Origin of the sequence: Pseudomonas sp. 8AS (assembly GCF_902506505.1) — a bacterium.
Taxonomy (GTDB): domain Bacteria; phylum Pseudomonadota; class Gammaproteobacteria; order Pseudomonadales; family Pseudomonadaceae; genus Aquipseudomonas.
In genome coordinates this window covers 845,337-900,931 of the sequence record NZ_LR733406.1, presented here as the reverse complement: position 1 = coordinate 900,931, position 55,595 = coordinate 845,337, and the positions used below count along the sequence as shown (strand labels likewise).

General features: G+C 68.2%; 54 protein-coding genes and 1 riboswitch (2 of these 55 cut by a window edge). Of the genes, 35 read left to right on the top strand and 19 right to left on the bottom strand.

The annotated features are described in order from the left end of the window. The 3 genes from GV001_RS04125 to mscL form a co-directional block, all read left to right on the top strand. A protein-coding gene (locus GV001_RS04125; RefSeq protein WP_160078386.1) for a YdcH family protein crosses the window boundary here: on the top strand, positions 1-6 show its end. Its footprint begins 249 nt before the window's first position; the window shows 6 of its 255 coding nt (coding positions 250-255); its start codon lies beyond the left edge, outside the window; its stop codon occupies positions 4-6. Positions 7-123: 117 nt separating this feature from the next. Then, positions 124-870 carry an EAL domain-containing protein gene (locus GV001_RS04120; protein WP_218582982.1) on the top strand — a complete coding sequence of 249 codons (747 nt, stop codon included), beginning with the start codon at positions 124-126 and terminating at the stop codon, positions 868-870. Positions 871-980: 110 nt separating this feature from the next. After that, on the top strand, positions 981-1,391 hold the full coding sequence (mscL, locus tag GV001_RS04115; RefSeq protein WP_160078385.1) for a large-conductance mechanosensitive channel protein MscL: 411 nt from the start codon (positions 981-983) through the stop codon (positions 1,389-1,391). Positions 1,392-1,472: 81 nt separating this feature from the next. Here mscL and GV001_RS04110 read toward each other — a convergent pair whose 3' ends face one another. Further along, positions 1,473-2,249, bottom strand: coding sequence for a ferredoxin--NADP reductase (locus GV001_RS04110; RefSeq protein WP_160078384.1), 777 nt, complete (start codon positions 2,247-2,249; stop codon positions 1,473-1,475). Positions 2,250-2,525: 276 nt separating this feature from the next. On the opposite strand from GV001_RS04110, the gene GV001_RS04105 reads away from it, so the two are divergent. Next, complete coding sequence (locus GV001_RS04105) at positions 2,526-3,650, top strand: class I SAM-dependent methyltransferase (protein ID WP_160078383.1); 1,125 nt, start codon at positions 2,526-2,528, stop codon at positions 3,648-3,650. Between the two features lie 48 nt (positions 3,651-3,698). Here the strand turns inward: GV001_RS04105 and dctP are convergent, their stop codons facing one another. The 3 genes from dctP to GV001_RS04090 all read right to left on the bottom strand — a co-directional run bounded on the left by dctP (position 3,699) and on the right by GV001_RS04090 (position 6,722). Next, positions 3,699-4,751 (bottom strand): TRAP transporter substrate-binding protein DctP, encoded by a 1,053-nt coding sequence (dctP, locus tag GV001_RS04100; RefSeq protein WP_160078382.1) that lies wholly within the window; start codon positions 4,749-4,751, stop codon positions 3,699-3,701. 139 nt (positions 4,752-4,890) lie between these two features. Continuing rightward, positions 4,891-6,216, bottom strand: a complete 1,326-nt coding sequence (locus tag GV001_RS04095) for a TRAP transporter large permease subunit (RefSeq protein ID WP_160078381.1) — start codon at positions 6,214-6,216, stop codon at positions 4,891-4,893. Further along, positions 6,213-6,722, bottom strand: a complete 510-nt coding sequence (locus GV001_RS04090) for a TRAP transporter small permease subunit (protein WP_160078380.1) — start codon at positions 6,720-6,722, stop codon at positions 6,213-6,215. Before GV001_RS04090 ends, GV001_RS04095 begins: the two co-directional genes overlap by 4 nt. 184 nt (positions 6,723-6,906) lie before the next feature. Between GV001_RS04090 and GV001_RS04085 the strand changes: the two genes are divergently transcribed. The 3 genes from GV001_RS04085 to GV001_RS04075 are packed head-to-tail and all read left to right on the top strand — an operon-like array spanning position 6,907 to position 10,855. Beyond that, a complete protein-coding gene (locus GV001_RS04085) occupies positions 6,907-8,274 on the top strand; it encodes a glutamine synthetase family protein (protein WP_160078379.1) in 1,368 nt (455 codons plus the stop codon). A gap of 15 nt (positions 8,275-8,289) precedes the next feature. After that, positions 8,290-9,678: an aldehyde dehydrogenase family protein gene (locus GV001_RS04080; RefSeq protein ID WP_160078378.1), complete on the top strand. Its 1,389-nt coding sequence runs from the start codon at positions 8,290-8,292 to the stop codon at positions 9,676-9,678. A 16-nt stretch (positions 9,679-9,694) separates the two neighbouring features. Continuing rightward, positions 9,695-10,855 (top strand): iron-containing alcohol dehydrogenase, encoded by a 1,161-nt coding sequence (locus GV001_RS04075; protein WP_160078377.1) that lies wholly within the window; start codon positions 9,695-9,697, stop codon positions 10,853-10,855. A gap of 177 nt (positions 10,856-11,032) precedes the next feature. Here GV001_RS04075 and GV001_RS04070 read toward each other — a convergent pair whose 3' ends face one another. Together GV001_RS04070 and GV001_RS04065 are read right to left on the bottom strand one after the other, a co-directional pair. After that, a complete protein-coding gene (locus GV001_RS04070) occupies positions 11,033-11,368 on the bottom strand; it encodes a DUF3703 domain-containing protein (protein WP_160078376.1) in 336 nt (111 codons plus the stop codon). Then, positions 11,361-11,990, bottom strand: a complete 630-nt coding sequence (locus tag GV001_RS04065) for a cation transporter (RefSeq protein WP_160078375.1) — start codon at positions 11,988-11,990, stop codon at positions 11,361-11,363. The genes GV001_RS04070 and GV001_RS04065 overlap by 8 nt, the downstream gene beginning before the upstream one ends. 62 nt (positions 11,991-12,052) lie before the next feature. Between GV001_RS04065 and GV001_RS04060 the strand changes: the two genes are divergently transcribed. After that, on the top strand, positions 12,053-12,463 hold the full coding sequence (locus GV001_RS04060) for a MerR family DNA-binding protein (protein ID WP_160078374.1): 411 nt from the start codon (positions 12,053-12,055) through the stop codon (positions 12,461-12,463). 186 nt (positions 12,464-12,649) lie between these two features. Next, positions 12,650-13,867, top strand: a complete 1,218-nt coding sequence (locus tag GV001_RS04055; RefSeq protein ID WP_160078373.1) for an MFS transporter — start codon at positions 12,650-12,652, stop codon at positions 13,865-13,867. A 29-nt stretch (positions 13,868-13,896) separates the two neighbouring features. Here GV001_RS04055 and GV001_RS04050 read toward each other — a convergent pair whose 3' ends face one another. The 4 genes from GV001_RS04050 to GV001_RS04035 form a co-directional block, all read right to left on the bottom strand. After that, positions 13,897-15,159 carry a lipopolysaccharide biosynthesis protein gene (locus GV001_RS04050; RefSeq protein WP_256664978.1) on the bottom strand — a complete coding sequence of 421 codons (1,263 nt, stop codon included), beginning with the start codon at positions 15,157-15,159 and terminating at the stop codon, positions 13,897-13,899. 36 nt (positions 15,160-15,195) lie between these two features. Continuing rightward, positions 15,196-16,104 carry a glycosyltransferase family 2 protein gene (locus tag GV001_RS04045; RefSeq protein ID WP_160078372.1) on the bottom strand — a complete coding sequence of 303 codons (909 nt, stop codon included), beginning with the start codon at positions 16,102-16,104 and terminating at the stop codon, positions 15,196-15,198. Continuing rightward, a complete protein-coding gene (locus GV001_RS04040) occupies positions 16,101-16,634 on the bottom strand; it encodes a dTDP-4-dehydrorhamnose 3,5-epimerase family protein (RefSeq protein WP_160078371.1) in 534 nt (177 codons plus the stop codon). Before GV001_RS04040 ends, GV001_RS04045 begins: the two co-directional genes overlap by 4 nt. A gap of 329 nt (positions 16,635-16,963) precedes the next feature. Continuing rightward, the gene (locus GV001_RS04035; protein ID WP_160078370.1) at positions 16,964-17,518 is read right to left on the bottom strand and encodes a DJ-1 family glyoxalase III; all 555 of its coding nucleotides are present in this window, start codon (positions 17,516-17,518) and stop codon (positions 16,964-16,966) included. A gap of 198 nt (positions 17,519-17,716) precedes the next feature. Here GV001_RS04035 and GV001_RS04030 point away from each other — a divergent pair, with 198 nt between their 5' ends. Both GV001_RS04030 and trmA read left to right on the top strand, forming a co-directional pair. Further along, complete coding sequence (locus GV001_RS04030) at positions 17,717-19,015, top strand: NCS2 family permease (RefSeq protein ID WP_160078369.1); 1,299 nt, start codon at positions 17,717-17,719, stop codon at positions 19,013-19,015. Beyond that, complete coding sequence (trmA, locus tag GV001_RS04025; RefSeq protein ID WP_160078368.1) at positions 19,012-20,097, top strand: tRNA (uridine(54)-C5)-methyltransferase TrmA; 1,086 nt, start codon at positions 19,012-19,014, stop codon at positions 20,095-20,097. The genes GV001_RS04030 and trmA overlap by 4 nt, the downstream gene beginning before the upstream one ends. A 32-nt stretch (positions 20,098-20,129) precedes the next feature. Here trmA and GV001_RS04020 read toward each other — a convergent pair whose 3' ends face one another. Further along, complete coding sequence (locus GV001_RS04020) at positions 20,130-20,516, bottom strand: DUF4345 family protein (protein WP_160078367.1); 387 nt, start codon at positions 20,514-20,516, stop codon at positions 20,130-20,132. A 127-nt stretch (positions 20,517-20,643) separates the two neighbouring features. Between GV001_RS04020 and GV001_RS04015 the strand changes: the two genes are divergently transcribed. Both GV001_RS04015 and GV001_RS04010 read left to right on the top strand, forming a co-directional pair. Then, positions 20,644-21,078, top strand: a complete 435-nt coding sequence (locus GV001_RS04015) for a DUF411 domain-containing protein (protein WP_160078366.1) — start codon at positions 20,644-20,646, stop codon at positions 21,076-21,078. Positions 21,079-21,147: 69 nt separating this feature from the next. After that, entirely contained in the window at positions 21,148-22,020 is an 873-nt protein-coding gene (locus GV001_RS04010; protein WP_160078365.1) for a neutral zinc metallopeptidase, read from the top strand. A gap of 64 nt (positions 22,021-22,084) precedes the next feature. Here GV001_RS04010 and GV001_RS04005 read toward each other — a convergent pair whose 3' ends face one another. After that, on the bottom strand, positions 22,085-23,116 hold the full coding sequence (locus GV001_RS04005; RefSeq protein WP_160078363.1) for an AraC family transcriptional regulator: 1,032 nt from the start codon (positions 23,114-23,116) through the stop codon (positions 22,085-22,087). Positions 23,117-23,275: 159 nt separating this feature from the next. Between GV001_RS04005 and GV001_RS04000 the strand changes: the two genes are divergently transcribed. Further along, a complete protein-coding gene (locus GV001_RS04000) occupies positions 23,276-25,102 on the top strand; it encodes a long-chain-acyl-CoA synthetase (protein ID WP_160078361.1) in 1,827 nt (608 codons plus the stop codon). A 90-nt stretch (positions 25,103-25,192) separates the two neighbouring features. Here GV001_RS04000 and GV001_RS03995 read toward each other — a convergent pair whose 3' ends face one another. Genes GV001_RS03995 through GV001_RS03980 form a run of 4 tightly spaced genes read right to left on the bottom strand, consistent with a single transcriptional unit; the run spans position 25,193 to position 28,803 of the window. Continuing rightward, complete coding sequence (locus GV001_RS03995; RefSeq protein WP_178091798.1) at positions 25,193-25,783, bottom strand: HAD family hydrolase; 591 nt, start codon at positions 25,781-25,783, stop codon at positions 25,193-25,195. Continuing rightward, complete coding sequence (tesB, locus tag GV001_RS03990) at positions 25,780-26,649, bottom strand: acyl-CoA thioesterase II (RefSeq protein WP_160078359.1); 870 nt, start codon at positions 26,647-26,649, stop codon at positions 25,780-25,782. The genes GV001_RS03995 and tesB overlap by 4 nt, the downstream gene beginning before the upstream one ends. After that, on the bottom strand, positions 26,646-28,259 hold the full coding sequence (locus tag GV001_RS03985) for a SagB/ThcOx family dehydrogenase (RefSeq protein ID WP_160078357.1): 1,614 nt from the start codon (positions 28,257-28,259) through the stop codon (positions 26,646-26,648). Before GV001_RS03985 ends, tesB begins: the two co-directional genes overlap by 4 nt. After that, positions 28,249-28,803 carry a GNAT family N-acetyltransferase gene (locus tag GV001_RS03980; protein ID WP_160078355.1) on the bottom strand — a complete coding sequence of 185 codons (555 nt, stop codon included), beginning with the start codon at positions 28,801-28,803 and terminating at the stop codon, positions 28,249-28,251. Before GV001_RS03980 ends, GV001_RS03985 begins: the two co-directional genes overlap by 11 nt. 41 nt (positions 28,804-28,844) lie before the next feature. Between GV001_RS03980 and GV001_RS03975 the strand changes: the two genes are divergently transcribed. Next, positions 28,845-29,762 (top strand): histone deacetylase, encoded by a 918-nt coding sequence (locus GV001_RS03975; RefSeq protein WP_160083153.1) that lies wholly within the window; start codon positions 28,845-28,847, stop codon positions 29,760-29,762. 33 nt (positions 29,763-29,795) lie between these two features. Continuing rightward, a complete protein-coding gene (locus GV001_RS03970) occupies positions 29,796-31,031 on the top strand; it encodes a TIGR03862 family flavoprotein (protein WP_160078353.1) in 1,236 nt (411 codons plus the stop codon). Positions 31,032-31,127: 96 nt separating this feature from the next. Here the strand turns inward: GV001_RS03970 and GV001_RS03965 are convergent, their stop codons facing one another. Beyond that, positions 31,128-32,585: a TolC family outer membrane protein gene (locus GV001_RS03965; protein WP_160078351.1), complete on the bottom strand. Its 1,458-nt coding sequence runs from the start codon at positions 32,583-32,585 to the stop codon at positions 31,128-31,130. A 200-nt stretch (positions 32,586-32,785) separates the two neighbouring features. Further along, a riboswitch (TPP riboswitch) is annotated at positions 32,786-32,892 on the top strand. 89 nt (positions 32,893-32,981) lie between these two features. On the opposite strand from GV001_RS03965, the gene thiC reads away from it, so the two are divergent. Further along, complete coding sequence (gene thiC, locus GV001_RS03960; protein ID WP_160078349.1) at positions 32,982-34,865, top strand: phosphomethylpyrimidine synthase ThiC; 1,884 nt, start codon at positions 32,982-32,984, stop codon at positions 34,863-34,865. A 108-nt stretch (positions 34,866-34,973) separates the two neighbouring features. Next, complete coding sequence (cytX, locus tag GV001_RS03955) at positions 34,974-36,239, top strand: putative hydroxymethylpyrimidine transporter CytX (RefSeq protein ID WP_160078347.1); 1,266 nt, start codon at positions 34,974-34,976, stop codon at positions 36,237-36,239. A 46-nt stretch (positions 36,240-36,285) separates the two neighbouring features. On the opposite strand, the gene GV001_RS03950 is transcribed toward cytX, so the two are convergent. Next, the gene (locus tag GV001_RS03950) at positions 36,286-37,032 is read right to left on the bottom strand and encodes an RsiV family protein (protein WP_160078345.1); all 747 of its coding nucleotides are present in this window, start codon (positions 37,030-37,032) and stop codon (positions 36,286-36,288) included. Between the two features lie 183 nt (positions 37,033-37,215). Here GV001_RS03950 and GV001_RS03945 point away from each other — a divergent pair, with 183 nt between their 5' ends. From GV001_RS03945 to GV001_RS03875, 15 genes are all read left to right on the top strand, one after another. Then, positions 37,216-37,833 carry an NUDIX domain-containing protein gene (locus GV001_RS03945; RefSeq protein WP_160078343.1) on the top strand — a complete coding sequence of 206 codons (618 nt, stop codon included), beginning with the start codon at positions 37,216-37,218 and terminating at the stop codon, positions 37,831-37,833. Further along, positions 37,824-38,276 (top strand): DUF1249 domain-containing protein, encoded by a 453-nt coding sequence (locus GV001_RS03940; RefSeq protein ID WP_160488945.1) that lies wholly within the window; start codon positions 37,824-37,826, stop codon positions 38,274-38,276. The genes GV001_RS03945 and GV001_RS03940 overlap by 10 nt, the downstream gene beginning before the upstream one ends. Before the next feature lie 421 nt (positions 38,277-38,697). Next, positions 38,698-39,513 (top strand): 3',5'-cyclic-AMP phosphodiesterase, encoded by an 816-nt coding sequence (gene cpdA, locus GV001_RS03935; RefSeq protein WP_256664858.1) that lies wholly within the window; start codon positions 38,698-38,700, stop codon positions 39,511-39,513. 83 nt (positions 39,514-39,596) lie between these two features. Then, positions 39,597-40,202, top strand: coding sequence for a YqiA/YcfP family alpha/beta fold hydrolase (locus GV001_RS03930; RefSeq protein WP_160078339.1), 606 nt, complete (start codon positions 39,597-39,599; stop codon positions 40,200-40,202). A 64-nt stretch (positions 40,203-40,266) separates the two neighbouring features. Next, positions 40,267-42,165: a DNA topoisomerase IV subunit B gene (gene parE / locus GV001_RS03925; protein ID WP_160078337.1), complete on the top strand. Its 1,899-nt coding sequence runs from the start codon at positions 40,267-40,269 to the stop codon at positions 42,163-42,165. Further along, the gene (locus GV001_RS03920) at positions 42,162-43,151 is read left to right on the top strand and encodes an esterase-like activity of phytase family protein (protein ID WP_372238505.1); all 990 of its coding nucleotides are present in this window, start codon (positions 42,162-42,164) and stop codon (positions 43,149-43,151) included. Before parE ends, GV001_RS03920 begins: the two co-directional genes overlap by 4 nt. Then, complete coding sequence (locus GV001_RS03915; RefSeq protein WP_256664857.1) at positions 43,148-43,693, top strand: TIGR02281 family clan AA aspartic protease; 546 nt, start codon at positions 43,148-43,150, stop codon at positions 43,691-43,693. Before GV001_RS03920 ends, GV001_RS03915 begins: the two co-directional genes overlap by 4 nt. Before the next feature lie 37 nt (positions 43,694-43,730). Next, entirely contained in the window at positions 43,731-45,992 is a 2,262-nt protein-coding gene (parC, locus tag GV001_RS03910) for a DNA topoisomerase IV subunit A (protein WP_160078335.1), read from the top strand. A 93-nt stretch (positions 45,993-46,085) separates the two neighbouring features. Then, positions 46,086-47,204 (top strand): ABC transporter permease, encoded by a 1,119-nt coding sequence (locus tag GV001_RS03905; RefSeq protein ID WP_160078333.1) that lies wholly within the window; start codon positions 46,086-46,088, stop codon positions 47,202-47,204. Position 47,205: 1 nt separating this feature from the next. Beyond that, positions 47,206-47,976: an ABC transporter ATP-binding protein gene (locus GV001_RS03900; protein WP_160078331.1), complete on the top strand. Its 771-nt coding sequence runs from the start codon at positions 47,206-47,208 to the stop codon at positions 47,974-47,976. Beyond that, positions 47,973-48,923 carry an MlaD family protein gene (locus GV001_RS03895; protein WP_160078329.1) on the top strand — a complete coding sequence of 317 codons (951 nt, stop codon included), beginning with the start codon at positions 47,973-47,975 and terminating at the stop codon, positions 48,921-48,923. Before GV001_RS03900 ends, GV001_RS03895 begins: the two co-directional genes overlap by 4 nt. Further along, positions 48,920-49,525, top strand: a complete 606-nt coding sequence (locus tag GV001_RS03890) for a membrane integrity-associated transporter subunit PqiC (protein WP_160078327.1) — start codon at positions 48,920-48,922, stop codon at positions 49,523-49,525. The genes GV001_RS03895 and GV001_RS03890 overlap by 4 nt, the downstream gene beginning before the upstream one ends. 114 nt (positions 49,526-49,639) lie before the next feature. Then, positions 49,640-50,341, top strand: coding sequence for a membrane integrity-associated transporter subunit PqiC (locus tag GV001_RS03885; protein WP_178091797.1), 702 nt, complete (start codon positions 49,640-49,642; stop codon positions 50,339-50,341). A 70-nt stretch (positions 50,342-50,411) separates the two neighbouring features. Beyond that, entirely contained in the window at positions 50,412-50,654 is a 243-nt protein-coding gene (locus GV001_RS03880) for an exodeoxyribonuclease VII small subunit (protein ID WP_160078323.1), read from the top strand. Beyond that, positions 50,651-51,538 (top strand): polyprenyl synthetase family protein, encoded by an 888-nt coding sequence (locus tag GV001_RS03875; RefSeq protein ID WP_160078321.1) that lies wholly within the window; start codon positions 50,651-50,653, stop codon positions 51,536-51,538. Before GV001_RS03880 ends, GV001_RS03875 begins: the two co-directional genes overlap by 4 nt. A 108-nt stretch (positions 51,539-51,646) precedes the next feature. On the opposite strand, the gene GV001_RS03870 is transcribed toward GV001_RS03875, so the two are convergent. Then, a complete protein-coding gene (locus GV001_RS03870) occupies positions 51,647-52,567 on the bottom strand; it encodes a LysR family transcriptional regulator (RefSeq protein WP_160078319.1) in 921 nt (306 codons plus the stop codon). Between the two features lie 160 nt (positions 52,568-52,727). Between GV001_RS03870 and GV001_RS03865 the strand changes: the two genes are divergently transcribed. Together GV001_RS03865 and GV001_RS03860 are read left to right on the top strand one after the other, a co-directional pair. Further along, positions 52,728-54,419 carry an AMP-binding protein gene (locus GV001_RS03865; RefSeq protein ID WP_160078317.1) on the top strand — a complete coding sequence of 564 codons (1,692 nt, stop codon included), beginning with the start codon at positions 52,728-52,730 and terminating at the stop codon, positions 54,417-54,419. Between the two features lie 68 nt (positions 54,420-54,487). Then, positions 54,488-55,595: the 5' end (the start) of a carboxyl transferase domain-containing protein gene (locus GV001_RS03860; protein WP_160078315.1), read on the top strand. It continues 2,165 nt past the right edge of the window; 1,108 of the gene's 3,273 nt are visible here — the first part of the coding sequence; its start codon is at positions 54,488-54,490; its stop codon lies beyond the right edge, outside the window.

Below are 55,595 nucleotides of genomic sequence, written 5' to 3'. Positions count from 1 at the left end.
GACTAGGCCGGGGCAGGCAAGATGCCGAAAGCCCATCCTGGCTCAATTGCCGAGCCCGCGCCGAGCGAGACAGCCGAGAGGTTTTTTGCTTATCTTGGCTGGCCTCCATTATGAGAACCACCCATGACGAACTTTCCAGGCTGTTCCGCTTGCCGTGAAGGCAAGGGACTGGACTTCCCGATCAGCATGGCCTTCCAGCCCATCGTCGACGTCGCGCGGCGCCAGGTCTTCGCCCATGAAGCCCTGGTGCGCGGGGTCAACGGCGAATCGGCCGGCAGCCTGCTGGGCAGGGTCACGGCGGAAAACCTCTACGCCTTCGACCAGAGCTGCCGGATCAAGGCCGTGGAACTGGCTGCGCGCCTGCAGGTGCCGGCCATGGTCTCGATCAACTTCATGCCCAATGCCGTGTACAAGGCGGAAACCTGTATCCGCGCCACCCTGGAGGCCGCGCAGCGCTTCAACTTCCCCCTCGACAGGATCATCTTCGAGGTCACCGAGCAGGAGCAGGTGCTGGATATCGACCACCTCTGCGGCATCCTCCTGGCCTATCGCAAGCAGGGTTTCATGACCGCCATCGACGACTTTGGCGCCGGTTATGCCGGGCTCAACCTGCTCGCCGACTTCCAGCCCGACCTGATCAAGCTGGACATGGAGCTGATCCGCAACATCGACCGCGACAGCGTGCGCCAGATCCTCGTCGAGTCGACCCTGGACATGTGCCGCAAGCTCAAGGTGCGGGTGATTGCCGAAGGCATCGAGACCCAGGCCGAACTGCAGACTCTGCAGGACATGGGCGTCGAGCTGTTCCAGGGCTACCTGCTGGCCAAGCCCGGCTTCGAGACCCTGCCGGCGGTGAACTATCCGCACTAGCCGGCTGCTTCTGGCGCAGTAGCAGCAACCAGCGGCTTGCCAATGCGGCTGGCAGCGCCGGGCAAGTCAAGTAAACTCGACGCGTAACCAGCAATCTCAGGGAGTGAAGCATGAGCATCGTCAGCGAATTCAAAGCCTTTGCCATGAAGGGCAACGTGGTCGACATGGCCGTGGGCATCATCATCGGCGCGGCCTTCGGCAAGATCGTCAGTTCCTTCGTCGGCGACGTGATCATGCCGCCGATCGGCCTGCTGATCGGCGGGGTCGACTTCACCGACCTGGCCATCACCCTCAAGGCCGCCGAGGGCGACCTGCCGGCCGTGGTGCTGAGCTACGGCAAGTTCCTCCAGACCATCCTCGACTTCATGATCGTCGCCTTCGCCATCTTCATGGGCGTCAAGGCGATCAACAAGCTCAAGCGCGAGGAAGCAGCCGCCCCCGAGGCCCCACCAGCACCGACCAAGGAGCAGGAACTGCTCGGCGAGATCCGCGACCTGCTCAAGGCGCAGCAGGACAAGTAGGTCCTGCCCGCAAAGCCCCATACGGCGCCCTTTGGCGCCGTTTTTCGTTGCGCCGGCCCTGCCCTGCGCATCCCGGCTCGCTTACCAATAATTTTCCACTGCCACCTGCCCCGGCCGGCGGGTCAGGCTCAGCTGCAGGTCGCGGGCCTTCAACAGCTGGCGGGTGTCTTCAATCATCTGCGGGTTGCCGCAGAGCATGATGCGCGAGTGAGCCGGGTCCAGCGCCAGGCCGGCGGCGCGCTCCAGCTCGCCAGTTTCGAGCAGCGTGGTCACCCGGCCATGCAGGGCACCCGGCAGCTGCTCGCGGGTGACGGTCGGCAGGTAGGTCAGCTTGTGGCCGTACTCGGCCAGGTAGTCGCGCCGGGGCAGTTCGTCGATCAGTTGCTGGTAGGCCAGTTCGCTGGCCGTGCGCGCACTGTAGACCAGGACGATGCGCTCGAAGCGCTGCCAGGCCTCGAAGTCCTGCAGGATCGAGAGAAACGGCGCCAGCCCGGTGCCGGTGCCGAGCAGCCAGAGGTCGCGGCCGTCGGCAAAACGATCGAGGGTGAGGAAGCCGAAGGGCTGCCGGTCCACCAGCAGCGTGTCGCCAGCCTTGAGCCGGCTCAGCTCGCTGGTGAACTCGCCGCCCGGCACGACGATGGAGAAGAACTCGAGGAAGTCGTCATGGGGCGCCGAAACCATCGAATAGGCGCGCCAGACGATGCAGCCACTGGCCTTGCGCACGCCGAGGCGGGCGAACTGGCCGGCGCGAAAGCGCAAGCCTCGATCACGGGTGCAGCGCAGGCTGAACAGGGTCGGCGACCAGACCTTGACCTCGGTCAGCGTCTGACAGGTGAACTTGTCTTCGCTGGCAGTCATGACGCACTCCTCTAACGGGGTGGACTACCAGTCTCGCGCAAAGCGCGGCGGACAAACACCGCCAGATCGCAGGGTTTAAGCGCGCCACGCGCTTCGTGAGAGCGGCTTTAGCCGCGATAGACGCCTCCGAGCTGCGCGGCTTTTCGCGGCTAAAGCCGCTCCCGCAAGGGCGCGGGCAGCCGCCATTCGCCTGCCCGCCCATCGCGCCTCAAGACATTTGCCGCCCCATCCCGGACAATGCGCCGGTTGCCACAGCGCCTTGCCGACCGACTATCGATGCCCATTTTCGCCACGCCCTTCGCCCAGCTCGACCTGATCCGCCAGCCCGAGATGCCCAACGAGCCGTTGCAGGCCTTCGATGCGGCCGACGAGTACCTGCTCAACCACCTGCACGAGCAGGGCCTGAGTGCCGATACCCGCGTGCTGCTGCTCAACGACGGCTTCGGCGCGCTGGCGGCCAGCCTGGCGCCGCACTGCCGGGTGACCAGCAGCGGCGATTCGCACCTGGGCCATCTGGCCCTGCACAAGAACCTGGCGCGCAATGGCCTGGCGGCGGACGCCGTCACCTTCGTGCCGGCCAGCGAGACGGCTGCAGGGCCGTTCGACCTGGTGCTGATCCGCGTGCCCAAGACCCTGGCCCTGCTGGAGGAACAGCTGATCCGCCTGCACGGCCGGCTCGCCCCCGGCGCCCGGGTGATCGCCGGGGCCATGCTCAAGCACCTGCCGCGCAGCGCCGGCGACCTGCTGGAGCAGTACATCGGCCCGGTGCAGGCTTCGCTGGCAGTGAAGAAGGCGCGCCTGCTGAGCGCCACGCCGCAGGCCAAGCCGGCGCCGACCTCGCCCTACCCGACCCGCTATCTGCTGGAAAAACCCAGGCTGGAACTGAGCAACCAGGCCAACCTGTTCTGCCGCGAGGGCCTCGATATCGGCACCCGCGCCTTCCTCCCGCACCTGCCCAAGAGCCTGCTGCCGCTGCGCGTGGCCGACCTCGGCTGCGGCAACGGCGTGCTCGCCATCGTCTACGCCCTGGGCAACCCCGAGGCGCAGCTGACCCTGGTCGACGAGTCCTACATGGCCGTGCAGTCGGCGGCCGACAACTGGCGTGCGGCCTTGGGTGAACGCCCGGTGCAGATCCGCGCAGGCGACGGCCTGGCCGAGCAGCCGGAGCAATCGCTGGACCTGGTGCTGTGCAACCCGCCCTTCCACCAGCAGCAGGTGGTCGGCGACTTCCTCGCCTGGCGCATGTTCCAGCAGGCCCGCGCGGCGCTGGTGACCGGCGGCGAGCTGTGGATAGTCGGCAACCGTCACCTCGGCTACCACACCAAGCTCAAGCGCCTGTTCCGCGGCGTGGAGCAGGTGGCGGCGACGCCCAAGTTTGTCATCCTCAAGGCGACCCGCTGACAGCAAGACGCCGCCGGCAGCACCCGGCTGCCGGCGGCGTCGCGCCACTCAGTAGCGATAGGGTGGCCCGGCCTTCTCCATCAGCGCGTTGTACTGCTTGAAGATCTCCACCACCTTGGCGCAGCGCGGGCTGGTCTTGGCGATCTCTTCCCAGAACTTGTGCGCCTCGTCTTCCACCGTCTTCCACTCCTCGGCGGGGATGGTGGTCAGCTTGAGCTTGTCGCCTTCCACCCGCAGCTTGGCCTCGCCGCCCCAGTACCAGTGCTGGCGGTAGTAGTGCGAGCTGTCCATGCACAGTTTGAACAGGGTCTTGAGCGGGTCCGGCACCTCGGCCCACTTGTCCGAGTTGGCGAAGTAGGAGCCGATCCAGGCGCCGGAGATGTTGTTGGTGAGGAAGTACTTGGTGACGTTGGCCCAGCCCACCGTGTAGTCCTCGGTGATGCCGGACCAGGCGATGCCGTCCAGCTCGCCGGTCTGGATCGCCACCTCGACGTCCTCCCAGGGCAGGGTCACCGGAATGATGCCGAAGCGGGTGAGGAACTTGCCGGCGGTGGGGAAGGTGAAGATGCGCTTGCCCTTGAGGTCGGCCAGCGACTTGACCGGCTCCACGGTGGCAAAGTTGCACGGGTCCCAGGAACCGGCGCCGAGCCAGGTCACGCCCTTGACCTCGGCGTAGGCCTCCTCCCAGATCTTGCGCAGGCCGTACTGCTCGAACAGCACCGGCACATCCAGGCTGTAGCGGCTGGCGAAGGGGAAATAGCCGCCGAACACGGCGATGTCCACCGGCGCGGCGATCGAGTCGTCGTCGCTCTGCACCGCATCGATGGTGCCCTTCTGCATGGCGCGGAACAGCTCGCCGGTCGGCACCAGCTGGTCGGCGAAGTACAGCTGGATTTCCATCTGTCCCTCGGCGACCTTGTTGAAGGCCTCGATCGAGGGTTTGATCACATGCTCGGCCAGGGCCGCACCGGCGTAGGTCTGCAGGCGCCAGGTGATCTTCTTCGGTTCGGCCGCATAGATATGCGCCGCGCCCAGGGCCGCGGTGCCGACCGCGCCCCCCGTGACGGCGGCGGTTTTCAGGAAGTTGCGTCTCGTAGTCATGCTGTCATCTCCAAGGCTGTCGACTCAGATGCCAAGCCTGCGCATCGTTGCGGGCCGGCCGGCAGGGCCCGTCCCGTTTTCCAGGTCAGCGCGCGCACAAGAGACAACCGGAGGCGCCGCCCCGAAAGCTAGAAAGCGTTCAACGCCCGTAGTGCCACTGCGGCAACCACAGGGCGATCTGCGGGAAGATCATCACCAGCACCAGGGTCAGCACCATGACCAGGACGAAGGGGGTTACCGACGCATAGATGTCGCGCAGGTTGATTTCCGGGGGTGCCATGGCCCGCATGAGAAACAGGTTGTAGCCGAATGGCGGGGTCATGTAGGCCATCTGGCAGGTGATGGTATAGAGCACGCCGTACCACACCAGGTCGAAGCCCAGGCTGCCGACCAGGGGGATGTACAGCGGCGCGACGATCACCAGCATGGCGGTGTCGTCGAGGAACATGCCCATCAGGATGAACGACAGCTGCATGAGGATGAGGATTTCCCAGGGCCCCAGGCCCAGGCTGCCGACGAACAGGTTCTCGATCGCCTTGACCGCGCCGAGGCCGTCGAACACCGCGCCGAAGCACAGGGCGGCGAGGATGATCCACATGAACATGCAGGTGATGACCAGGGTCTTGCGCAGGGTGTCTTCCATCACCTGGCGGCTCAGCCGGCCCTTGACCAGGGCCGCCAGCAACGCCGACACCGCGCCCACCGCCGAGCTTTCCACCAGGCTGGTGTAGCCGAGCACGAACAGGCCGGTCATGGCGAAGAAGATGAACAGCGGGATCAGCCCGGCGCGCAGCAGGCGCACCTTGTCGCCCAGGCTGATCTGCGCGCGTTCCTCGGCCGGCAGCGCCGGGCCCATGCTCGGTTTGATCCAGCAGCGAATGACGATGTAGAGGATGAACAGGCCGGCCATCAGCAGGCCGGGAAATACCCCGGCCAGCCACAGCTGGCCGACCGGCTGGCGCGCGATCATGCCGTACAGCACCAGCACCACGCTGGGCGGGATTAGGATGCCCAGCGCGCTGCCGGCCTGGATCACCCCGGTGACCATGATCTTGTCGTAGCCGCGCCGCAGCAGCTCGGGCAGGGCGATGCTGGCGCCGATGGCCATTCCGGCCACGCTCAGGCCGTTCATCGCCGAGATCACCACCATCAGCAGGATGGTGCCGATGGCCAGCCCGCCATGCAGCGGCCCCATCCACACATGGAACATGCGGTACAGGTCTTCGGCGATGCCCGATTCGGAGAGCATGTAGCCCATGAACACGAACAGCGGCAGGGTCAGCAGCGGGTACCACTTCATCAGCTTCATCGCCGCACTGAACGGTAGCTCCACCCCGCCATCGCCCCACAGCAACAGGGCCGCCGCCGCCGCGACGAAGCCGATGGCGCCGAACACCCGCTTGCCGGTGAGCAGCAACAGCATCATCGAGGAGAACATCAGCAGGGCGATGGGCGACTCGCTCATTCGATAGGTTCCCCGCGGATGTGGGCCAGGTCCTTGAACAGCGTGGCAATCGCCTGCAGCAGCATCAGCGCCACGCCGATGCACATCACCACCTTGATCGGCGCCATGCGCGGCGACCAGGCCGAGTAGCTGGTCTCTCCGTACTCGAAGGCATACCAGGTCGAGGAGATGCCGCCGTACAGCAGCAACACCAGATAGAACAGCAGAAAGCCCACGGTCAGCACATCGACCCAGGCGCGGGTGCGCAGGGTCCAGCGGCTGTACAGCAGGTCCATGCGCACATGGCCGTCGAGCTGCATGGAGTAGGCGCCGCCCAGCAGGAAGTAGGCGACCATGAGGAACTGCGCGAGCTCCAGGGTCCAGATCGCCGGTTCGAACGCCACCTTGCTCAGCGAGGAATAGAACAGCACGCCGAGGATGGCGAAGATCAGGTACATGGCGCCGCGACCGACCACGCGATTGACCCGCTCTACCACGCGCACGTATCCGCGGATTGCCTTGTGCATGAACCTGCCCGCCGAGTTGTCCCTATCTGGCACAGCCTAGACCAGCTTCGTCACTTGCCAACCTGACCGCCCAGGCAGGCGCGGAAAATCGACTAGAGTCAGAAGCATCCCGCCCGCGGGATTCGCTCACGCACAGCACAAAAACAACAGGCCGCGGTAGCGGCCGCGCATGCGGAGATCTGCGATGACTGCCCCACTCACCCTGGCCCAGCTGCGCCAACACGCCGAAGCCGGCACCGTCGATACCGTCCTGGCCTGCATGGTCGACATGCAGGGCCGCCTGATCGGCAAGCGCTTCCAGATCGAGTTCTTCCTCGACAGCGCCCACGAGGAAACCCACGGCTGCGACTACCTGCTGGCCGACGACATCGACATGGAGCCGGTGCCCGGCTATGCCGCCGCCAGCTGGAAACGCGGCTACGGCGACTTCGTGTTCAAGCCCGACCTCTCCACCCTGCGCCTGGTGCCCTGGCTGGAGGGCACCGCCCTGGTCCTGTGCGACGTCCAGGACCACCACCACCAGGACCTGCCGCACAGCCCGCGGGCCATCCTCAAGCGGCAGATCGCCCGCCTGACCGAGCGCGGCTACCAGGGCATGTTCGCCTCCGAGCTGGAGTTCTACCTGTTCGACCAGAGCTACGAGAGCATCCACGCCCAGCACTATCGCGAGCCGCGCACGGCCAACTACCACATCGAGGACTACGGCATCCTGCAGACCATCCGCGACGAGCCGGTGCTGCGCGCCATCCGCAAGCACCTGCAGGCGGCCGGCATCGCCGTGGAGAACTCCAAGGGCGAATGGGGCCCGGGCCAGGAAGAAATCAACGTGCGCTACGCCGACGCCCTGACCATGGCCGACAACCACAGCCTGATCAAACACGCCTGCAAGGAGATCGCCCTGCTGCAGGGCAAGGCCATCACCTTCATGGCCAAGTGGAACTACAACCTGGCCGGATCCAGCAGCCACGTGCACAACTCGCTGTGGAGCCTGAAAGGCAACAAGCCGCTGTTCTTCGATGCCAAGGCCGAGTTCGGTATGTCCAAGCTGATGCGCCAGTGGGTCGCCGGCCAGCTCAAGTACGCCAGCGACATCACCTACTTCCTGGCGCCCTACATCAACTCCTACAAGCGCTTCCAGGCTGGCACCTTCGCCCCCACCCGCGCGGTGTGGAGCAATGACAACCGCACCGCCGGCTTTCGCCTGTGCGGCGAAGGCGGCAAGGGCATCCGCATCGAATGCCGCATCGGTGGCGCCGACCTCAACCCCTACCTGGCCTTCGCCGCGCTGATCGCCGCCGGCCTGGCCGGCATCGACGAGCAGCTGGAGCTGCCGCCGCCCTTCTCCGGCGATGCCTACGAACACGAGGAGCTGCCCGAGGTGGCCAAGACCCTGCGCGGCGCCACCGCTGCCCTGGCCCATTCGACCATGCTGCGCGCGGCCTTCGGCGACGAGGTGATCGAGCACTACCTGCACACCGCGCGCTGGGAGCAGTCCGAGTACGACCGCCGGGTGACCGACTGGGAGCTGCGCCGCGGCTTCGAACGCTATTAGCCGGGGGAGAGACCGATGAGCACGATTCGCCTGATTTCCCCGGTCGACGGCAGCCTGTATGCCGAACGCCCCCATGCCAGTTCCAGCCAGCTGGAGCAGGCCCTGGCCGAGGCCCGGCAAGCCCAGCGCGCCTGGCGCGAGCTGAGCATCGAGCAGCGCGCCGGCTACTGCCTGAAGGCGGTGGAAGCCATGCTGGCGATGGCCGACCAGATAGTCCCCGAACTGGCCTGGCAGATGGGCCGCCCGGTGCGCTACGGCGCCGGCGAGCTGCGCGGCTTCGAGGAGCGCGCGCGCTACATGGTCGGCATTGCCGCCCGCGCCTTGGCCGACGTGGTACCGCCGCCGAAGGACGGCTTTCGCCGCTATGTCCGCCGCGAGCCGCTGGGTACGGTGCTGGTCATCGCGCCGTGGAACTACCCCTACCTGACCGCGGTGAACGCCATCATCCCGGCGCTGATGGCCGGCAACGCCGTGCTGCTCAAGCATGCCAGCCAGACCCTGCTGGTCGGCGAGCGCTTCGCCCTGGCCTTCGAGCGCGCCGGCCTGCCCCACGGGCTGTTCCGCAACCTGGTGCTGGACCACGGCCAAACCGCCACCCTGATCGCCTCCGGGCATGTGCAGCAGGTCAACTTCACCGGCTCGGTGGAAGGCGGCCGGCTGATGGAAAGCGCCGCTGCCGGGCACTTCATCGGCGTCGGCCTGGAACTGGGCGGCAAGGACCCGGCCTATGTGCGCAGCGACGCCAACCTGGCCCACGCGGTGGAGAACCTGGTCGACGGCAGCTTCTTCAACTCCGGGCAGAGCTGCTGCGGCATCGAGCGCATCTATGTGGACAAGGCGCTGTACCCGGCCTTCGTCGAGGGTTTCGTCGAGCTGACCAAGCAATACGTATTGGGCAACCCGCTGCAGGAGGCCACCACCCTCGGCCCGCTGGTGCGTAGCGCGGCGGCCGAGTTCGTTCGCGGGCAGATCGCCGAGGCCAAGGCCAAGGGCGCCAAGGCGCTGATCGATGCCAGGAGTTTCGCCGCCGACGCGCCCGGCAGCGCTTATCTGGCGCCGCAGGTGCTGGTGCAGGTCAATCACGACATGGCGGTGATGCGCCAGGAAAGCTTCGGTCCGGTGGTCGGCATCATGCCGGTGACCGGCGACGCCGAGGCCATCGCCCTGATGAACGACAGCCCCTATGGCCTCAGCGCGGCGATCTGGAGCAGCGACCTGGACGCCGCCGAACAGATCGGCCGGCAGCTCGACACCGGCACCGTGTTCATGAACCGCTGCGACTACCTCGACCCGGCCCTGGCCTGGACCGGGGTCAAGCACAGCGGCCGCGGTGTCACGCTGTCCAGCCTCGGCTACGAACACCTGACCCGGCCCAAGTCCTTCCACCTGCGTCATCAACTCTGACCTCAGGGAGCCCGCCATGAGCAAGACCGCCAACTGGAACTACCCCACCTCGGTACGCTTCGGCGTCGGCCGCATCCAGGAGCTGCCCGAGCTGTGCCGCAGCCTGGGCATGCTGCGCCCGCTGCTGGTCACCGACCGCGGCCTGGCCAGCGCGCCGATCACCACCGCCGCGCTCGCCGCGCTGCAGGCCGCCGGCCTGGGCGCCGCCTGCTTCAGCGAGCTGAAGCCGAACCCGGTGGAAAGCAACCTGGCCGCCGGCCTGGCCGCCTACCACGCCGGCCAGCACGACGGGGTGGTCGCCTTCGGCGGCGGCAGCGGCCTGGACATGGGCAAGCTGATCGCCTTCATGAGCGGGCAAACCAGACCCGTATGGGACTTCGAGGATATCGGCGACTGGTGGACCCGCGCCGACCCCAAGGGCATCGCGCCGATCATCGCCGTGCCGACCACCGCCGGCACCGGCTCGGAGGTCGGCCGCGCCGGCATCCTCACCGACGAGCGCACGCACACCAAGCGCATCATCTTCCACCCGCAGATGATGCCGAGGATCGTCATCAGCGACCCGGCGCTCTCCGTCGGCATGCCGGCCTTCATCACCGCCGGCACCGGCATGGATGCCTTCGCCCACTGCCTGGAGGCCTACTGCGCACCGGGCTTCCACCCGCTGGCCGACGGCATCGCGGTGGAAGGCATGCGCCTGGTGGCCGGCGCCCTGGTGCGCGCGGTGAAGACGCCGGACGACCTCGACGCCCGCGCCGACATGCTCGCCGCCGCCGCCATGGGCGCCACCGCCTTCCAGAAGGGCCTGGGCGGCATGCACGCCCTGGCCCACCCGATCGGCGCGCTGTACGACACCCACCACGGCATGACCAATGCGGTACTGATGCCCTATGTGCTGAAGTTCAACCGCCGCGTGATCGAGGAACGCATTACCCGCCTGGCCGCCTACCTGGGCCTGTTCAACCCCGGCTTCGACAGTTTCCTCGAACTGGTCATGCACCTGCGCCGCGACACCGGCGTACCGCACAGCCTGGCCGAGCTGGGCGTGGACGACAACCAGACCGCGCTGATTGCGCAGATGGCGGTGGTCGACCCCTCCGCCGCCGGCAACCCGCAACCGCTCAGCGAGGCGGACTGCGCGACGCTGTTCAGCGCCGCACTCAAGGGGCAGTTGTAGTGCGCGCCCGGCGAAAACAGCCTGATCGGCAAGGACGATCCCGGCCGGACATGCCGCAGAAACCGCGGGGGTAGCACCTGCCCCGTGCAATCAAGTGGGGCACCTGACAGCTGCCGGGTGCGCCGGGCGCACCAGGGCCTGCGCGGAGCCGACGGTACGCACGCCGCACCCCGCCCGCTACTCCAGCAATTTCTTCAGCTCCTCGCTGAGCGGCATCGGCTGGAACGCGCCGACCCGCGCCCGGCCGCTGTTGCCGACTGGCACCCAGATCCGCGAGAACAGCAGCGCGGCGACGATGCGCGGCAGCTGGCCGAGCACCTCGCGCCAGTCGCGCGTTTGCCAGCCGGCGCGCAGCATCAGCCAGTGCGCTTCGGCATGGGCCAGGGGCAGACGCTGCCCGAGGATATGCGCCCGCTCCAGGCTGAGCAGCGCGGCCTGCGCCTCACCTGCCCGCAGGGCCCGCCGCGCCTCGGCGAAGGCTGCCGCCAGGGCGGCCAGGGCGGCGCTACGCATGGCTGGAATCCCGCTCCTCGCTGATCTCCTCGCGGGCATGGCGCAACACCTGGATCGCCGCGCTGATCGCCAGCGCTGCCATGATCGCCGCCACCAGCAGGTCCGGCCAGGCGCTGCCGGTGCCGAACACGCCCAGCGCCGCCGCCAGCACGGCCAGGTTGCCCAGGGCATCGTTGCGTGTGCACAGCCAGACGCTGCGCATGTTGCTGTCGCCCTCGCGGTAGGCATACAGCAGCGCCGCCACGCCGACGTTGGCCGACAGCGCCAGCAACCCGACCAGGCCCATGGTCGGCGCGCTCGGCACGCCGCCCTGCAGTTGCTGCCAGATGGTCGTGGCGAGCACGCCGACGCCGAACAGCAGCATGCACAGCGCCTTGAACTGCGCGGCCCGGGCACGCAGCAGCACGCCCAGGCCGAGCACCCACAGGCTGATGGCGTAGTTGCCGGCATCGCCGAGAAAATCCAGCGAGTCGGCCAGCAGCGACACCGAGCCGGCGCGCAGCCCGGCGCCGATCTCCACGGCGAACATGGCGAAGTTGACCGCCAGGGCGATCCACAGAATCCGCCGGTAGCGCCGCGAACGACTGATGTCCCGATCATGATTGCAGCAATGAGCGCCCATTTGGCTTCCCCCTGGTTCGGATGCAGACTAGGCTAAACCCTGTAGTCGCTACGGAGTCAAGCATGGACAAGCCTCTTACCATCGGCGCCCTCAGCCGCGCCAGCGGCGTCAATCTGGAGACCATCCGCTTCTACGAGCGCTCCGGCCTGCTGCCCGAACCGCAGCGCAGCAGCGCCGGCTACCGCCACTACCAGGCGATGGACGTGCGCCGCCTGCGCTTCATCCGCCGCGGCCGCGAACTGGGCTTCAGCCTGGAGGAAATCCGCAGCCTGCTGGATCTCGCCGCCCACCCCGACAGCCCCTGTGCCAGTGCCGACCAGATGGTGCGCGAACACCTGGAGACCATCGCGGCGCGCATCCGCGACCTGCAGAACATGCAGGCCGAGCTGAACAAGATCGCCGGCTGCCAGAGCGGCCACGCCGAACACTGCCGCCTGCTGGAAGCCCTGGACAGCCGCGACTGCTGCGCCTGACTGGCCGCCACGACAAATCCAGGGTGCACCGGCCGCCCACGCCTACATCCGCAAGCCAGGTTGAGTCATCCGCTGCATAGACCCCGTGTCCGATTGGCGAACACTGCGTTCACCAATGGCAACGGTGGCGGCGGCCAGCCATGCTAGGCTGGCGAACCTCGTTAGCCGCCTAAGCATCTCGCCGCCATGTCCGACCTTACCCTGCGCCAGCACAAGCCGTTCATGGCCTTCTGGCTGGCCCGCGTCTTCACCGCCAGCGGCTTCCAGATGCTTACCGTGGCCATCGGCTGGCACCTCTACCAGCTCACCGGCAGCGTGCTCGACCTGGGCCTGGTCGGTCTCGCCGAATTCCTCCCGCGCCTGCTGTTCATGCTGCATGCCGGGCATGTCGCCGACCGCTTCGAACGGCGCAAGATCGCCGCCGCCTGCCAGGGCCTGCAGGCTCTGGTGGCGCTGGCGCTGCTGCTCGGCAGCAGCACCGACAGCGTCAGCCGCGAGCTGATCTTCGTCCTGGCCTTCCTCCTCGGCCTGGCGCGCACCTTCGAGATGCCGGCGACCCAGGCGCTGCTGCCCAACGTGGTGCCGGCCGAGCTGTTCCCGCGGGCCGTGGCCGCCTCGGCCTCGGCCATGCAGGCGGCGACCATCGTCGCACCGGCCCTCGGCGGTCTGCTGTATGCCTTCGGCGCCAACTGGGTGTACGGCCCCGGCGTGCTGCTCTACGTCATGGCCTGCGCCCTGATGCTGGGCTTGAGTGCCAGCGGCCAGGTGCTGCGCAAGGAACGCGCCTCGCTGGAGTCGCTGCTGGCCGGCATTCGCTTCATCCGCAGCAAGCCGGACGTGCTCGGCTCCATTTCCCTCGACCTGTTCGCCGTGCTGCTCGGCGGCGCCACCGCGCTGCTGCCGGTGTTCGCCAAGGACATCCTGCTCACCGGGCCCTGGGGCCTCGGCCTGCTACGCTCGGCGCCGGCGGTCGGTGCGCTGCTGATGTCGCTGTGGCTGGCGCACTACCCGATCGAACGGCGCACCGGGCCGATCATGTTCGGCTCGGTGGCGATCTTCGGCGTGGCGACCATCGCCTTCGGTCTGTCCACCTCGTTCTGGTTCAGCCTGGCGGTGCTGGTGCTGCTGGGCGCGGCGGACATGATCAGCATGGTCATCCGCGGCACCCTGGTGCAGCTGGAAACCCCGGACGCCATGCGCGGCCGGGTCAGCGCGGTGAACGGGCTGTTCATCGGCGCCTCCAACCAGCTCGGCGAGTTCGAGTCCGGGGTCACCGCGGCCTGGTTCGGCACCGTGCCGGCGGTGGTCATCGGCGGCGCCGGCACCCTGCTGATCTGCGGCACCTGGATCAAGCTGTTCCCGAGCCTGGCGCGGCGCGACAAGCTGCACCAGGACCGGCCCTAGCGGCCTGTTTGGCTAATCCGTGCAGGCCACTAGCGGGACGCGGCTGCGCCGGTGAGCGTAGCCAGGGTCACGCGCAGGGTCGGGTAATTGCCGAGCGCGACAACCCCTTGCAGGCATCGCGCCGCCATGAACGCCAGGGGGCCCAGGGGATGTACTGCCCAGCACAGCAGCAGGGAGGCCCCGCTGCCGAAGAAGGCGATCAGTCCGACGCGCCGGTTCTCGCCGGCACCCAACAGGATGAAATTGGGCGCGACCTGCAACGCCATCAGCGTGCTCGCCAGAACGGCCAGCGCCAGCATCCTGCCATCGATATCGGACGCGCCCATCAGCAGCAACAGCACCCAAGGACCAGCCGCCAGCACCAGCAGCGCAATGCCGAGCACAGCCAACTGCATCAGCATCATCTGCTTGCCCAGCCGCGGCAATCGCGTGCCGGCCTCGGTCGCCCGCGCAATACGCCCAAGGCTCGGCTGAAGCAGTGCAGCAGGAACGATGAAGACGATCTGCGCCAACTGGACACACAGGCTGTAGTGCGCCAACTGGACACTGCCGAACAGACCGCCGAACAACAGCCGGTCAGCCACGCCGTACAACGCCGCGCCGCTTTGCTTGAGCCATTGCCAGCGACCGAACTCGAACAACGCCGCCAGCTCGCGGAAACATATCGTCGGCCATCTGCAACCAACGATTCCCAGAGCCTGTCTCGCCAGGACCAGGCGCAACGCTGCACGCGCTCCAGCCGTCAGCAGCATGACGCCGAGCAGCGCCTCGGCACTCCTGTCGAACAGCACTGCAGAGCCCACGGCAAGCGCATGGGCACTACGGAGCAGGAGATCGGATAAGGCAATCGTCCTTTCCCGCCCGGCGCCCCGCAGCGCCGCCATGACCAGGCTGTCCAGCGCTTCCAGCAGAAGCAGCAACGAGGACAATCTGAGAACGCCAGCGACCTCCGCTGGCGCGGCCATCGCGGAAAACGCCACCCGGCCAAGCCAGTCCGCCGCCGCGAACATCAGAGGCACCAGCAGCCCCCCCAGCAGCGCGGTGCTGAGCAATGCGGTAGAAAGGACCTTGCGGGCGCGCTCGGTTGAAACGCCCAGCGCAATGATCCGGTTGAGCGCACTCGGCAGTCCGAAGTTGGCCAGCACAGTGAATGCCGCGACGCCCAACCCAAGGGCAAGCAGACCGAAGCCGTGTGCACCGAGCTGGCGGAACAACCAGGCATTCAACAGTAGGGCTAAGAGCAGTGAGCAGGCCCGCTCGGCACCGATCCAGACCGAATCCTTGAGGGTGATCAGAGGCCTGCCCCCGGGCGCACCGACATCATCGGCCTAGCCTTCCAGGCCGCGATACCGCCTCAGCCGGCGGACATGCCCACCCGGCCCGATTCGCCAACGCCGAATCGCTGAACGGACCGAGCGCAGCCCTGCATTCGCGAGCATCCGCCGGAACAGAAGCAGGCCGGCGCGGAACAGCGCGGATGCCGTTGCGGGATGCTGCCGGAGCATGAAATCGAAGGCAGCATCGCGCAGGTAATACGGGTTCTGCGCAAGCTCTGCCGCAATCCGTTGCTGCGGTTGCACATCGCGTCGCTTGTAACTGTCGCGCCGAAGCCCGGAGGCCACCTTGGCCACGGTGGCGCGACCATTGCGCCGGGCTTCGCCGGCCAGGCGCGCCACGCGCTGGAAGAACTCCGCATCGGGCGGCAGGTAGATATCGCGCCAGTCCTTCCAGGGGCCAACCGCCTCCCAGAGCCTGCGGCTATGCAGTATGCCGGATGGGGTCACGGCGCTGTTGAGCAGATGGTACGACAGGGGCGCGGCCTGGCTGGCCAGCCCAGAGAGCTGGTGAACGGACACGGCCTCGTCGAACCACACGAGGGTGGCGCTGGCGAAGTAGCGATCCGATCCATCATAGGCCTCGACCAGGCGCTGCAGATGATCCGCGGCCCAGATATCGTCATGGCCAAGGTAGGCGATCAGCTCACCCCGGGCGCTGGCGATGCCAAGGTTGTTCGGCGCGCCCTGGCTGCCGCTGTTGCTTTCCCGGTTCAGCCAGCGAATCCGCGCATCACCAAATGAATGAACAACCTCCTCGCTGTCGTCGGTGCAGCCATCACCGACCACCAGCAGTTCCCAGTCAACCCAGGTCTGATGGAGCACACTGGGAATGGAACAACGAAGCGCTTCCGTCCAGTGGTAGGTCGCCATCACGATGGAGACGAGCGGAGCGCGGGTCATACGTCGAACGCCACATCCGGCGGCGAATCGATCGAATCTTCCCACCTGAACTTGTCCGGCTCGACGTAGTTGTAGAGATGCGTTGGCGCATTGACCAGCACGGCGTCACCCTGGCCGATGTTCTCGACCGCATGCAGCACGTAGGGCGGGATGATCACCAGCTTGCGCGCCTCGATGCTCAGGAAGATGTCCTGGCGCTTACGGAAGGTCGGCGACGAACGACGCGCATCGAACAGGGCGATACGTACGGTACCGCTCACCAGGAACTGACGGTCGGACTGGATCTTGTGCATAACCCAGCCCTTGCGGATGCCGGGCCGCAGGGTAAACAGATAGCACTGCGGGGTGTCTCGTTCGGCATCAGCCGAAACCCAATCCTGCCGCCAGATCTCGGTCAGCAGGCCGCGTTCGTCGATCTGCACGGCGGCAGGCCTGACCACCACCCCCTGAATCGGCGTTTCGAGTCGCTTACCGCTCAAATCGACTGTTTGTATGTCCTGTACACCCGACAACCCGCTGGCTGCGTGCATGAAGCCTCCTAGCTTTTTATGAGCACCACCCAGCGTTCATCCCCCGGCCAACGAGCAATCAAGGATCAAGCGGTGTGTCAAAGAAGGGCGCGATTCTGGCAGATGGCCATTCGGCACGACAAGGACGGTTCGTCTACTAGAAGCCCTCTCACAGGGCGCCTTCGACGCGCGGCAAGTGAGCGGCCTGCAGAAGAATGTTTGCGTCCTAATCGCCTCCATCAAGCAGCGCTGAAGGCAGCCTTGCCCGCAGGGTGCGCCGTGCGCAGCAGAGACCTGCACGTGGGTTGTGCTGCGCACAACGCCCCCTAGGCGTGACCGTCAACAGGTGCTCAGGGCACCAGCATCGCCTCGGCCACCGCCTTGCGCCGGGCCTTGCCGACCAGCTGCTCGACCAGGGTCAGGGCGAATTCCAGCGCGGTGGCCGGGCCCTGGCTGGTGATGCAGTTGCCGTCGACTACCACCGGCTGATCGACGAAGGTGCAGCCGGACAGGCGGTCGCTGAATGCCGGGTAGCAGGTCATCCGCCGCTGCTTGAGCACCCCGTAGCCCTGCAGGGCCAGGGCCGGGGCGGCGCAGATGGCGGCGAACAGCTTGCCGGCCTTGGCCTGCTCCTGGACCTTCTGCGCCAGCGGGCCGTGCTCGGCCAGGTGCTGGGCACCGGGCATGCCGCCCGGCAGGGCGATCAGGTCGAAGTCCTGGGCCAGCACGTCGATCAGCATGGCGTCGGCGGTGATCCGCGAGCCGCGGGCGCAGGTGAACATGCGCCGGTTCTCGATGCAGGCCACCAGCACTTCGATCTCGGCGCGGCGCAGCACGTCGATCAGGGTCACGGTTTCAATGTCTTCCACGCCGTCGGCGACGGCGATCAGGGCACGCAGGGTCATGGCGGTTCTCCTTGGCGGACGGCGACCAATGCTGTCCGTCCGGTCATAAATTCACCGTTGGCAGGTGAGCTGGTATGATGCGCCGCTTTTCCGGATCTGGCTCGAATCTGCCGGCGTTTTCCTTCACGCCGGCGGCCTTTGTGCTTTGCTTTCGCGCAGTCCGCACCTTACTTACGCACCGGTCTCATGGGAGCCAACATGCTGGAAAAGCTGTTCCAACTCAAGGCGCACGGCACCAACGTGCGCACCGAGATCCTGGCGGGATTGACCACCTTCCTGACCATGGCCTACATCCTCTTCGTCAACCCGGCGATCCTCGGCGAGACCGGCATGGACAAGGGCGCGATCTTCGTCGCCACCTGCCTGGCCGCGGCCATCGGCTCGGCGCTGATGGGCCTGATCGCCAACTACCCGATCGCCCTGGCGCCGGGCATGGGCCTCAACGCCTTCTTCACCTATACCGTGGTCCTGCACATGGGTCATAGCTGGCAGGTGGCGCTGGGTGCGGTGTTCATCTCCGCCACCCTGTTCTTCCTGCTCTCGATCTTCCGCATCCGCGAGTGGATAGTGAACAGCATCCCCTTGCCGCTGCGCTCGGCCATCGCCGCCGGCATCGGCCTGTTCCTCGCCCTGATCGCGCTCAAGGAAGCCGGCCTGGTGATCGCCAACCCGGCCACCCTGGTCGGCCTCGGCGACCTGCACGCGCCCGGCCCGCTGCTGGCGATCCTCGGCTTCTTCCTGATCGTCGCCCTGGAGGCCCGCCGCGTCACCGGCGCGGTGATGATCGGCATCCTCGCGGTCACCGCCATCGCCATAGCCCTGGGCGTCACCCCGTTCGGCGGCGTGCTGTCGATGCCGCCGTCGCTGGCGCCGACCTTCCTCCAGCTGGACATCATGGGCGCGCTGGACGTGGGCATGATCAGCGTGATCTTCGCCTTCCTGTTCGTCGACCTGTTCGACAACACCGGCACCCTGATCGGCGTGGCCAAGCGCGCCGGGCTGATGAGCAAGGACGGCCACCTGCCGAAGATGGGCCGCGCCCTGATCGCCGACAGCGCCGCGGCCATGGGCGGCTCGCTGCTGGGCACCAGCACCACCACCAGCTACATCGAGTCGGCCTCGGGCGTGGCCGCCGGCGGGCGCACCGGCCTGACCGCCTGCGTGGTCGCCGTGCTGTTTCTCCTCGCCCTGTTCTTCGCCCCGCTGGCCGGCACCGTACCGGCGTTTGCCACCGCGCCGGCGCTGCTCTTCGTCGCGGTGCTGATGACTTCGGGCCTGGCCGAGATCGACTGGGACGACATCACCGTCGCCGCCCCCGTGGTGATCACCGCCCTGGCCATGCCGCTGACCTTCTCCATCGCCAACGGCATCGCCTTCGGCTTCATCAGCTGGGTGCTGATCAAGGCCCTGGCCGGGCGCTTCAAGGAGCTCAACCCGGCCCTGGTGATCCTCGCCGCGATCTTCGTCATCAAATTCGGGTTTACCGCCAGCGCATGAGCCAGAACCGAGACCAAGCGGCCTACGCCGCCCAGCTGAACGACAAGGTCGCCCGCCTGCGCGAGCTGCTGGCGCCCTTCGCCGCCCCCGAGCCGCAAGTGTTTTCCTCGCCGGGCGAGCACTACCGCCTGCGCGCCGAGTTCCGCCTGTGGCGCGAGCAGGAAGAGCGCCACTACGCGATGTTCGCCGCCGGCGACAAGCACACGCCGATCCTGATCGACGACTTCCCCATCGCCAGCATTCGTATCAACGAGCTGATGCCGCAGCTGAAAGCCGCCTGGCAGGCCAGTCGGGCGCTGTCGTTCAAGCTGTTCCAGGTCGAGTTCCTCACCACCCTGGCCGGCGATGCGCTGATCACCCTGTGCTACCACCGCCCGCTGGACGCCGCCTGGCAGGCCGAGGCCGAACAGCTGGCAGCAAGACTGGGCGTCAGCCTGGTCGGCCGCTCGCGTGGCCAGCGCCTGGTGATCGGTCGCGACTACGTGCAGGAAGAAATGCAGGTGGCCGGGCGCACTTTCCGCTACCGCCAGCCGGAAGGCGCCTTCACCCAGCCCAACGGCCTGGTCTGCCAGCAGATGCTGCAGTGGGCCTTCGACGCCCTCGGCGAGCGCCAGGACGACCTGCTGGAGCTGTACTGCGGCAACGGCAACTTCACCCTGCCGCTGGCGACCCGGGTGCGCAAGGTGCTGGCCACCGAGATCAGCAAGAGCTCGGTGAATGCCGCCCTGGCCAACCTGGCCGACAACGGCATCGCCAACATCGAGCTGGTGCGCCTGTCTGCCGAGGAGCTGACCCAGGCCCTCAACGAGGTGCGCCCGTTCCGCCGCCTGGCCGGCATCGACCTGAAGTCCTACGACTTCGGCGCGGTGTTCGTCGACCCGCCGCGCGCCGGCATGGACCCGGACACCTGCGAGCTGACCCGGCGCTTCGACAACATCCTGTACATCTCCTGCAACCCGGAGACCCTGGCCGCCAACATCGCCCAGCTCAGCGACACCCACCGCATCGAGCGCTGCGCCCTGTTCGACCAGTTCCCCTGGACCCATCACATGGAAAGCGGCGTGCTGCTGCAGCGCCGGTAGGTTGGGTTGAGCGCAGCGAAGCCCAACGCCCGCTAACTCCGCTGCAACCCGCGCAGACACCAGAACGCCAACCCGGCCGAAACCACCTCGAACAGCATGGCGTAGAGGTTGAAGGTCTGTTGCGCGCCGCCGTCCAGCCACAGACCGGCCATGCGCGTCAGCGCCAGGGCGGCGTAGAGCAGCACCAGCAGGCTCAGCGCCGGACGCAGCAGGTCGAGGCGCGCCAGCGCCAGCAGCAGGTAGGCCGCCAGGCCCAGCTGCAGGCCGCCGTAGTAGGCGCGCACATCGGTGATCGCCGCCGGTGCCATCAGCAGCATGCCGCTGAAGTTGGCCAGCTCGTGCGGCTTGACCAGGTAGGCCAGGCCGAAGCCGGCCAGGATCAGGGCCTGCACGGCCAGGAAGATACGGGCGGACAGCATGGGGCAACCCTCCTCACAGTGGTGCCCCCGAGCATAGGCCCGGCACTCGCAGACTGAAACAGTCTGGCGCTGGGACTGTGCGCGGCGCGGCGTTATCCTGCCACCATCACCTTCCGGAGACTCCGCCATGCGCCGCCTGCTGCTCGCCACCACCCTGTTCGCCGCCGCCACCAGCCAGGCCGCGGAAACCATCAGCATGGATGTCCACCGCGACGCCAACTGCGGCTGCTGCAAGGCCTGGATCAGCCACCTGCGCGACAACGGCATCCAGGTCAACGACCATGTCGAAAGCGACATGAGCGCGATCAAGAGCCGCCTCGGCGTGCCGCCGCGCCTGGCCTCGTGCCACACCGGGGTGGTCGACGGCAAGTTCGTCGAAGGCCACGTGCCGGCCAGCGACATCCTCAAGCTGCGCCAGCGCCCCGACCTGCTCGGCGCCGCCGTGCCGGGCATGCCCCATGGCTCGCCCGGTATGGAAACCGGCACGGTGCACGCCTACCAGGTGATCGGCCTGGGCAAGGACGGCCAGGAACAGGTGCTGGCCGACTATCCGGCCGAGTGACCACGGGCTGGCGCCACGACCGCCTGGGGACGACACTAGCAACCCCGGACGGAGATAAGGAGTGCGGCCATGCGCTGGCAACGCGGTAGACGCAGCGACAACGTGGTGGATGCGCGCGGCGGTGGCGGCGGCATGCGCCTGGGCGGCGGCAAGGGCCTCAGCCTCGGCGGTATCGCCATCGTCGTGGTGGTCGGCCTGCTGATGGGCCAGGACCCGCTGACCATCCTCGGCAACGTGGTCAACCAGGGCGTGCAGCAGGGCGCCCCGGTGCAGGAGCGGCAGGCACCAAAGGCCAACGACCCGCAGAGCGAATTCGTCCGCGCCGTGCTGGGCGACACCGAAGACACCTGGCGCGCCCTGTTCCAGGCCGGCGGCAAGCAGTACCAGGACCCGAAACTCGTCCTCTTCAGCGGCGGCGTACGCTCGGCCTGCGGCTTCGCCGATGCTGCGGTCGGGCCCTTCTACTGCCCCGGCGACCGCCAGGTCTACCTCGACCTGAGCTTCTTCCGCGAACTGGAAACCCGCTTCGCCGCCGCCGGCGACTTCGCCCAGGCCTATGTGATCGCCCATGAGGTCGGCCACCATGTGCAGACCCTGCTCGGCGTCTCGGCCAAGGTCAATGCGGCGCGCCAGCGCGGCGAACGGGTGGAAGGCGACAATGGCCTGCTGGTGCGCCAGGAACTGCAGGCCGACTGCCTGGCCGGGGTCTGGGCCCACCATGCCCAGCGCCGCCTGGACTGGCTGGAGCCGGGCGATCTGGAAGAAGCGCTGAACGCCGCCAACGCCATCGGCGACGACCGCCTGCAGCAGCAGGCCCGCGGCACCGTGATGCCGGACTCCTTCACCCACGGCACTTCGGCCCAGCGCGAGCGCTGGTTCAAGGCCGGCTTCGAGCGCGGCGAAGTGGCCCGCTGCGATACCTTCAAGGCGGCACGCCTGTAACGCCTTGTAGGGTGCGCCGTGCGCACCATCGGCACCGTAGAAGCCCTGGTGCGCACGGTGCACCCTACAAACTCGCCGACTCCGCGCCGGCCTGCTGCTGGTAGGCCTTGGGCGACAGGCCGAACCAACCCTTGAACGCCTTGTAGAAGGCACTCGGTTCGCTGAAGCCCAGCTCGCGACTGAGTTGCTCGACCCGGCAGCCAGGCTGCGCCAGGCGCTGTACGGCATAGCTGCGGCGTACCTGAGCCAGTAGCTCGGAGAAGCAGCAGTCCTCTTCACGCAAGTGGCGGTGCAGGGTCTGCCGGCTGATGCCCAGGCGCCGCGCCACGCCCGCCACCGACAGCTCGCCGCTCGGCAAGCCACGCTCGATCTGCTGCAGCACCTGGGCGCGTACGCTGCGCTGCGCGGGCAACTGCGCCTGCATGTCGCTCACGCGCTGCTGCATCAGGCCCTTGAGATAGGCATTGGCCCCCGGCACCGGCAGGAGCAGATCGCTCGCCAGCACCTCCAGGTAATCGGAGTCCTCGGCGAAGCGCGCCGGCACGCCGAACACCTGCCTATAGATCGCCGGCGCCGCCAGTGGCGCATGGCGAAAACCCACCGCCTGCGGCACCAGCCGTACGGCGGTGAGCTGGCGCGCCCAGCACAGCGCCGAGCTGAGGCTGTGCTCGCTGGCCACGGCGTGGCCGAGCAGCGGCGCATTGAACAGGAAATGCACGCGCAGGCGCGCGCCGAGCGGCTCGACATGCAGGTTCTCGCCCTCGCTCATGACCGGGATGTAACGGCGGAACAACTCGATCGCCTCGCCCAAGGTGGCGCTCTGCGCGGCCAGGTGGGCGACTGGGCCGCGGGTGTGCAGGCCGCGCCGCTGACCGACCAGCAGACCGATTTCGGGGGGCGCACCGCGACTGATGGCGCACTGCCAGAGGTGCAGTGCCCAGCGCACCGGCACGCGCATCTCCAGGTCCGTCAACTGTTCCGGCGCGACGCCCAGCTCTTGCAGATCGTCCGGGCCGACCAGGCCGAAGCCCTGCAGCGACAGGTACAGATCGAGCAACTGCGAGGCGGTCGCGCTGGGAGTGTTCGCCAGCAGCATGGGCAATCCTTTCGCCAACCGAGGGAGTCCGATTGTGCGCGCCCCGTGAGACGAATTGCCAGTCCCCTGCTACCCCTGGCTATCAACAGCCGAGCAGCGACTGACTAGATTGAGCGGCAAACAACATCGAGTGCTTAGCACCGCCTGGAGTCCTGCACCATGAGTCATGCCGACCTGATCACCCTGCCCCGCCTGCTATCCCGTCTGCCCCGCCTGCTCGTCGATCTGCCAGGCATCGTCAAGGGCCTGCATATTGGCAACCGCAGCCGCGGCGCCTATCCCGTCAGCCTGGCCAGCTGCATTGAGACGGCGGCGCACGACAACCCCAACGGCGCGGCACTGATCCAGGACGACGAGCAGCTCAGCTACGCCGAACTCGAGCGCTGGACCAACCAGCTGGCGCACTACCTGCGTGCCCATGGCCTGCGCCAGGGCGACAGCGTCGCGCTGATGTTCGAAAACCGCTTCGAGCTGCTCGCCGGGGTCATCGCCTGCGCCAAGCTCGGGGCGGTCAGCGCGCTGATCAACAGCAGTCAGCGCGGCCGTGTGCTGACACACAGCATCAGGCTGGCGGCGCCGCGCATGGTGCTGGTCGGCGAAGAACTGTTCGCCGCCTTTGGCGAGGTCGCCGATGAGCTGGCACTGCCTGCCGAGGCCTGTCACTACTTTGCCGATCGCCCGACCTGGCGCGACCCGGGCGAGGCCCCCGCAGGCTGGCACAACCCGGCGGCCGAGCTGCACGCCTACCCGCTAACCGCGCCGCTGCTGGAGCGCGCGGTGCGCGCCGACGACCCCTGTTTCTTCATCTACACCTCCGGCACCACCGGTCTGCCGAAAGCCGTGGTGTTCAACCACGGGCGCTTCATGAAGGGCTACGGCGCCTTCGGTTTCGCCGCCGTGCGCCTGGGCCGCACGGACCGCATGTACGTCAGCCTGCCGTTCTACCACGGCACCGCCATGGTGGTGTGCTGGGGCTCGGTGCTGGCCGGCCAGGCGGCGCTGATCATGGTGCGCAAGTTCAGCGCCAGCCGTTTCTGGGACGAGGTGCAGCGCCACCAGGCGACCGCCTTCGGCTATGTCGGCGAGCTGTGCCGTTACCTGCTGGACCAGCCGCAACGCCCCGCCGACGCCGCCAACCCGATCCGGGTGATGGTCGGCAATGGCCTGCGCCCGAGCATCTGGCAGACCTTCAAGCAGCGCTTCGCGGTCGAGCGGGTAGTCGAACTGTATGCCTCCAGCGAGGGCAATATCGGCTTCACTAACCTGCTCAACCTGGACAATACCGTGGGCTTCTCGCCCTACCCCTACGCCATCGTCCGCTACGACCAGGAGCGCGAGGCGCCGCTGCGCGAGAACGGCCGCCTGCAACGCGTGGCCAAGGGTGAGGCCGGCCTGCTGCTGGGCAAAATCACCGAGAAATCGCCGTTCCACGGCTATACCGATGCACGCGACACCGAGCGCTGCATCCTGCGCGACGTGTTCGAGCCAGGCGATGCCTGGTTCAACACCGGCGACCTGATGCGCGACATGGGTTTCCGGCATGCCCAGTTCGTCGACCGCCTGGGCGATACCTTCCGCTGGAAAGGCGAGAACGTCTCCACCACCCAGGTCGAGGCGGTGCTCGACGCGGTGGCGCAGATCAGTGAAACCGTGGTCTACGGCGTCGAGATCGCCAACACCAACGGCCGCGCCGGCATGGCCTGCATCCGTCTGGCCTGCGCCCCGCAGGATTTCGACTTCCGCGCCCTGCTCGCGCACCTGCGCCAGGAACTGCCGGCCTATGCCGTGCCGCTGTTCCTGCGCCTGAGTGCGCAGCTGGAAACCACCGGCACCTTCAAGCACAAGAAGGCGCCGTTGAAGGAGCAGGCCTATGACCTCGACCGCTGCAGCGATCCGCTGTATGCCTGGCTGCCCGGCAGCGACTGCTACGTGCCGCTGACCCGCGAGCTGCAGGCGGCCATCGCCGCCGGCGTCTATCGCTACTGAAGAGTGCGGCTCTGCCCAACGTAGGGTGCGCCGTGCGCACCGGGGCCTGCGCGCGGCCGCTGGTGCGCGCGGCGCCACCTGCAGGATCGTCTACTGCAGGTGGCCGAGCAGGGCGTGACAGTCCACGGCGAAGCAGTCGGTCAGTTCCGGCCAGGGATTGTCCGGCAGGTTGACCAGCACGCCGAAGGCGCCGGCGGCGCGGGCGCAGTCGAGGTCGAAGCGGTAGTCACCGACCATCACCAGCTGCTGCGGCGCCACCTGCCATTGCCCGGCCAGCTGCAGCAGGCCGCCGGGGTGCGGTTTGGGCGGGGCCTCGTCGCGACCGACCACGTCGGCCGTAGCGAAACAGTCGCCGAGGCCGATCGCCTGCAGGGTCAGCAGCGCCAGTTCATGGGCATTGCGGGTGAGGATGCCGAGGCGGCAGTCGCGCTGCTGCAGTTCGCGCACCAGCGCCACGGCTCCCGGCGCCGGCTGCGCGGCCAGGGCCAGCTCGCGTTCGTGCTCGAGCAGCCAGGCATGCTTGGCTGCTGCCTCGTCCGCCGGCAGGGCGGCCAGGTGATGGAGGATGTCGTCGCTGGCGGGGATTTCCAGCGCGCGCTTGATCGCCTCGAAGTCATGCACGGCGATGGTCAGGGTGCCGTCCATGTCGAACACCCAGTGGCGCGCCTCGTGCAACCTCACTTCCAGTCCTCGCGCAGGCGCACCAGCCCCTCCTGGCAGGACGACGCCACCAACTGGCCGGCACGGTTGAAGATGCTGGCGCGGGCAAAGCCGCGGGCGTTGCCGGCCCAGGGGCTGTCCATGGCGTACAGCAGCCAGTCGTCCATGCGCAGGTCGCCATGGAACCACAGGGCATGGTCGAGGCTGGCGACCTGCATGAACTTCTGGAACACCGAGACGCCGTGGGGCAGCATCGAGGTGGTCAGCAGGTTGAAGTCGCTGGCGTAGGCCAGCAGCAGCTTGTGCAGCTGCGGCTCGGCCGGCAGCATACCGGCGGCGCGGAACCAGACATGCTTGACCGGTTCGCACGGCTCGGGGGCGAAGGGGTTGATGCGCGTCACCGGGCGGATCTCGATCGGCTTGTCGCTGGTCATGCGCTCACGCATGCGTTCCGGGATCAGGTGCGCCACCTGGCGGGCCAGCTCGGTTTCCGTGGCCAGGCCTTCCGGGCCGGGCACCTCGGGCATCGGCAACTGGTGGCTGAAGCCCTGCTCGTCAGACTGGAAGGACGCCGCGCAGGTGAAGATCGGCTGGCCCTTCTGGATCGCCGTGACCCGCCGGGTGCTGAAGCTGCCACCGTCGCGCACCCGCTCGACGCTGTACACCACCGGCAGGCTGGCATCGCCGGGGCGCAGGAAGTAGCCGTGCAGGGAGTGCACATGGCGCGCCTCCTCCACCGTCTGGCTGGCCGCCGACACGCACTGGCCGAGCACCTGGCCACCGAACAGCTGACGGAAGCCGAGGTCCTGGCTCAGGCCGCGGAACAGGTTTTCCTCGATCTGCTCCAGGCTCAGCAGGGCCACCAGATCTTCCAGCACTTGACTCATGATTCCCCTCCCTCGGGGCCGCGCAATACGGGATAGGCCGGCTGCGAGGAGAGACGCTCATCCCACACCGCGCGGCCAATGGTGAAATGGTAAAGGCTTTGCCAGCGGCTGTCGGCCAGTTCGAGCAATTCATGTACCTGATCGTCGAAGAAACAGCCGATCCCGGTACCGGACAGGCCCGCCGCCTCGGCCTCCAGGTACAGCAACTGGCCGATCTGCCCGCATTCCCAGTACAGCCGCGGATAGCACCACGGCCCCTCGGTCAGCGCCGCATCGAAGCGCGCCAGCATGGCCAGGGCCAGGCAGCCGTCGCTGGCGATGTCCTGGCCACAGGACAGGAAACCGGCCAGGCCACGGGCATCGCCTTGCAGCAGGCGATACAGCGGTAGCTCGGCATGCGCAGGCTGCCAGAGGAAATCCGCACGCAGCCCATCTGGCTGGGCTTGCCCGTCGCTGCGCGCCAGCCAGTACAGGCCGGGCTCCAGGCCCTGCACGCGGTGGACGAACAGCAGCAAATCGACCTGGGCCGGCGCGCCGAGCACGGCGAAAGGTACCGGCGAATGGCCCGGCAGCAGGCGCCGCAGCCAGGCGAACAGCAGCTCGGCGTGGATGCCGCTACGGCCGTCGAAGGCCTGGGCGCTGCGCCGCCGGTGCAGGATCGGGCGCAGCGGCAGGCCGGGGTTGTCCGTGGCCAGCAGGCCCGCCGGCGCCGCCCAGTCAACCGGCGGCAATCCTGGCGCGCGGCACAATACCTGCACCCGCGCCAGCTCCGGCCAGTCGCGGTAGTGGCGCGACAGCCGATTGGGCGTGCCGGCCATCTCCAGCGCGGCCAGGCCGTCGAGCAGGCTGTTCGGCAGCTTGAACTCGTCCGCCTGCGCTGGGCCGACCCATAGCAGGCAGTCGGCGTGCTCGGCTTCGTGGAAGCCCTCGCGATCCAGGCCGAGCAGGCCATCCAAACGCTCTTCCGCTACCCCGCGCAGCAGGCGCACCTGCCAGCCCTGGATGGCGGCGGCGATGCTCAGGCAGGCCAGGGCGTGACCGAGGTCGTGCTGGCAGTAACGGTAGGCGCGCTCGCCATACTTCCACGCCTCGCGCCAGGGGATGCTGGCCAGGCCCAGCAGAAATCCCCCCGCTGGCAACGCTGCCCGAAGCTGCTCGCCCAGCGCAGGCGGCAGCTCGGTCCGCAGCTCCAGGGCATGCTGATCGGGCGCATAGTGGGCCAGCATGCCGGCCTCGCCCAGCACCCCAGGCGGCAGCAGCAGGTAGGCCTCGGTCGGGTGCAGGTTGCCGGACGACGGGTTGACCCGCAGCGCCCAGCGATTGCCGCCCGCCTCCTTCCAGGCCGACAGAGCCAGGCTGTCGTACAGCAGCTGTGAAAGGCTGCCGCGGTTCAGCTCGGCCGGCGCGCCAATCGGCCCGGCAAACACCGCGTCGTAAGCCGGTGATTCCTCCTGCGGGCGCTGCCACAGCTCGACCAGCCGCGCCCCGGCGTAGCGGCGAAACGGTGCCGGCTGGGTCGCCCAGTCGAGCTGGCCGGGGCCCGGCGCATAGCCATCTGGCGCGTGCTTGCTGAGTTCGTGGTAGGCGCGCACCTGCTGCTCAGCGTCCATACCAGTCCTCCCGCTTGAGGCGATAGAGCCAATGCGGGCGCAACGGATGCCCGGAAGGCAGGTTCGGATGCTCGAAGTCGGCGGTCGGGTCGCGGTGCATGCCCAGGCGCTCCATCAGCCCCCAGGAGCGCCGGTTGGCCTGCACGGTAAAGGCCACCACCTGCTCCAGGCCGAGTTCTTCGAAGGCAAACCGCAGCGAACGCCGCGCCGCCTCCAGCGCATAGCCCTGCCCCCAGAACGGCCGGGCCAGGCGCCAGCCGATCTCCACCGCCGGCACGAAGGGCGCGGCGAAGCCGACTCGCGCCAGCCCGCTAAAGCCGATGACGACACCGTCCGCGCACCGCTCCAGCGCCCAGAAGGTGAAGCCATGCTCGACCTGATGCGCCATCAACCTGCCAAGCAGCTCGGCGCTGCCGGTGCGGTCCAGCACGGCGGGGAAATGCGCCATCACCTCGGGATCGGCGCACAGCTGCGCCAGGGCATCGAGATCGTCGTCGCGCCAGGGGCGCAGGATTAGGCGCTCGCTGGTCAGGATCGTGGTCATATACTGGGCTGCCATTTTTTCGAAAGCCTGCGAGAGCTCCCATTATGCTGCCGCTGGTCTACCACGACGACTACAGCCCGCCCTTCCCGGCCAATCACCGCTTTCCCATGGAGAAGTTCCGCCTGCTGCGCGACCACCTGGTGGACAGCGGCCTGACGACCGACAGCGAACTGCAGCGCCCGCAGATCTGCCCGGCGGAGATCCTCGCCCTGGCCCATTGCCCGGCCTATATCGAGCGCTTCCTCGCTGGCGACTTGACCACGCAGGAGCAGCGCCGCCTCGGCCTGCCCTGGAGTGAAGCCCTGGCACGGCGCACCGTGCGCGCAGTGGGCGGCTCGCTGCTGGCCGCCCAGCTGGCCCTGCAGCACGGCGTGGCCTGCCACCTGGCCGGCGGCACCCACCATGCGCACTTCGACCATGCGTCCGGCTTCTGCATCTTCAATGACCTGGCGGTGGTGGCCCTGCATCTGCTGGAAAGCGGCCAGGCCGGGCGCGTGCTGATCTACGACTGCGACGTGCACCAGGGCGACGGCACCGCGCGCATCCTGGAACAGGTGCCCGACGCCATCACCGTGTCGCTGCACTGCGAGAAGAACTTCCCGGCGCGCAAGGCCAGCAGCGACTGGGACATCGGCCTGCCGATCGGCATGGGCGATGCCGACTACCTCAAGGTGGTCAACGACAGCCTCGGCTACCTGCTGGCCCTCTACCAGCCGGATATCGTGCTGTATGACGCCGGCGTCGATGTGCACCAGAACGACGCCCTCGGCCACCTGCAACTCACCGACGCCGGCATCGCCGCCCGCGACGAGGCGGTGCTGCGCCATTGCCTGGAACGCGAGATCCCCGTGGTCGGCCTGATCGGCGGCGGCTACGACAAGGACCGCGCGGCCCTGGCGCGGCGCCACGGCATCCTCCATCACAGCGCCCAGCGGGTACTGGACGGCATGCTCGGTTAGAATGGCGCCCCGTTTCCTCATCGATCATCCGCAATGACCCAGCCCAGCCCAGCCAAGCAGTCCTCTGTCGCCATCATCGGTGGCGGTCCCGCCGGGCTGATGGCGGCCGAAGTGCTGGCCAATGCCGGCGTGCGCGTCGAGCTGTACGACGCCATGCCCTCGCTGGGGCGCAAGTTCCTCCTGGCCGGGGTCGGCGGGATGAACATCACCCATTCGGAAGCAAAAGAATCCTTTCTGTCGCGCTACCGCGAGCGCCGCGCGGAGATCGCCCACCTGCTCGCCGACTTCGATGCCGACGCCCTGCGCGCCTGGATTCACGGCCTGGGCATCGACACCTTCGTCGGCACCTCCGGCCGCGTGTTCCCCAGCGACATGAAGGCCGCCCCGCTGTTGCGCGCCTGGCTCAAGCGCCTGCGCGAAGCCGGCGTGCGCCTGCACACGCGCAGCCGCTGGCTGGGCTGGAACGCCGATGGCAGCCTGCGCCTGCAGACCAGCGACGGTGAACAGGCGTTGCGCGCCGACGCCTGCGTGCTGGCCCTCGGTGGCGGCAGCTGGGCGCGCCTGGGCTCCGACGGCGCCTGGGTGCCGCTGCTGGAACGGCGCGGGCTGAGCATCGCGCCGCTGCAGCCGGCCAACTGCGGTTTCGAGGTGGCGGGATGGAGTGAGCACCTGCGCGACAAGTTCGCCGGTGCGCCGTTGAAGAACGTGGCCCTGGCCCTGGACGACGAACCGGCGCGGCGCGGCGAGTTCATCCTCACCGCCAAAGGGGTGGAAGGCAGCCTGGTGTATGCCCTCTCGGCCGCCATCCGCGAGCGAATCAACCAGGCCGGCAGCGCCACCCTGCACCTCGACCTGCAGCCGGATCGCTCGCTGGAGAAGGTCAGCCAGCTGCTGGCCAAGCCGCGCGGTTCCCGCTCCATGGCCAAGCACCTGCACAGCCAGCTGGGCCTCGACGGGGTCAAGGCCGCGCTGCTGCGCGAGCTGACCAGTCCTGCGCAGTTCGCCGATCCGGCCCTGCTGGCGGCGGCGATCAAGGCCCTGCCGCTGACCCTGCTGCGCCCGCGACCGCTGGACGAGGCGATCAGCAGCGCCGGTGGCGTGCCGTTCGAGCAACTGGATTCGAATCTGATGCTGCGCCAGCTGCCCGGCGTGTTCTGCGCCGGCGAGATGCTCGACTGGGAAGCGCCGACCGGCGGCTACCTGCTCACCGCCTGCTTCGCCAGCGGCCGCGCGGCCGGGCTGGGGGTGCTGCAGTGGCTGAACAGATGACCCGCTAGCAACCAGTAGGGTGCGCCGCCTCCTGCCGGCACAGCGGCGCGCATAAAAAAGCCCGGAGTTTCCGGGCTTTCTCGTGGAGGTGTCGACTCAGTAGTCCGACTTGCCGCGCAGCTGGGCTTCGGCGGCCTTGGCCAGGTCCGGCGGCAGGAAATCCTGGTCCGGGTTGTAGTCCGGCTTGAGGAAGGCGGACAGCGCCTCCAGGTCGGACGGCGCCAGAGTGCCGGCGGCCTGCTTCAGGCGCAGGTTGTTGAGGATGTAGTCGTAGCGCGCATCGTTGTAGTTGCGTACCGAGCTGTACAGCTGGCGCTGGGCATCGAGCACGTCGACGATGTTGCGGGTACCGACCTGGTAGCCGATTTCGGTGGCTTCCAGGGCGCTCTGGTTGGAGATGATCGACTGCTTGCGCGCCTGCACGGTTTCCACGTCGGTGTTCACCGCGCGGTGCAGGTTGCGGGTGTTCTCGACGATCTGCCGACGCAGGCTCTCGCGCTCCTGCTCGCTCTGGCTCAGGCGCTGGTAGGCCTCGCGCACTTGCGAGCTGGTCAGGCCGCCGCTGTAGATCGGGATATTCAGTTGCAGGCCGATGGTGGTCTGCTCGGCATCGCCGTCATAGCGCGAAGCGCCAGGCAGGTTGTTGGCGTTGCTATTGGTGAAGCCCAGCGAGTCGTTGTCGCCCTTCTGGTACTGGGCCACGGCGTCCAGGGTCGGCGCATGGCCGGACTTGCGCTGGCGCAGGGTTTCCTCGGCCGCGTCCACCGCATAGTTGCTGGACTGCAGGTTGAGGTTCTGCTGGGCGGCGGTGTCGACCCAGGCCTTGGCGTCATTCGGCACCGGCGCCAGGATCGGCAGGGTGTGCTGGATGCCCTCGATCGCGGCGTACTCGTGGTTGGTCAGGGTGACCAGGGCCTGGAAGGCGTCCTCCACGTTGCGTTCGGCGATGATGCGGTTGGCGCGGGAGGTGTCGTAACCGGCCTGGGCTTCAAGCACGTCGGTCTTGTCCGACAGGCCGACGTCGAAACGCTCGTTGGCCTGGTCCAGCTGGCGCTTGAAGGCCGCTTCTTCGGCCTTGGTCGAGGCCAGGGTGTCCTGGGCGCGCAGCACGGCGAAGTAGGTCTCGGCGCTCTGCAGGATCAGGTTCTGTTCGGTGGCCGACAGCTGCAGGGCGTACTGCTGGTCGGTGGCCTTGGCCGCCTTGAGCTGGAACCAGCGATCGGCGCGGAACAGCGGCTGGGCCAGGTTGGCCTGGTAGGACAGACCGCTGCGCGCCAACGAAGCCGTGCCGTTGGTGGTATCCACGTCGGTATCGGTATTGGTCATGTCGGCGCCGCCGGAAATGTTCGGCAGCAAGCCGGCGCGGGCCTGCGGCACCACTTCGCTGATGGCGGCATAGTTGGCGCGGGCGGCGGCGAGGTCGGCGTTGTTGTCGACGGCTTCCTTGTAGACAGTCACCAGGCCGGTCTTGCTGCTCAGCGGGGCCTCTTCGGCCCAGGCCAGTCCGGATGCGGCGGAAGCTACTGCGAGCGCCAGAGAGAGTCTGCGTAGCATGATCAGTCCTAGATACGTGGTAATCGGGCAAGGCTAAGGGCGCGGCCTGCGGTGGTCAAGGCGCAACCGGCACGACGGTAGCCTAGTTTGCAACTAGCTTTGTTGCCTCACTGCAACAATGGGCCGTCTTTCCGACCAAACGCGCCCGGCCGGGCGGGCGCCGCATTGGTGTTCTGCCGGCCGCTTGATTAGACTGCCGACTGTTCTTGTCGGGGTGCCCAGAAGCATGGGCTGAGATCGGAAAGTTCCGGATCCCGTTGAACCTGATCAGGTTAAGGCCTGCGTAGGGAACAAGATGTACTCGCCTCGGCGAGCCCCTCTCGGCACCGCTCCCGGTGCGCCCGCGCCGCCCTTCCGCACTCCAGGTTCGCTCCGACACCAGCCAGGAGTCAGCCGATGCGTGCCGAACAACAAAAGAACCTGAGCGAAAGCGCCCAGGTCGACCAGCAGTCGATCCAGCCCTTCCCGCGTTCGCAGAAAGTCTATGTACAGGGTTCGCGTCCGGATATCCGCGTGCCGATGCGCGAGATCAGCCTGGATGTGACCCCCACCGCCTTCGGCGGCGAGATCAACGCCCCGGTCACCGTATACGACACCTCCGGCCCCTACACCGATCCGAATGTGACCATCGACGTGCGCCAGGGCCTGGCCGACGTGCGCAGCGCCTGGATCGACGACCGTGGCGATACCGAGAAGCTGCCTGGCCTGAGCTCCGAGTTCGGCCAACGCCGCCTGAACGACGCCGAGCTGACCGCCATGCGCTTCGCCCACGTGCGCAACCCGCGCAAGGCCAAGCCCGGCAAGAACGTCAGCCAGATGCACTACGCGCGCCAGGGCATCATCACCCCCGAGATGGAGTTTGTGGCCATCCGCGAGAACATGAAGCTGGCGGAAGCGCGCGAGGCCGGGCTGCTGAAAGAACAGCACGGCGGCCAGAGCTTCGGCGCCAGCATCCCCAAGGAAATCACCGCCGAGTTCGTGCGCGAGGAAATCGCCCGCGGCCGCGCCATCATCCCGGCCAACATCAACCACGTGGAGCTGGAGCCGATGATCATCGGCCGCAACTTCCTGGTGAAGATCAACGGCAATATCGGCAACTCGGCGCTGGGCTCTTCGATTGAGGAAGAAGTGGCCAAGCTGACCTGGGGCATCCGCTGGGGCTCCGATACGGTCATGGACCTGTCCACCGGCAAGCACATCCACGAGACCCGCGAGTGGATCATCCGCAACTCGCCGGTACCGATCGGCACCGTGCCGGTGTACCAGGCGCTGGAGAAGGTCGGCGGCATCGCCGAGGACCTGACCTGGGAGCTGTTCCGCGACACCCTGATCGAGCAGGCCGAGCAGGGCGTGGACTACTTCACCATCCACGCCGGCGTGCTGCTGCGCTATGTGCCGCTAACCGCCAAGCGCGTCACCGGCATCGTCAGCCGTGGCGGCTCGATCATGGCCAAGTGGTGCCTGGCCCACCATCAAGAGAACTTCCTCTATACGCACTTCGAGGAAATCTGCGAAATCATGAAGGCCTACGACGTCAGCTTCTCGCTGGGCGATGGCCTGCGCCCGGGTTCGATTGCCGACGCCAACGACGCCGCGCAGTTCGGCGAGCTGGAAACCCTCGGCGAACTGACCAAGATCGCCTGGAAGCACGACGTGCAGACCATGATCGAAGGCCCCGGCCACGTGCCGATGCAACTGATCAAGGAGAACATGGACAAGCAGCTGGAGTGCTGCGACGAGGCGCCGTTCTACACCCTCGGCCCGCTGACCACCGACATCGCCCCGGGCTACGACCACATCACCAGCGGCATTGGCGCGGCGATGATCGGCTGGTTTGGCTGCGCCATGCTCTGCTACGTGACGCCCAAGGAGCACCTGGGCCTGCCGAACAAGGATGACGTGAAGACCGGCATCATCACCTACAAGATCGCCGCGCATGCCGCCGACCTGGCCAAGGGCCACCCGGGCGCGCAAATCCGCGACAACGCCCTGTCCAAGGCGCGCTTCGAATTCCGCTGGGAAGACCAGTTCAACCTCGGCCTCGACCCGGACACCGCGCGCAGCTACCACGACGAGACCCTGCCCAAGGACTCGGCCAAGGTCGCGCACTTCTGCTCCATGTGCGGGCCGAAGTTCTGCTCGATGAAGATCACCCAGGAAGTACGCGAATACGCCGCGGAGCACGGCCTGTCCGATGAGAGCAAGGCGGTCGAGGCCGGCTTCAAGGAGCAGGCCGAGCGCTTCAAGGACGAGGGGTCGGTGATCTACAAGCAGGTGTAATGCCTGCACCGGTGTTGTGCCCACGCCAGGCGTGGGCCGCCACCCTACAAGTTACTCAGGCCCTGCATCCCGGTGCAGGGCTTTCTTTTTCTCTGCGAGGCCTTGCCCGTGAACAACCCCAGCTACTCCCCCAACCTTGCCGTGCCGCTGACCGAGCGCGTGTTCGGTGCCCGCGACCTGCTCGCCCTGTGGTTCTCCCTGGGCATGGGCCTGATGGTGCTGCAGGCCGGCGCCCTGCTCGCGCCGGGCCTGGGCCTGGCCGGCGCGCTGCTGGCGATTGTCCTCGGCGTGGCGGTCGGCGCCCTGCTGCTCGGCGCGGTCGGGGTGATCGGCAGCGACACCGGCCTGGCCTCGATGGCCGCGCTCAGACTCAGCCTGGGCCGCCAGGGCGCCGTGCTGCCGGCGCTGCTCAACCTGCTGCAGCTGGTCGGCTGGGGTGCCTTCGAGATCATCGTGATGCGCGATGCCGCCAGCCTGCTGGCCGGCAAGGCCTTCGGCGAAGACAGCGCCTGGAGCAACGCGACCCTGTGGACATTGTTCTTCGGCGCCCTGGCCACCCTGCTGGCGGTGGCCGGGCCGCTGGCCTTCGTGCGCCGCGTGCTGCGCAAATGGGGCATCTGGCTGCTGCTCGGCGCCTGCGCCTGGCTGACCTGGAACCTGTTCGCCCGCGCCGACCTGGCCGCCCTGTGGGCGCGTCCGGGCGACGGCTCGATGAGCTTCGCCCTGGGCTTCGATCTGGCCATCGCCATGCCGCTGTCCTGGCTGCCGCTGATCGCCGACTACTCGCGCTTCGGCAAGCGCTCCGGCGGCGTGTTCGCCGGCGCGGCGCTGGGTTTCTTCATCGGCTGCCTGTGGCTGATGGGCCTGGGCGTGGCCTACACCCTGGCCTTCGCCGCCCCGGATGAGGCCAACAGCCTGCTGCTGGCCCTGGCCGGCGCCGGTCTGGGCATCCCGCTGCTGCTGATCCTGCTCGACGAGTCGGAAAAGGCCTTCGCCGACATCCACTCGGCGGCGGTCTCCAGCGGCACCCTGCTGCCGCTCAAGGTCGAGCACCTGGCCTTAGGCCTGGGCGCGCTGTGCACCCTGATCGCCTGGTTCGCCCCGCTCAGCGAGTACGAAAGCTTCCTGCTGCTGATCGGCTCGGTGTTCGCCCCGCTGTTCGGCGTGGTGCTGGTCGACCACTTCGTCCTGCGCCGCCGCCAGCTGCCGCACCGGCAGGCCGCCCTGCGCTGGGACAGCCTGCTGGCCTGGGCCTGCGGGGTGACCACCTTCCATCTGCTGGTCAACTTCTACCCGGCCGTTGGCGCCACCCTGCCGGCCCTGCTGCTGGCCGGTGTTCTGCAACTGCTGCTGGGCAAGCTGCGCCGCAGCTGAAACCCGGTCGTAGGGTGCGCAGGCGCACCCTACGCAAGCGCAAGCCTTAACCGCGACCGGGGAAGTAGAAGGGCTTGAGAATGCCGTTCAGGCGCGGATAGGGAATGCGCAGCTCCGGGTGGCCGCTGCTGTAGGGGGCGATGCGCGCCACCTCGTACTTGAGCATCACCGCGCCGAAGGTCAGGGCGATGTTGTCGGTACGCTCGAACGGCCAGCTGGCCTGGTAGTCGAGGTCCCGCTCCAGGCCGTTGGCCTTCAGCCAGGCCTGGTGCGCCAGCTCGGCGGCCTGCCAGAAGGCTTGTTCCTCGTCCGGCAGCAGCATGTCCTGCAGGCTCAGCACGCGTTTGAGCTGGCGGTCGTAGTTCAGGTAGGCGCGCCCGGGAATGCCATGGGCACCGCCGGTGAAGCGGTAGCTGGACAGCTCGATGATCACCAGACGGTCATGCTGTTCCAGTATCTTGGCCTGCAGGTAGCTGCTCCAGCCGGGCTTGGCCGTGGCCAGGAAGTCGCGCTCGTAGCTGGCCAGCGACGCCGGCAGCGGGTCGCCCGGCAGTTCGAGGGTCAGGCCGAGCAGCTCGCGCTCGATCAGGGCGTTCAGCTCGGGCAGGTCGTCGAGCAGGCGCAGGTCGATATTCACCAGCGGGCAGTCGCTGCCGGCGCAACCCGGCGCCCGGTGTTCCCAGCGCTGCTGGGTGCTCGGCAAAGGCTCCTGACCACCGGCCTTGAACAGACTCTGGCAGGCACCTAAGGTCAGGGGAAGCAAGGCGATACAGATGAGTTGGCAAAGGCGCATGCGGTTTCCTTGGCTGGGGCAATGCGGGCGGCATTCGGGCGGTTGCCGGGGGCAACAGGCCGTTTGCCTGAAGTCTGACAAGTTCCATTTTCCCTGTCTGCAAGCAATCCTCCAAGGAGGCTGCGCCCGGCGCAGCGGCGCGCTAGGATGGCGCAAACACCGATCACCCTTGAGTGCACCCGCATGTCCGAACTGTTCAAACCCGGCCCCGATGCCGTCGAGATCCTCCAGCGCGAGACCTGCTTCCAGGGGTTCTACAAGCTCGACCGCCTGCAGCTGCGCCATCGCCTGTTCGCCGGCGGCATGGGCCCGGAACTCAATCGCGAACTGTTCGTGCGCCACGATGCGGTCTGCGTGCTGCCCTACGACCCGCAGCGCGACTGCGTGGTGCTGATCGAGCAGTTCCGCGTCGGCGCCATGGACAAGAACGGCAATCCCTGGCTGCTGGAGCTGGTCGCCGGGCTGATCGACAAGGACGAGCAGCCGGAGGAAGTGGCGCGCCGCGAGGCCGTCGAGGAGGCCGACCTGAACCTCGGCGCGCTGTGGCCGATCACCACCTACTTCCCCTCCCCGGGTGGTTCCGACGAACGCGTGTACCTGTATGTCGGCCGTTGCGACAGCCAGGGCGCCGGCGGCGTGCATGGCCTGGCCGAGGAAGGCGAGGACATCCGCGTGCATGTCTGGCCGCTGGAGGATGCCCTGCAGGCGGTCAGGGACGGGCGCATCAACAACGCCGCCAGCATCATCGCCCTGCAGTGGCTGGCGCTGAACCGCGCAGAAGTCAGGGGGCTGTGGTCATGAACCTGCTGCGCGAGCGCTACCGGGTCGACCTGGTCGAACTGCAGGCCGCTTGCGAAGCCAACTATGCCCGCCTGCTGCGCCTGCTGCCGGACATGCGCGACGGCCAGGGCGAACGCCGCGTGGCCCTGAGCCAGGGCGACCTGCTGCTCGGCGTGCTGGTGCTGCAGGTGCTGGAAGCCTGCCCCTACACCACCACCCTCAGCGTCAGCCAGGAGCACAGCCTGCCCTGGCTGCCGGTGCCCCGGCTGGAAGTGCGCGTCTACCACGACGCGCGCATGGCCGAGGTGGTCAGCGCGGAAAACGCCCGGCGCTTTCGCAGCATCTACAGCTACCCGAACGCCGCCATGCACCAGCCAGACGAGAAGACCCAGCTCAACCTGTTCCTCGGCGAATGGCTCAGCCACTGCCTGGCCTGCGGCCATGAGCTGGCCAGCGTGCGCTGATTCGGCTTGCACGCAATAACCCTCGGGTCTGTTCCCGCTTCGTTCGCGAGCCGCGTTGCTGCGCAAAATCGCGCCAGGCTAGGCGTGGGACGCAGGCAATGGTCATTCCCTTGGCAAGTCCCGCAACGACGCATGGCGCGATTTTGCGCGCAACCCGCAGGGACGGGCCCGTTTTTGCACGGGACGTCGTTACTCGACGGCTCATTTGGACGACCAAACCTCGCGTCTCGCGCCTAGCCCCGTGCAAAAACGGGCTCCGTCGCGGCCGTGAACGAAGCGGGAGCAGACCCTGGCTTTTCGCCGGACTTAGCGACACTAATCCCCAGCAGCACGCGGCAAATGTGACAGGTTCACGTTTAGCGGGTTTACCGAATCCGCTTTCAGCCACCATAATCCTGAGACCCTGCTCAGGAGTTGCCCCTTGCCGCACCCCGCCGCCCCGCCGCATGACCAACCGGTGCTGATCGTTCAGCTCTCCGACAGTCATCTGTTTGCCGAAGAAGGCGGCAAGCTGCTGGGCATGGATACCTGCGACAGCCTGCAGCGGGTGATCGAACGGGTGCAGCAGGAACAGCCGCACATCGACCTGATGCTGGCCAGCGGCGACCTCTCCCAGGACGGCACGCTCGGCTCCTACCAGCGCTTCCGCCAGCTGACCGATCCGCTGGCGCGGCAGGCCCGCTGGTTCGCCGGCAACCACGACGAAATGCCGGCCATGCGCGAGGCCTGCGCCGGCAGCGACCTGCTCGACCCGATCATCGACCTGGGCAGCTGGCGCATCACCCTGCTCGACTCCTCGATACCCGGCGCGGTACCCGGCTTCCTCGGCGACGACCAGCTCGAACTGCTGGAGCAATCGCTCAACGCCGCGCCTGAACGCCACCACCTGGTGTGCTTCCACCACCATCCGGTGTCCATCGGCTGCAACTGGATGGAGCCGATCGGCCTGCGCAATCCGCAGGCGCTGTTCGCCGTGATCGAGCGTTTCCCGCAGGTCAGGGCCATGCTCTGGGGCCATGTCCACCAGGAATTCGACCAGCAGCGCGACCAGGTGCGCCTGCTCGCCTCGCCCTCCACCTGCGTGCAGTTCGCCCCCGGCAGCGAGGAGTTCCAGGTCGACCGCAGCGCCCCCGGCTACCGCTGGCTGCGCCTGCATGCCGACGGCCTGCTGGAAACCGGCGTGTCGCGGGTCACCGGCATCGATTTCGAAATCGACTACAGCGTCAAAGGCTATTGAGCACTGCGCCAGGCGCCTGACCTGGCGGTCGCGTGCCGATCAGCTTGCAGCCTGGCCTGGCGAGCTAGTAGCCTCCCCGTCCTATGACCAGCATCCTCTATATCCACGGCCTCAACAGTGCGCCGACCTCGACCAAGGCCAGCCAGCTGTTGCGCGTCGCCGAACACTGCGGCATCGCCCACCACCTGCGCGTGCCGGCCCTGCACCACCACCCGCGCCAGGCCATCGCCCAGCTGCAGGCGGCCATCGTCGAACTGGGCCGGCCGCTGCTGGTGGGCAGCTCGCTGGGCGGCTACTACGCCACCCATCTGGCCGAACGGCATGGCCTGAACGCCCTGCTGATCAACCCGGCGGTGCGCCCGCACCGCCTGTTCGACGGCAAGGAAGTCGAGCAGACCAACTATTACACCAACGAGACCTGGCTGCTTACCCACGACCACGTGCAGGCTCTGGCCGAGCTGGAAGTGCCGGCCCCGCAGGACGCCCAGCGCTACCGCGTGTGGCTGCAGACGGCCGACGAGACCCTCGACTACCGCCACGCCGAAGCCTTCTACGCCGGCTGCCGGCTGGATATCCAGGACGGCGGCGACCACAGCTACCAGGGCTTTGCCGGCCGCCTGCCGGAAATCCTCGAGCTGGCTGGTTTCAGCCCGGCAATCTGGCAAGATTTCGACTTTTCCACCCTTTGAGCCTCGCGGGGCTGCCAGCGCGCAGCCCGTCTAGCGCCCAGATCAACTGACGACAAGAGACCCCATGGCCCAGCAGAACTCCTACAACGCCGATGCCATCGAAGTCCTCTCCGGCCTCGACCCGGTGCGCAAGCGCCCGGGCATGTACACCGACACCTCGCGGCCCAACCACCTGGCCCAGGAAGTCATCGACAACAGCGTCGACGAGGCCCTGGCCGGCCACGCCAAGTCGATCCAGGTGATCCTCCACGCCGACAACTCCCTGGAAGTGCTCGACGACGGCCGCGGCATGCCGGTGGACATACACCCGGAAGAAGGCGTGCCCGGGGTCGAGCTGATCCTCACCAAGCTGCACGCCGGCGGCAAGTTCTCCAACAAGAACTACCAGTTTTCCGGCGGCCTGCACGGCGTGGGCATCTCGGTGGTGAACGCGCTGTCGACGCGGGTAGTGGTCACCGTCAAGCGCGACGGCAACGAGTACCAGATGAGCTTCGCCGACGGCTACAAGGCCAGCGACCTGGCCGTGGTCGGCACGGTGGGCAAGCGCAACACCGGCACCAGCGTGCACTTCTGGCCGGACGCCAAGTACTTCGACTCGGCCAAGTTCTCGGTCAGCCGCCTCAAGCACGTGCTCAAGGCCAAGGCCGTGCTCTGCCCGGGCCTGGCGGTGAGCTTCGAGGACAAGGCCAGCGGCGAGAAGGTCGAGTGGCACTACGAGGACGGCCTGCGTTCCTACCTGGTAGACGCCGTGAGCGAATACCAGCGCCTGCCCGAGGAGCCCTTCGTCGGCAGCCTGGCCGGCAACAAGGAAGCCGTCGACTGGGCCCTGCTGTGGCTGCCCGAAGGCGGCGAGAGCGTGCAGGAAAGCTACGTCAACCTGATCCCCACCGCCCAGGGCGGCACCCACGTCAACGGCCTGCGCCAGGGCCTGCTGGACGCCATGCGCGAGTTTTGCGAGTTCCGCAACCTGCTGCCGCGCGGGGTCAAGCTGGCCCCGGAAGATGTCTGGGAGCGCATCGCCTTCGTCCTCTCGATGAAGATGCAGGAGCCCCAGTTCTCCGGGCAGACCAAGGAGCGCCTGTCCTCGCGTGAGGCGGCGGCATTCGTGTCTGGAGTCGTTAAAGACGCCTTTAGCCTGTGGCTCAACGCCCATCCGGAACTGGGCCTGGCCCTGGCCGAACTGGCCATCAGCAACGCCGGGCGCCGCCTCAAGGCCGGCAAGAAGGTCGAGCGCAAGAAGATCACCCAGGGCCCGGCGCTGCCCGGCAAGCTGGCCGACTGCGCCGGCCAGGACCCGATGCGCTCCGAGCTGTTCCTGGTCGAAGGCGACTCCGCCGGCGGCTCGGCCAAGCAGGCGCGCGACAAGGAATTCCAGGCGATCCTGCCGCTGCGCGGCAAGATCCTCAACACCTGGGAAGTGGACGGCGGCGAAGTCCTGGCTTCGCAAGAGGTGCACAACATCGCCGTGGCCATCGGCGTCGACCCGGGCTCGGCCGACCTCGGCGAGCTGCGCTACGGCAAGGTGTGCATCCTCGCCGACGCCGACTCCGACGGCCTGCACATCGCCACCCTGATCTGCGCCCTGTTCGTCCGCCACTTCCGCCCGCTGGTGGATGCCGGCCACGTCTACGTGGCCATGCCGCCGCTGTACCGCATCGACCTGGGCAAGGAGATCTTCTACGCCCTCGACGAGGCCGAGCGCGACGGCATCCTCGATCGCCTGGTCGCCGAGAAGCGCCGCGGCAAGCCGCAGGTCACCCGCTTCAAGGGTCTCGGCGAGATGAACCCGCCGCAACTGCGCGAAACCACCATGGACCCCAACACCCGGCGCCTGGTGCAGCTGACCCTGGAAGACTTCGAGGGCACGCTGGAGATCATGGACATGCTGCTGGCGAAGAAGCGCGCCGGCGACCGCAAGAGCTGGCTGGAAGCCAAGGGCAACCTGGCCGAGGTCCTGGCGTGAAACTGAGCGCCGCCCTCGCCGGCCTGCTGCTGAGCGCTGCGCTGCAGGCGGCGCCGGCACCCGCGCCGGTCGAGCTGCAGCTGCTCGCCGAGCACCCGGTGGACGGCCTGGACGGCAGCAACCTGTCCGGCCTGGCCCGCTGCGGCGACGAGTGGCTGGCGGTCTCCGACCGCGCCGACGACCGCCTGTACCGCCTGCAGGCCCGGGTCGACAGCTGGCAGGCGGTCGCCGAGCGCTTCAGCGCCCCCGCGGCACCGGCCAGCGGCCTGCCCTGGGGGCTGCGCATGCGCAGCTGGGCGATCAACCAGCTGCGCGGCGGCAGCCTGGACTTCGAGGGCATCAGCTGCGACGGCGCCGGCAACCGCTACCTGCTCAGCGAAACCCAGGCCGCGGTGCTGCAACTCGGCCCGAGCGGCAGTGCCGAGTGGCTCACGCTGCCCGCCGGCCTGGTGCGCCAGGCCCGCGCCAGCGGCATGCTGCTCGGTTTCAACGCCCTGTTCGAAGGCATCGCCATCGACGCCCAGGGCGAACGCCTGTGGCTGGCCGCCGAACGCGAACGCCGCGGCCTGCTGGTGCTGCACAAGCGCAACGGCGGCTGGCACTGCACCGGCGGCTGCGTGCTGCTCAGCGAAGGCGGGCTGCAGGCCTCGCTGGCCCAGCCGGACAGCGGCAAGCAGGTGCCCCTGGATTTCGCCGACCTGCACTACTTCAACGGCCGCCTGTTCAGCCTGGAACGCGCCGGCCACCGCATCTGCCGGCGCAACCCGAGCAGCGGCGCCAGCGAGAAATGCTGGTCGTTCGCCGCCGCCGCGCTAAGTGCCCCACGCCGCTACGCCAGCCCCTACGGCGTGGCCGAAGCCCTGTGGCTGGACCAGGACAGCGCCTGGGTCGGCCTGGACAACGGCGGCAAGGCCCGCGCCGACGGCGAAAGCCGGCCGCTGCTGTGGCACCTCAAGGCCCCCGCCGACGGCTGGAGCGCGCCATGAGCGCACCCCAGGCGCCTGGCCAGCGCGCCGGCCGGGTCATGCTGGTGCTGGCCTGGGGCGCCGGCCTGCTGCTGGCCACGCACTTCTTCGGCCGGTGGGAAGAGCGCCGCGCCAACCCCAACCAGCAGCCGCAGTCGGTGCATGGCGAAGGCTACATCGAGGTGCGCCTGGCCAGCGGCCGCGGCGGCCATTACCTGCTCACCGGGCAGATCAACGGCGACCCCGTGACCTTCCTCCTGGATACCGGCGCCAGCGCCGTGGCGATTCCCGCCGAACTGGCCGAGGAGCTGCGCCTGAAGCCCGGCGCGCCGGTGCAGATCCGCACCGCCAACGGCACGGTCACCGGCCAGCGCACCCGCCTGGCGTCCCTGCAGCTGGGCGACATCCGCCTGCACGACGTGGCGGCACTGATCACCCCCGGCATGGACGGCGACGAGGTGCTGCTCGGCATGAGCGCCCTCAAGCAACTCGAATTCACCCAGAAGGGCGGCACCCTGGTGCTGCGCCAAGCGACTTCCCAGAAATGGCCTGTTTCGCAATGACTTCTTTCGTAATGACCACTTTGCCAATGAGGCACGCATGAGCGATTCCCTCGACCTGAGCCTGGACGGCGTGGAGCGCCGCTCCCTTGCCGACTTCACCGAGCAGGCTTATCTCAACTACTCCATGTACGTGATCATGGACCGCGCCCTGCCGCATATCGGCGACGGCCTCAAGCCCGTGCAGCGGCGCATCGTCTATGCCATGAGCGAACTGGGCCTGGACGCCGATTCCAAGCACAAGAAATCGGCGCGCACCGTCGGCGACGTGCTCGGCAAGTTCCACCCGCACGGCGACAGCGCCTGCTACGAGGCCATGGTGCTGATGGCGCAGCCGTTCAGCTACCGCTACACCCTGGTCGACGGTCAGGGCAACTGGGGTGCGCCGGACGATCCCAAGTCCTTCGCCGCCATGCGCTACACCGAGGCGCGCCTGTCGCGCTACTCGGAAGTGCTGCTCAGCGAGCTGGGCCAGGGCACCGTGGACTGGGTGCCGAACTTCGACGGCACCCTGGACGAGCCGGCCACCCTGCCGGCACGCCTGCCCAACCTGTTGCTCAACGGCACTACGGGGATTGCAGTCGGCATGGCCACCGACGTACCGCCGCATAACCTGCGCGAAGTGGCGTCGGCCTGCGTGCGCCTGCTGGATGAGCCGAACGCCACGGTCGAGCAGCTGTGCGAGCACATCCTCGGCCCGGACTTCCCCACCGAGGCGGAAGTCATCACGCCCAAGGCCGACCTGCTGAAGATCTACGAGAGCGGCCGGGGCTCGGTGCGCATGCGCGCCGTGTACCGCGTCGAGGACGGCGACATCGTGGTCACCGCCCTGCCGCACCAGGTCTCCGGGGCCAAGGTGCTGGAGCAGATCGCCGCGCAGATGCAGGCGAAGAAGCTGCCGATGGTCGCCGACCTGCGCGACGAGTCGGACCACGAGAACCCCTGCCGCATCGTCATCATCCCGCGCTCCAACCGGGTGGATGCCGACGAGCTGATGACCCACCTGTTCGCCACCACGGAGCTGGAGTCCAGCTACCGGGTCAACACCAACGTCATCGGCCTGGACGGCAAGCCGTCGGTCAAGGACCTGCGCACCCTGCTGACCGAATGGCTGCAGTACCGCGTCGGCACCGTGCGCCGCCGCCTGCAGTTCCGCCTGGACAAGGTCGAGAAGCGCCTGCACCTGTTGGAAGGCCTGCTCACCGCGTTCCTCAATCTGGATGAAGTGATCCATATCATCCGCACCGAGGACTCGCCCAAGCCGGTGCTGATGGAGCGCTTCGGCCTCACCGAGATCCAGGCCGACTATATCCTCGACACCCGCCTGCGCCAGCTGGCACGGCTGGAAGAGATGAAGATCCGCGGCGAGCAGGACGAGCTGGCCAAGGAGCGCGCCAAGCTGCTGGCCCTGCTCGGCAGCGAAGCCAAGCTTAAAAAACTGGTGCGTCAGGAAATCCTCGACGACGCCGAGAAATACGGCGACGACCGCCGCTCGCCGATAGTCGCCCGCGCCGAGGCCAAGGCCCTGTCCGAAACCGAGCTGATGCCGACCGAGCCGGTCACAGTGGTGCTTTCGGAAAAAGGCTGGGTGCGCTGCGCCAAGGGCCACGACATCGACGCCACCGGCCTATCGTACAAGGCCGGCGACGGCTTCAAGGCCGCAGCTCCAGGCCGTTCCAACCAGTACGCCGTGTTTATCGACAACACCGGGCGCAGCTATTCACTGGCCGCCCACTCGCTGCCGTCGGCCCGCGGCCAGGGCGAGCCGCTCACCGGCCGCCTGACCCCGCCGCCGGGCGCGACCTTCGACTGCGTGCTGCTGCCGGATGACAACGCCCTGTACGTGATCGCCTCGGACGCCGGCTACGGCTTCGTGGTCAAGGGCGAGGATCTGCAGGCCAAGAACAAGGCCGGCAAGACCCTGCTGACCCTGCCCAGCGGCGCGCTGGTGGTGCCGCCCAAGCCGCTGGCCAACCGCGAGGAAGACTGGCTGGCGGCGGTGACCACCGAAGGCCGCCTGTTGCTGTTCAAGGTCGCCGACCTGCCGCAACTGGGCAAAGGCAAGGGCAACAAGATCATCGGCATCCCCGGTGAACGGGTGGCCAGCCGCGAGGAATACCTCACCGACCTGGCCGTGCTGCCCAGCGGCGCCACCCTGGTATTGCAGGCCGGCAAGCGTACCCTGTCGCTCAAGCCGGACGACCTGGAACACTACAAGGGCGAACGCGGCCGCCGCGGCAACAAGCTGCCACGCGGCTTCCAGCGGGTCGATGCGCTGCTGGTCGAGGCACCAGCCGTTTAAGGGACGTCCGTAGGGTGCGCCGCGCGCACCAGGGTCCCGCAGGGGGTTGCGGTGCGCACGGCGCACCCTACGAATGGGCACAGGAGCCACGCCATGGACGCTGCCGAGCTTCGCTGGCAGGAAGACAAGCAGGGCCGTACGCACTTGTGCGTCAGCGGCCAGTGGACCCTGCACGCGCGCAAGCCGGACCTGCTGGCGGTGCTCGATGCCTATTCGGCCGTAGGCGCCGAGCTGCCGGTGCGGGTCGCCGTCAGCGCCTGGGACAGCAGCCTGCTGGCCCTGCTGCGCCGCCTGCAACGCCTGGCCGGCGAGCGCCGGCTGGAACTGCACTGGCTGGAACTGCCGCACGATGTCGAACGCCTGCTGCAGATGGGCAGCGCCCACCCGATCCAGGCCGCCGACCAGCCCAACGCCAGCGGCAACCTCCCGACCCGCCTGGGCCAGGGCTTTCTCGGCCAACTGACGACCCTGGCCAACAGCTGCACCTTCCTCGGCGAAATCTGCCTGGCCCTGCTGCGCCTGTTGCAGGGCCGCTCGCGCCTGCGCGCCGGCGACTTCTGGCTGGCCCTGCAGGCCTGCGGCCCCGGCGCCCTGCCGATAGTCGCGCTGATCGCCACCCTGGTCGGCCTGATCCTCGCCTTCGTCGGCGCCGCCCAGCTGGAGGCCTTCGGCGCCCAGCTGTACATCGCCAATATGGTGGCCATCGGCATGACCCGCGAGATGGGCGCGCTGATGACCGCGGTGATCATGGCCGGGCGCACCGGCGCGGCCTATGCCGCCGAGCTCGGCAGCATGCAGGCCAACGAGGAGATCGACGCGCTGAAGACCTTCGGCTTTCCGCCGCTGGAGTTCCTGGTGCTGCCGCGCCTGCTCGCCCTGCTGGTGGCCATGCCGCTGCTGTGCGTGTTCGCCGATGCCCTCGGCATCCTCGGCGGCTTCATCATCGGCGCCGGGCTGTTCGACATCTCCGCCACCCAGTACCTCAACCAGAGCCTGGAGATGCTCAGCCTCACCGACTTCCTCCTGGGCATCTTCAAGAGCCTGGTGTTCGCCGTGCTGATCGGCCTGATCGGCTGTCACTACGGCCTGGCCAGCGGACGCAACGCCCAGGCCGTGGGCCAGGCCACCACCCGCGCGGTGGTCAGCATCATAGTCGCCCTGGTGGTCAGCGATGCGCTGATCACGCTGATCTGCACCCAGCTGGGGATCTGACATGAACGAGCCCGTGCTGACCGTGGAACAGCTGGACGCCGGCTATGGCACGCGGGTGATCCAGCACGACCTGAATTTCAGCGTCCGGCGCGGCGAAGTATTCGTCATCATGGGCGGCAGCGGCTGTGGCAAGAGCACCCTGCTGCGCCACCTGATCGGCCTGCAGGCGCCGCTGGGCGGGCGCGTGCTGTTCCACGGCGAGGACTTCTGGGCGCAGGACGAGGCGCGCCGCGCCGAGCTGCTGCAGCACTTCGGCGTGCTCTACCAGAACAGCGCGCTGTGGGGCTCGATGACCCTGCGCGAGAACATCTGCCTGCCGCTGGAAACCTACCGACCCAACCTGGCCCGCGCCGAACTGGACGAGCTGGCCGCGCTCAAGCTCAGCCTGGTCGGCCTCGGTGGCTGCGACGAGCTGTACCCGGCCGAGCTGTCCGGCGGCATGCGCAAGCGCGCGGCGCTGGCCCGCGCCCTGGCGCTGGACCCGCAGGTCTTGTTCTTCGACGAACCCTCGGCCGGCCTCGACCCGATCAGCTCCAAGGCCCTCGATGAACTGATCCTGCAGCTGCGCGACAGCCTCGGCTCCAGTATCGTGCTGGTGACCCACGAGCTGCCGAGCATCTTCGCGGTGGCCGACACCTGCCTGTTCCTCGACGGCCAGGCCGGCACCCAGATCGCCCTCGGCGCCCCGCGCGAGCTGCTGGCCCAGGGCCCGCAGACGGTACAGCGCTTCCTCGGGCGCAACGGCACATTCCTCAAGGCGGAGGACCCATGAGCGAAACACGCAAACCCTTTCTGATCGGCAGCTTCCTGCTCGGCGGCCTGGTCCTGCTGGTGGCCGGCGCCCTGCTGCTGTCGCGGGAAAGCTGGTTCAGCCAACCCAGCGAGTACGTGGTGTATTTCACCGGTGCCCTCGACGGCCTGGACGTCGGCGCCGACGTCACCTACCGCGGGGTGAAGATCGGCAGCGTGCGCGAGATCCGCCTGTCCTACGACAGCCAGATCAAGGACGTGGTGATGCCGGTGATCCTGCGTGTCGACCCGCAGAAGGCCGCCAGCCAGCGCGACTTCGACAAGGTGGTCAAGCAGCTGATCAAGCGCGGCCTGCGCGCCCAGCTGCAGACTCCCAGCCTGCTGACCGGCAAGGCGATAGTCGCGCTGGACATGTTCCCCGACCAGGCCGGCTACGTGTTCAGCCCCAGCGACGTCGACCTGCCGAGCATCCCCAGCGTGCCCTCGCGCATCGACCAGGCCGCCAATGTGCTGCAGGAACTGGCCAGCAGCCTGCGCGAAGTGCCGCTGCGCGAGCTGATCGAATCGGCCAACCGCACCCTGCAGGCCATCGAGAAGCTGAGCAGTTCCGAGGACCTGCACCAGGGCCTGGAAAGCCTGTCCGCCACCCTGGCCAATCTCGACCGCCTAAGCCGGCATCTGGAGCAACAGTTGCCCGGCCTGCTCGATTCGGCGCAGCGCAGCAGCGGCGAACTCAACGCCACCCTGGTGGAGATCCGCCAGGCCGCCGCCAGCACCCGGCAGACCCTGGAGCAGGCCAACGGCCTGCTGGTCGACGGCCGGCACAGCATCGGTCCGCAATCGACCCTGCAATACGAGCTGGGTAACACCCTGCAAGAGCTCAGCCGCGCCAGCAAGGCCCTGCAACGCACCGCCGAGACACTGGAACAGCAACCGCAATCGCTGATCTTCGGGAAGCCCCAGCCATGAGCCAACGCCTGCTGCACGTCGCCGTCCTGCATTTGGCCTTCCTGCTGCTCGCTGCCTGCAGCAGCGCGCCGCCCCAGCAGTTCTACCAGCTCGGCAACGGCACGCCGCCCGCCGGGCAGCATGCCGACGGCCCGGCCGTGCTGCTCGGCCCGCTGCAACTGGCCGACTACCTGCAGCGGGAAAGCCTGATGCAGCGCCACAGCGCCCAGCGCCTCGACGTCAGCAGCGAGGGCCGCTGGGCCGGCAGCCTGCAGGACGACATCGGCCAGCTGCTGCTCGCCACCCTGGCCGGCGAGCTGCACAGCAGTCGCCTGGCGCTGTATCCGAACCGCATCGGCTTCCCGGCGCAGGCGCAGGTCATCCTGCATATCAGCCGCCTCGACTCCGGGCCGCAGCAGCCGGCGGTGCTGGAAGCCCGCTGGCGCCTGCTGGACGGCCAGGGCGAGCAGCGCGCCAGCGACCTGCTGCACCTGCAGCAGAGCCACGACGGCAGCCTGGAAGCCCAGGTGGCGGCGCAGAGCCAGCTGGTCGAACGCCTCGGCCAGCAGCTGGCCGCCGCCATCCGCGCCCTGCCGCCGGCACCCGCCGCAGGGCTCCGCTGAGCAGGGCAGGCTGGAGTCCGGCGGCGCTTTGACGGATGATACGCGGCCGCAGGCCAGCGCCTGCCCGTTCGCGTATGACTGCCGGCCGCCACCCGCGGCCCCCAGGGTGAAATGATGACCGTGCTGCGCCTCCCTTTGCTTCTCCTGCTGACCGGCCTGCTCGGCCTGGCCGGCTGTACGGCGCACCAACCGATCCCGCTGTACCAGCTGGATGCCGGCAGCCCCGCCGTGCCCCAGCAGAACCAGGGCCTGGCCGTGCTGCTCGGCCCGGTGTCGATCGCCGACTACCTGCAGCGCGAAGCCTTCCTCCAGCGCCAGGCCGACGGCAGCCTGGTGCCCGCCGACGATGCGCGCTGGGCCGGCAGCCTGGCCGCCGATATCGACCAGCTGCTGCTGCGCCAGCTGGCCGCCAGGCTGGACAGCCAGCGTCTGGTGCTGGCCCCGGCCAACCCCGGCTTCAACCCCGACGTGCAAGTGCTGCTGAGCATCAGCCGCCTGGACTCCGGCCCGCTGCACCCGGCCGTGCTGGAAGCCCAGTGGCGCCTGCTCGACCGCAGCGGCCTGCTGCGCGACAGCCGCCTGCTGCGCCTGGAACAGGCCCACGACGGCAGCCCGGCCGCCCAGGTGAAGGCGCAGAGCCTGCTGCTGCGGCAACTGGTCGAGCAACTGGCCGCCGCCATCGAGCCGCTGCGCAAGCAGCCGGTTGCCGAAGCCAGGCCGGCGCAACCGGCCGTGCCGCGCAACAAGCCGGCCCAGCCGCCGAAGATCCCCATGGTCGGCCCGGCCCGCAGCAACAGCGAAGTGCTGCGCTTCTGAGCCAGCGCATGACCCATGCCGCGCGCCCCCGCCAGGGTCGCGCCACGATACGAGCCCACGAGACAACCCCATGGCCCGCAAGAAAGCCGCCGTCGATTTCGAACACTCCCTCGCCGAACTGCAGCAACTGGTCGAGCGCCTGGAAGGCGGCGAACTGTCGCTGGAAGATTCGCTGACCGCCTTCGAACAGGGCATTCGCCTGACCCGCGACTGCCAGGCCGCCCTGAGCCAGGCCGAACAGAAGGTGCAGATCCTCCTGGAGCGCGACGGCGAGCTGGAGGAAGCCCCCTTCGACGCGGACGACCAGGCATGATCGCGGCCTACCAGCAGCGTTGCCAGGCGCGCGTAGACGCCGCCCTGGAAAGCCTGTTCGAGGCGCCGCACAGCCAGCTGGCGCGGCTCTACCAGGCCATGCGCTACAGCGTGGCAGGCGGCGGCAAGCGGATACGCCCGCTGCTGGTGTATGCCGCCTGCGAGGCGCTGCACGGCGACCTCGACCGCGCCGATGGCGCCGCCTGCGCGGTGGAGCTGATCCACGCCTACTCGCTGGTGCACGACGACCTGCCGGCCATGGACGACGACGACCTGCGTCGCGGCCAGCCGACCACCCACATCGCCTTCGACGAAGCCTGCGCGATTCTCGCCGGCGACGGCCTGCAGGCCATGGCCTTCGAGGCCCTCGCCGATCCGCGGCGCAACCCCCGGGATGCCAACCTGCGCCTGTCCATGGTGCTGAGCCTGGCGCGCGCCGCCGGGCCGGCCGGGATGGTCGGCGGCCAAGCCATCGACCTCGGCTCGGTGGGCCAGCAGCTCGACCAGGCGGCCCTGGAAATGATGCACCGGCACAAGACCGGCGCCCTGATCGAAGCCAGCGTGCAGCTCGGCGCCCTGGCCAGCGCCCAGGCCGACGACGCCGCGCTGCGCGCGCTGCAGCAATACGCCCGCGCCATCGGCCTGGCCTTCCAGGTGCAGGACGACATCCTCGACGTGGAAAGCGACACCGCCACCCTGGGCAAGACCCAGGGCAAGGACGAGGCCAACCACAAGCCGACCTACCCGGCCCTGCTCGGCCTCGACGCGGCCAAGGCCTATGCCCTGGAACTGCGCGACCAGGCCCTGCATGCCCTGCGCCCGTTCGGCAACAGCGCCGAACCGCTGCGCGAGCTGGCCCGCTACATAGTCGCGCGCAAGCACTGAGCCCGGCGGGATGCACCGGGCGGGATCGCCCGGTGCGCGCGGCGCACCCAACGCCCCCTGCACGCCCTAGGGCCGTGCGCAGCAGGCCCTACGCCAATCTGGCGCCCCTCAAAAATGCTGCCGCGCCAGGCCCAGCAACTGCTCGCGCAGCCACTGGCCGCCCGCCTCGTTCTCCGCCTGCCGCGGCCAGTACAGGTTGAGGCTCACCGCCGGCAGTTCCAGCGGCATGTCCAGCAGGCGATTGGCCAGGCCGGCATTGATCAGCTCGGCATACTGCCGCGGCATGGTCAGCAGCCAGTCGCTCTGCGCCACCAGCAACGCCGCCGACAGGTAGTGCTGGCAGCGCTGGCGCACCTGGCGTACCAGGCCCAGGTGGCCCAGGGCCAGGTCTTCCACACAGATGCCGCGGCGCCGCGAAGTCACTGCCACATGCTCGGCCGCCAGGTAGCGCTCCAGGCTCAGCTCGCCGACGAAGGCCGGGCCGGCCACCACGCACAGCGGGTCACGCAGCAGCAGACGCTGGCGCAGCTCGGCATCGGTGGGCCGGGCGATCTCGATGGCCAGGTCGACCCGCCCGGCCACCAGCTCGCGCTTGAGCTCCGCCCAGTGCAGGCTGCTGCTGCGCAACTCCAGCTGCGGCGCACACTGGCGCAGATGGGCGAGGATCGCCGGCAGCAGGATCGGCTCCATCTGCTCGGGCATGTTCAGGGTGAAGCTGCGCCGGTCGTGCCGCGGATCGAAGGTCTGCCCGCGGCTGACGCTGCGGCGCAGGCCGCTCAACGCCTCCTGGATGCCCGGCGCCAGTTGCTGGGCCAGCGGCGTCGGCGCCACGCCGCGGCCATCGCGGACGAACAGCGGGTCGTCGAGCTGCTCGCGCAGGCGCTGCAGGGCATGGCTGACCGCCGACTGGCTGAGGTGCAGCAGCGCCGCCGCGCGGGTCAGGTTGCGCTCGTGGTAGACCACCTCGAAGACGCGGAACAGGTTCAGGTCGAGGCGGCTCAGCGCCGACCATTCATGTTGCTGATTCATGGTTATCCGCATCCAGTTGGCGATGCCGGCAGCCTAGCAGGGCAAGCCATCCAGCCAAGCATGCATAGCGTTCATGGATATCGATGCATAAGCATCAGTTCTGCCGCCCCGGGCGGCCGCCTAAGATGCCCGCCAGACCAGAACAAGCGGAGCCAGCGCCATGGACGAACAGCACTACCTTGCCCAGCTCGCCGACCTGCAGGCCGCCGCCTGGCCGCCCGGCGTGCCGCACACCCCGCACTACCCGCACGGCGAGCAACCCCTGAGCGAATACCTGCGCGCCTGGGCGCGCCAGCAGCCCGCGGCCATCGCCCTGGACTTCTACGGCCACAGCCTGAGCTGGGCCGAGCTGGACCGCCTCTCCGACCGCTGCGCCGCGCTGCTGGCCGAGCTGGGCGTGCAGCCGGGCGACCGCGTCGCCCTGTTCATGCCCAACTGCCCGCAGCTGCACATCGCCTTCTACGGTCTGCTCAAGTGCGGCGCCGTGTATGCGCCGGTCAGCCCGCTGAGCAAGGCCCTGGAACTGAGCTACCAGCTCAAGGACAGCGGCGCCCGGGTGATCCTCTGCTTCGACCAGCTGCTGCCGGTGGTGCGCGCCGTGCGCGAGGACTGCGCGCTGCGCCATGTGCTGGCCACCAGCCTCGGCGAACTGCGCCCGGCACAGCCGAGTATTCCGCTGCCCGACCTGCTGCTGGCGCCCAAGCTGGCCGGCGACGACTTCCTCGACTTCTACCCGGCCCTGGCCGCCTGCACGGCGGCTGCGCCAACGCACCGCCCGCAGCTGGATGACCTCGCCGCGCTGAACTACACCGGCGGCACCACCGGCCTGCCCAAGGGCTGCATGCACAGCCACCGCGACATGCTCTACACCTGCGCCAGCTTCGTCCCGACGGCCATGCAGCTGCAGGCGGACAGCGTGCTGCTCAACTTCCTTCCGGAATTCTGGATCGCCGGGGAGAACTCCGGCCTGCTGTTCCCGGTATTCAGCGGTTGCCGCCTGGTGCTGCTGGCGCGCTGGGATGCAGCGGCCTTCATGGCCGCCGTGCAGCACTACCGGGTCAGCCACTGCGGCCTGCTGGTCGACAGCGCCGCCGAGGTACTCGACCACCCGCAGGTGGGTGACTACGACCTGCGCTCGCTGCAGCGCACCGGCAGCATCTCCTTCATCAAGAAGCTGACCCGCGACTACCGCGCACGCTGGCGGGCGCTGACCGGCTGCAACCTGTTCGAGTTCAGCTTCGGCATGACCGAAACCCACACCTGCGACACATTCACCTGGGGCCTGCAGGACGACGACTTCGACCTCACCAGCGCGCCGACCTTCGTCGGCCTGCCGGTACCCGGCACCCAGTTCAAGGTCTGCGACTTCGCCACCGGCGAGCTGCTGCCGCTGGGCAGCGAAGGCGAGCTGTGCCTGCGCAGCCCGGCGCTGATGCACGGCTACTGGCAACGCCCGGAAGAATCCGCCGCCGTGCTCAAGGGCGGCTGGCTGCACACCGGCGACCTCGGCCAGATCACCGCGCAAGGCTTCATCCGCTACCTCGGCCGGCGCAAGGAAATGCTCAAGGTCAACGGCATGAGCGTGTTCCCCAGCGAACTGGAGGCCCTGCTCGGCCAGCACCCGGCGCTTGCCGCCAGCGCGGTGATCGGCCGCAGCGATGCCCAGCGCGGACAGCAACCGGTGGCCTTCGTCATGCTCAAGCCCGGCAGCACGGATAGCGCCGCCAGCCTGACCGCCTGGTGTCGCGACGCCATGGCCAGCTACAAGGTGCCGCAGATCCGCGTGGTCGCGGCGCTGCCGATGACCGCCACCGGCAAGGTGAAGAAGAACGAACTGGAAGCGCTGCTGTAGGGTGCGCCATGCGCACCTTCCCCCCCATCAACCAATCGGTGCGCACGGCGCACCCTACGGAACCGCCCATGATGTTTGCCAGCCTGCTGATCGCCAACCGCGGCGAGATCGCCATCCGCATCGCCCGCGCCTGCGCCGACCTGGACATTCGCTCGGTGGCGGTGTTCGCCGAAGACGACGGTGCCAGCCTGCACACGCGCAAGGCCGATCTGGCCGTGCCGCTGCGCGGGCGCGGCGTGCCGGCCTACCTGGACATGGAGCAGCTGATCGAGGTGGCCCGCGCCCAGGGCTGCGACGCCATCCACCCCGGCTACGGCTTTCTCGCCGAGAACGCCGAGTTCGCCAGGCGCTGCCAGGCCGCCGGCATCGTCTTTATCGGCCCGGATCCGAGCGTACTGGAACTGTTTGGCGACAAGGCCGCCGCCCGCGCCCTGGCCGAGCGCTGCGGCGTGCCGCTGGTCAGCGGGATCAACCGTGCCGTGACCCTCAGCGAAGCTCAGACCTTCCTCGCCGAGCATGGCGCGGTGATGCTCAAGGCCCTGGCCGGCGGCGGCGGGCGCGGCATGCGCGCGGTGTTCGAGCCGGCCGAGCTGGCCGAAGCCTACGCGCGCTGCCAGTCCGAGGCACAGGCGGCGTTCGGCAACGGCGCCCTGTATGTCGAGCAACTGGTGCGCCAGGCTCGGCATATCGAGGTGCAGGTGCTCGGCGACGGTAGTGCGGTCAGCCACCTGTGGGAACGCGACTGCAGCCTGCAGCGGCGCAACCAGAAGCTGGTGGAAATCGCCCCCAGCCCCGAGCTCGACGGCGAGGTGCGCACGGCGATCATCGACTGCGCCCTGCAGCTGGCCGGCGCGGTGAACTACCGCGGCATCGGCACCTTCGAGTTCCTCCTCGATGCCGAGCAGCCGGGGCGTTTCTACTTTATGGAAGCCAACCCGCGGGTACAGGTGGAACACACCGTGACCGAACAGGTCACCGGCGTCGACCTGCTGCACAGCCAGATCCGGCTGCTTGCCGGCGCGTCCCTCGACCAGCTGGGCCTGCGCCAGCCGCCGGCCGTGCAGGGCTGCGCCGTGCAGCTGCGGATCAACCTGGAAACCCTGCACGCCGACGGCAGCACCCGCCCGGCGGTCGGCACCCTGAGCGCCTACGAGCCGCCCAGCGGCCCCGGCCTGC

Coding starts and splice junctions, on each gene's coding strand:
- GV001_RS04120 (WP_218582982.1), top strand. CDS start 124: ATGACGAACTTTCCAGGCTGTTCCGCTTGCCGTGAAGGCAAGGGACTG.
- mscL (WP_160078385.1), top strand. CDS start 981: ATGAGCATCGTCAGCGAATTCAAAGCCTTTGCCATGAAGGGCAACGTG.
- GV001_RS04110 (WP_160078384.1), bottom strand. CDS start 2,249: ATGACTGCCAGCGAAGACAAGTTCACCTGTCAGACGCTGACCGAGGTC.
- GV001_RS04105 (WP_160078383.1), top strand. CDS start 2,526: ATGCCCATTTTCGCCACGCCCTTCGCCCAGCTCGACCTGATCCGCCAG.
- dctP (WP_160078382.1), bottom strand. CDS start 4,751: ATGACTACGAGACGCAACTTCCTGAAAACCGCCGCCGTCACGGGGGGC.
- GV001_RS04095 (WP_160078381.1), bottom strand. CDS start 6,216: ATGAGCGAGTCGCCCATCGCCCTGCTGATGTTCTCCTCGATGATGCTG.
- GV001_RS04090 (WP_160078380.1), bottom strand. CDS start 6,722: ATGCACAAGGCAATCCGCGGATACGTGCGCGTGGTAGAGCGGGTCAAT.
- GV001_RS04085 (WP_160078379.1), top strand. CDS start 6,907: ATGACTGCCCCACTCACCCTGGCCCAGCTGCGCCAACACGCCGAAGCC.
- GV001_RS04080 (WP_160078378.1), top strand. CDS start 8,290: ATGAGCACGATTCGCCTGATTTCCCCGGTCGACGGCAGCCTGTATGCC.
- GV001_RS04075 (WP_160078377.1), top strand. CDS start 9,695: ATGAGCAAGACCGCCAACTGGAACTACCCCACCTCGGTACGCTTCGGC.
- GV001_RS04070 (WP_160078376.1), bottom strand. CDS start 11,368: ATGCGTAGCGCCGCCCTGGCCGCCCTGGCGGCAGCCTTCGCCGAGGCG.
- GV001_RS04065 (WP_160078375.1), bottom strand. CDS start 11,990: ATGGGCGCTCATTGCTGCAATCATGATCGGGACATCAGTCGTTCGCGG.
- GV001_RS04060 (WP_160078374.1), top strand. CDS start 12,053: ATGGACAAGCCTCTTACCATCGGCGCCCTCAGCCGCGCCAGCGGCGTC.
- GV001_RS04055 (WP_160078373.1), top strand. CDS start 12,650: ATGTCCGACCTTACCCTGCGCCAGCACAAGCCGTTCATGGCCTTCTGG.
- GV001_RS04045 (WP_160078372.1), bottom strand. CDS start 16,104: ATGACCCGCGCTCCGCTCGTCTCCATCGTGATGGCGACCTACCACTGG.
- GV001_RS04040 (WP_160078371.1), bottom strand. CDS start 16,634: ATGCACGCAGCCAGCGGGTTGTCGGGTGTACAGGACATACAAACAGTC.
- GV001_RS04035 (WP_160078370.1), bottom strand. CDS start 17,518: ATGACCCTGCGTGCCCTGATCGCCGTCGCCGACGGCGTGGAAGACATT.
- GV001_RS04030 (WP_160078369.1), top strand. CDS start 17,717: ATGCTGGAAAAGCTGTTCCAACTCAAGGCGCACGGCACCAACGTGCGC.
- trmA (WP_160078368.1), top strand. CDS start 19,012: ATGAGCCAGAACCGAGACCAAGCGGCCTACGCCGCCCAGCTGAACGAC.
- GV001_RS04020 (WP_160078367.1), bottom strand. CDS start 20,516: ATGCTGTCCGCCCGTATCTTCCTGGCCGTGCAGGCCCTGATCCTGGCC.
- GV001_RS04015 (WP_160078366.1), top strand. CDS start 20,644: ATGCGCCGCCTGCTGCTCGCCACCACCCTGTTCGCCGCCGCCACCAGC.
- GV001_RS04010 (WP_160078365.1), top strand. CDS start 21,148: ATGCGCTGGCAACGCGGTAGACGCAGCGACAACGTGGTGGATGCGCGC.
- GV001_RS04005 (WP_160078363.1), bottom strand. CDS start 23,116: ATGCTGCTGGCGAACACTCCCAGCGCGACCGCCTCGCAGTTGCTCGAT.
- GV001_RS04000 (WP_160078361.1), top strand. CDS start 23,276: ATGAGTCATGCCGACCTGATCACCCTGCCCCGCCTGCTATCCCGTCTG.
- tesB (WP_160078359.1), bottom strand. CDS start 26,649: ATGAGTCAAGTGCTGGAAGATCTGGTGGCCCTGCTGAGCCTGGAGCAG.
- GV001_RS03985 (WP_160078357.1), bottom strand. CDS start 28,259: ATGGACGCTGAGCAGCAGGTGCGCGCCTACCACGAACTCAGCAAGCAC.
- GV001_RS03980 (WP_160078355.1), bottom strand. CDS start 28,803: ATGACCACGATCCTGACCAGCGAGCGCCTAATCCTGCGCCCCTGGCGC.
- GV001_RS03970 (WP_160078353.1), top strand. CDS start 29,796: ATGACCCAGCCCAGCCCAGCCAAGCAGTCCTCTGTCGCCATCATCGGT.
- GV001_RS03965 (WP_160078351.1), bottom strand. CDS start 32,585: ATGCTACGCAGACTCTCTCTGGCGCTCGCAGTAGCTTCCGCCGCATCC.
- thiC (WP_160078349.1), top strand. CDS start 32,982: ATGCGTGCCGAACAACAAAAGAACCTGAGCGAAAGCGCCCAGGTCGAC.
- GV001_RS03950 (WP_160078345.1), bottom strand. CDS start 37,032: ATGCGCCTTTGCCAACTCATCTGTATCGCCTTGCTTCCCCTGACCTTA.
- GV001_RS03945 (WP_160078343.1), top strand. CDS start 37,216: ATGTCCGAACTGTTCAAACCCGGCCCCGATGCCGTCGAGATCCTCCAG.
- GV001_RS03930 (WP_160078339.1), top strand. CDS start 39,597: ATGACCAGCATCCTCTATATCCACGGCCTCAACAGTGCGCCGACCTCG.
- parE (WP_160078337.1), top strand. CDS start 40,267: ATGGCCCAGCAGAACTCCTACAACGCCGATGCCATCGAAGTCCTCTCC.
- GV001_RS03915 (WP_256664857.1), top strand. CDS start 43,148: ATGAGCGCACCCCAGGCGCCTGGCCAGCGCGCCGGCCGGGTCATGCTG.
- parC (WP_160078335.1), top strand. CDS start 43,731: ATGAGCGATTCCCTCGACCTGAGCCTGGACGGCGTGGAGCGCCGCTCC.
- GV001_RS03905 (WP_160078333.1), top strand. CDS start 46,086: ATGGACGCTGCCGAGCTTCGCTGGCAGGAAGACAAGCAGGGCCGTACG.
- GV001_RS03900 (WP_160078331.1), top strand. CDS start 47,206: ATGAACGAGCCCGTGCTGACCGTGGAACAGCTGGACGCCGGCTATGGC.
- GV001_RS03895 (WP_160078329.1), top strand. CDS start 47,973: ATGAGCGAAACACGCAAACCCTTTCTGATCGGCAGCTTCCTGCTCGGC.
- GV001_RS03890 (WP_160078327.1), top strand. CDS start 48,920: ATGAGCCAACGCCTGCTGCACGTCGCCGTCCTGCATTTGGCCTTCCTG.
- GV001_RS03885 (WP_178091797.1), top strand. CDS start 49,640: ATGACCGTGCTGCGCCTCCCTTTGCTTCTCCTGCTGACCGGCCTGCTC.
- GV001_RS03880 (WP_160078323.1), top strand. CDS start 50,412: ATGGCCCGCAAGAAAGCCGCCGTCGATTTCGAACACTCCCTCGCCGAA.
- GV001_RS03875 (WP_160078321.1), top strand. CDS start 50,651: ATGATCGCGGCCTACCAGCAGCGTTGCCAGGCGCGCGTAGACGCCGCC.
- GV001_RS03870 (WP_160078319.1), bottom strand. CDS start 52,567: ATGAATCAGCAACATGAATGGTCGGCGCTGAGCCGCCTCGACCTGAAC.
- GV001_RS03865 (WP_160078317.1), top strand. CDS start 52,728: ATGGACGAACAGCACTACCTTGCCCAGCTCGCCGACCTGCAGGCCGCC.